Source organism: Edaphobacter sp. HDX4, assembly GCF_036877565.1.
Taxonomy (GTDB): Bacteria; Acidobacteriota; Terriglobia; order Terriglobales; family Acidobacteriaceae; genus Edaphobacter.
Genome location: NZ_JAEDXW010000015.1, coordinates 57,672 through 115,342 on the forward strand (window position 1 = coordinate 57,672; position 57,671 = coordinate 115,342).

Below are 57,671 nucleotides of genomic sequence, written 5' to 3' on the forward strand. Positions count from 1 at the left end.
ACTCTCTGCGAGTTTATGAGCATCCAGTTGAACTGGAATGGGCACATAATTTCATCAGTCTCCGCAAGCCGAAAAGAGAAAGCTTATGAACCCAGTGCTATCTTTTCGGGAAGACCTCGAGGACAAGAATGCAGGAGCCTTCGCGGCATGGGCGGAGGTCTACGACAGACAGGCCAACCCGCTGCTTCATCTCGAGCAACGTTTTCTCGAGCGCATGTTACCGGATACCAATGGTAGGTCCATCCTTGATCTGGGCTGCGGAACCGGGCGGTGGTTGGACCGTCTCGCTCGGCTTGGAACGCCAGAGTGCTCGATCGGTCTGGACGCCTCACCGGAGATGCTGGCCGTAGCTGCAAGACGGGGTCTCTCTGGCACGAATTTCATTGAGGCCGTGCTGCCCTCGATTCCGGTCAGCTCTGCAAGTGTGGACCTCATCCTGGCCTCGTTTGTTCTGGGTTATGTTGACGACCTGGATCTCTGTGCCTCCGAAATGGATCGTGTAGTTCGAGACCAAGGAGATGCCTTCATCACAGACATGCATCCCTGTACTGCGATCGAGCTAGGCTGGGAGCGGCGATTCAGTCTTGCAAATAGCAAACACGTTCTAACAGCCCACCACTGGCCGATAGCGGCGGTCGTGCAGCTAATGGATCAGAACGGCTTTGAACTCTTAGCTCTGCATGAACCATGCTTTGGACATCCAGAGCGGGCTATCTTCTACAGTCACAACATGCTGAAAGAGTGGCAGGCAGCGGAGGAAAGGTCTGCAGTCTACCTGCTTCATTTCAGGAAAGCGACGAAGCTACGACGGCAGACCACCCAAGGGAGCCTCTTGATCGAAAGTGCGCAGTGTGTGCTCGGAGACAGTGAAGCTGTCTCTGCGGATATCTCGATTTATCAGAGGAACATCAGAAAGACCTACCGTCGCAAGCTAGGGAAAGATGACCCAAAGTTGAGAATCAATCTGGATGGATATGTACTCTTCCCAGGTCTAATTAACGCCCACGATCATCTGGAGTTCGCGCTGTTCCCCCGATTGGGCGCACCGCCCTATGGGAACGCCACCGAGTGGGCCTTGGACATTCAAGACCGATTCGCCCCGACGATCGCTCTTCATAAGCGAGTGCCAAGAGCTACTAGGCTTTGGTGGGGTGCCCTTCGAAATCTTCTGTGCGGCGTGACAACAGTTTGTCATCATAATCCAATTGATCCGGTGTTTCGCGACGGTGGGTTCCCAGTCAAAGTTATGACTGGTTTCGGCTGGGAGCACTCGCCCCAGTTTGCAAAGGACCTCTGCACGGCGTGGGAGCAAACTGGCTCAAAGGAGCCGTTTATTATTCACGCCTGTGAGGGCACGGATTCTACAGCGGCACGTGATCTGCAGGTGCTCAAGGAGGCTGATGCAATCGGTCCTCGAACTGTCCTGGTACATGGTCTGGCTTTGAACGCCGACGATATCCAGTATTTGAACGGGCGTGGAGCCTCGCTTGTGGCATGCATGTCTTCAAATCAATTTCTGTTCCAGCAGACCGCTTCCTTGGAACAAGTGCGCCTCATAGAGCGGCTTGCCTTAGGAAGCGATTCGCCGCTTACGGCAGTTGGTGACCTCTTGGATGAGATACGTTTCTGCCGAAATGTCATTGGCATGTCGGCCTCCATGTTGTATGCAGCTGTTACAGAGGAGCCTGTACGAATTCTGCGTTTGAAGGAAGGCGAAGGGCGTATTGTTCCTGGTTCGCCAGCCGATGTCTTTGCCGTCCGAGCCTCTAGTCTCACTCCGGCGGAGCAGTTAGCTTCATTGAGCTGGCAGGCGGTTGAGCTTGTAATGGTCGCCGGAAGTGTGCGGCTCGCCTCTTCGGAGATGTTGGCGCGGCTCCCAGACTCCTGTGTTCAAGGTCTGAACCCTATCACCATCGACGGTGTCGTGCGTTGGCTCGCAGCACCGACAGTTCAAATGTTCCAAGCGGCTGCAGACATACTCGGTCCGGACGGCGTCTCGTTGTGCGGGCGTAGAGTCTCGGTGAAGGAGCTATAGAATGCCAGGCAGAGTCGTCCTCTTCTATCCACCCTACGAGGGACAGCCGCTCGGAGCGCCGCTCTGCTTCCTGGCACTATCGGCTGTGTTGCGGCAACATGGCTTCGAGCCAGTCCTCATCGACGCCGCAATCTGCCCTGACTACAAAGAGGCCATCCGCAGTGCCCTGGACGACGCTATTTGTCTGGGAATCTCCGTGCTGACGGGGCCAATGATCCGCGGCGCAATTGCGGCCGCTACTCTGGCCAAGGCAGTTCGACCCGACATTCCGGTCGTGTTTGGCGGATGGCATCCTACCCTGCTGCCCGACCAGACCCTTGCGGAGCCGTTTGTAGATGTTGTTGTGCGCGGGCAGGGTGAGATCACCTTCTGTGAACTGGTTCACGCGTTAGAGACTGGAACTCCGTTGAAGAACATAGCCGGAATCTCCTGGAAGACCGGTGTAATGCGAACTCACAATCCTGACCGTCCCGTAGAACAACTGGAAAATCTACCGGCCCCAGCTTTCGACATGATCGATTTCGATGCATACGAGCGCGTGGAGGGGACACGGAAGTTTGCCTATGCGACGAGTGTAGGATGCCCTTACGCCTGCAACTACTGCACAGATACGGTCTTTTATAAGAGGCGCTTCAATGCGCTCTCTGCAGAGCGCGTCGTGCGGGAACTGACTGGTCTTGTTGTTCGCTATAGGATTGACGAGATCGCATTGCTCGACTCGAACTTCCCGGTCGACCTTCGGCGGGCTATCGCGATTGCAAAAGGGATTGTGGCATCTGGAGTGAAGTTTCGTTGGACGTTTCAAGCGTCTACAGACTTCATCTGCCGGATGACCGAGGAGGAGATTCGCCTGCTTGGAGCCAGCGGTGTAATGCATATGGGTTTTGGAACTGAATCCACCTCAGAAGCGGTTTTGAAGCTGATGAACAAAAGGCACCAACGAATCGACGAGATGTACGAGACCGCCAGGCGGGCGGCGATAGGAGGCATAAAGGTTACCTTCAACCTGATCTTTGGATATCCTGGTGAGACGGAAGCTGACCGGCAGACCACGTTCAGAACCATGAGCGATGTCGGTCGACGCTATCCCAACGTTCGCTTCTCCCCGAACATCTTTACGCCGTATCCAGGAATCCCAATCTGGCCTCAGCTACGCGAGCTTGGAATCCAGGAACCGCGCACGCTGAAGCAGTGGGGAGACCTTGCACTGGGTGTTAACATGCTGCCCTGGCTGCAAGACGCGAATCTTGCCCGCTTCAATCGGATGCTCGACTATTTTCTCGTTGATGCGCAGGTAGGCCGTGCCTCTCAAAAGCCGAAAGCGTCTATGGTGCAAAGCGTGACGCAATTGATCCTCTCGCGGCCAGTGCGTTGGCGGATCGTTCACGGGCAATACGTCCTTCCTTGGGAGTTGTGGTTTGCTCACTTCGCAGAGAGCATTGTGAGACGCCGATCGTTGATTGATGGCAGGGAACTACCAACCGAGGCTGCCAATGTCTGCTGAATTGCTGGCTAGCAGCCAATCGATGAAGGCCACACATGGTGAGATCCACTCCATTCCCATTCTTATTCTCAATGTCCATGAGAACTGCAACTGCAAATGCACTATGTGTGATATTTGGAAGCGTGCAGCAGGTTCAGAGGTGTCACTTAACAATGTTGTCAGATATCAGAACTCGATTAGAAAGCTTGGTGTGCGGCAGGTCGTGCTTACGGGCGGTGAGCCGTTACTCCATTCGCATTTCGATCAGTTATGTGCCTTGCTCAAAGAGTGCAATGTAAAGATAACGTTACTGACAACAGGACTGCTTCTGCAGAAACGTGCAGATCCAGTGATGACGCATATAGATGAGGTGATCGTGTCGTTGGATGGTCCTGAAGAGATACACGATTCGATCCGGCGTGTCTCGCATGCGTATCGTCTTCTGAAAGAAGGTATATCGGCTATAAAGCAGGGCCGTCCGTCCTTGCTAATCCACGCACGCAGTACAGTGCAGCGTGATAATTTTCGGTTCTTGAGGCAGACGGCGGACGCGGCCAAACAGATAGGCTGCGATTCGATCTCCTTTCTGGCGGCAGACGTGACGTCTCATGCTTTCAACCGAAACCTAGCATGGCCCCTTCAGCGTCAGAACGAAACGGCACTCTCCCTGGAGGAAGTAGGTCAGCTGGAGAGAGAGATCGACTTGTTGATTGAAATCTCTGCGGGAGACACTGGTAATCGATACGTTGTGGAGTCTCCGGAAAAGCTAAGACGGATTGCGCGCTACTTCCGTGAGCGTCTCGGGGAGTATCCGCCGCAATCACCTCGTTGTAATGCCCCTTGGGTCTCAGCTGTTGTTGAGGTCGATGGTTCGATTCGCCCGTGTTTTTTTCACGCGCGGGTTGCGACTGCTGCGGTCCTTCCACTTGAAGACGCGATCAATTCTGCAGAGGCCAAGTCCTTTCGGCAGACGCTGGATGTGCAGACCGACCCCGTGTGTCAGCGGTGTGTCTGCTCCCTCAATTACCGTTCATGAGCTGAGCTGTCGGTGCGCCAGCCAACGAGCGCACCGATATAAACTTCTGAGATGGCTCGCGGAGTATGAAAGTGTACGGCGGGTAGTGTAAGAAAGAAGGCGCTGAAACCGATTACTGGTGGACGAGATGATCTTCTTTTCGCTCAGGACGACGAAGGGGCGATCAGGGTTCGGCAGCTGGTTTGGGACAAATGTTTTGCGAATAAGCTTCAGCTTGTCTTCATCTCGCTCAAGAAGGCTCCAGTGTAACCAGGCCACATCTCTGTTCTCGACGAACGAACCCTCGATTGCCGACTCGCCGAAATGATCAAGCCACGCTCGTTGTGTCTCTGGCAGTTCCTGGAGCTGTCTCTCAACGACATCGGGGAAACTGCAGCCGAACCATTGCCGCGCCAGGTCGAATGCGATTACCTCGCGTGATCTAAGATGTTGTGAATGGGTCATGACCCAATTGTTCCAAAACGCATGGTCTAAACGCCGGTCATCGAGGAAGTTGGCTAGTTCGTATGCGTGATGGACAATCGAATCTCGGGCTAAAAGATTTCGCAGGATATGCATCGAAAAATAGCCGAGTTGGTCGACCTGAGACAAGACCGGGACATTCATTCCTTCGATCGAGCGATACTCTCGACGGCCCCAGAACTCATCAATCTCCGGAAGAGCGAGAAACGAAACCTTTTCATTCCAGAGACAAAAGTGAAGTTCAATTGACAGGGGCATCTCTGGATCAAAAGCATTCCCTCGCCAACTCCAAGTGCCTAACCTCAAGAGAGTCGGGCCATGGTCAGCACGGGAATAGTTCACCGTCTTTTCCGGCTCATACCCAATCGAGCCAAGAGCTAACTGAGCTCGAGGAATCGTGTCTAGGGGACAATAAAAATCTAAATCAGATTGTTGCCTCTGCGAAGGAGACCTGGTGTAATCGGGAGCAAGCGTGAAGCCCTTAAGCACGATGTGAGGAATCCCAAACTGATCCAGTATGTTTGCAGCTTCAAGATAAGTAGATTTCACACGCTGGAAGCGTTCCGTATTATCTGCGAGATTCTTTGTCAGCCTCTGTGAGACCCATTCAGGAAAACCGTCCCTACGGTTACGGCTTGCAAGCGGTAGAGTGAGATGCGCAAGGTCGCTGAAGCGGAGCAGGCGTTGCCACTGTTCGTCGCTGAGATGGCGTAGACGATGATCGGTGGGATTGCGAAGGTGCAATGCCTCTAGCAGTGCTACGACCTCTGTCGGAATGGATAGAGACTTTGGAGCGGATTGATATGCCATTAGATCTCCCTTTCCACCAGCCCCTTGATCTGTTCAATCGCCGAATAAAGATCGGTGTAACGCAGCTCGAATCGTGGAGCCCGCAGAAGGCGTTGTAGCGTTTTTGTGCCAGATGAATCTTCGGATGGTGGAAGTAGAAGAGATCTGGTGAAATAGTCCGAGGCGACTTTGGATTCTAATGGGAAAAGGCCTGGAGTAATCCCGTCAACTCTGTGAAGAAATACTATGTAGGCGATCTCTGCCGTGGTTTTTTTCAAAAGACCGGGGAACTCGGTGGTCGGAAGTTCGATGGAGGGTTTGCCCGCAGGCCGCAGTGTTATCCGGCGTCCGAGGAGTTGAGGAAATAGCTGCGTCGCCGAGTCGCGAAATCTTATCTGATGACAATTGCCCACCACGGTGCGCGCTGGATCATTAAGGATAAGATAGGTTGCGTCATCTGAGATATACCTCCATCCAGATTGCGCACATGCGAAGGCGAGTGACGATTTGCCTACGCCTGACTCGCCGCAGAGTAGGAGGCCGCGTCCGCGCCACTCAACGCAGGCTGCATGGAGGGCGGCGGCGCGTAATGTAGATATCATTGAGAGCGCTGATGTTTCGAGAAAGTGATATCGGAGACCCAGCGGTCCATTGACAAAAGGGCGAGCGACCTTTCCGAAAGCAGTGCCGTGATCAAGATCGCTCACGATGAAGTTAGCTGCATCAGTCATCGTGATGAGAAGACGGCCATTGATGCGTGATGTCGGAGGTGGATAGGGAATGGCTTCGCTTGCGGTGCCTTCCACAAGGAGCGTTATGACGAGGGGCTGGCAGGAGTACGCCTGTTCGAACACACCCCAGCTCTGACCTGCAGCTTCGAGTACCTCCTCCGAGTTCGTGGTGATCGTTAGGGGAAATCCCAAAGGGAAGAAGGTGTCGGTCTGGAGTAGATCGTGCCTATTCCACAGACCTTGAGCAACGGCCGTGCGGGACACGGTGGGAGTAGCCTCTTCCGATGGGAGGATCTCATTTGGCATACTCTTCTCCTGAGTAAGTTCTAGGCTCACCAAGACTTCCTGCAGGTGGCAGGTGCCTCAGGTAGACTACGATCGTCCACATGTCGTCGTCGCTGAGGATCCCCTTTGAAGAGGGCATGCCGGACGGGGATATCCCATTCTCGATAATCCACTTCAATTGCCCGTCGTTGTAGTCTTGTACCTCTCGAGACAACAACGACGGGACTGCTGGAGCCATATTATTGGCGAACGGAACTCCAGTATTCTGCCCGTCACGGCCATGGCACACGACGCAATACTCACCGAAGGTTTGCTTCCCGTCCTCAATCGCTGCGGCAGAGGTGTGGATTGGGTTCATGTTTTGACGACCACCCACCGTCACATTATGCTTCGTCCACTGCACGATCATGCTCTCGAGCCTGCCTGCAGGCTTCACACGGCAACCGGACAGGCACAGACTCACTGCACAGGCGAAGACAAGATTAGCTGGCGGAGATCGCATGTAGAGCTCATTCCGTGACATGAACTGTGAACTTCATTGTGCCGTGCCCGTTCCCACAGAAGTGACCGCACTGGCCATGAAAGTCACCTATCGTCTCTGGAGTGATCATGATGTCTGCTGGGTGCCCTTTGCTGACTTCACGGCTGATGTTCAGGTCTTTTAGAAGAAGGCTGTGAGTGACGTCTTCTGAGACCAGCTTCAGGTCGACGGTCTCACCTTTCTTAAGAGTGATCTCGGTAGGGGAGAATGCGAAACGCTTGATATGGACTTCAATCGTCTTTGCAGGCTCCTGCGCGCGTGAGCCCGGATCAACTGTTACAGCGGTCAGAAACACAATGACCGAAACAATCTTCATCATCAATCGTCCTCCACTGAGATGTACTACAGCGAATGATTTCGTAGAACCGGGGTCAAGGAGCCATGAACCTGAGCAGTTTGATTTCGTCTTCTCTGGACAGGCGCGCTCGGGTGCGCATGTGCATGATGACCGTACCCGCTGTTCGTGGCGAGATGCTCATTGGCGGCATGTGACACCGTGAGCAATTCGCCTGGAAGACATCGTCGCCCGTAGTTTCAGCCGGCTTACTGCCGACCACTGCTTTAGTGCGCTTGTCCTCTTCTTTACGGGAGGTAGCGGCATGCAGGGGCGCGATCATCGCGGCAATAATTGTTAGGTATAGGATCAGCTTGTGCATCATGGTTGCCTCTTCGCTGGCCAAAGTGGAAAGAAAAAGCGATAAGTGAAACCAACATTCCAAACATTGGCATTTCCCTGAGAGCTGAAGGTTCTTCCATAGCTAGAGATGAAGCGGAGGTTGTCCCTTACGTAATAGTTGAGCCCGAAATCCACTCTCTGGTTGTTGACGTGAGGGAGACTGTTGCCGCCTCCGTGGGCGGGGAAGAAGTGTTGCACGCGACCTACAACCTGGGTCCGTTGTAGCAGGCGTGGTATCGGCAGCGTCGTAAAACTATATGCGGTCTCAAGCCAGTAGCCGCGGCCGTAATAGCTGCCGTCGAACTCACCCTTCAGATCGACCGCAGCTTTTCGGGGCTGCCACGAAACGTAAGCCGCCACGCTATCGATCTGTCGGTCCTGGAGGAACCGCTGATAGGACGTGCCCGTCTCAAGACGGAGACGCGGCAGAAAAACACTAACGTCGCCACCAGCCACCCTCGCCGATTGCAATTGATTGATGTCACTTCGCGCGGAAAAGTAGGCGGAGTATTGAATCGTGTATCCGGGGTGCTGTGTTGCTACTCCACGAAGCTGAAAACCGTCTCCGGCACCGCTGGTGCGGGTTCCGATGGTGGCTGTAATGGGAGCGTCCTGAAGATTCTTGATCCAGATAGGCTGCAGGCGCTCGTTATAAATGCCGAAGGGAAGGAGGTATCTGCCAGCTATGAAGGTGATGTGGGTATTAGCAAGCCATTCAACTTGAGCGTACTCCACGGTCTTGAAGATCTTACCTTTGAAGGGGCCGTCGGTCAGGTTTTCGCGTTGGAAAAAGCCTGTGAAATCCGTTCTGGACTCGAGCAGGACATGGCGACCGAACGGAACCAGGAGTACAGGATTGATCTGAGGCTCGAGAGTGACGATTCCGCCACTGACATTGTGGACGTAACCGGCTCCGCCTGAGATGACCGGTACGAATCCGGCGTGGTCTTCGTCCAACGCGCTCTTCTGAGCATTCGCTGATAGGTTCAGCGTGAAAGCCAACAGTAGCCACCCGTACACAGTGTGTTTTATCTTCAGCACGATCAGAGTGTAGGGAACTGCAGGCCCTGAACTTGTCACAGCACTGTCTTATGAATGTCACTACCTTTTAGGAGACCCCTTGGAGAGGGATCAGGCAGCGATCCTGCTGCCGCTTCGAGAAAAGTTGCAAATTCCGCTTTCCGAAGAAGGTGAGGCGAGCGTCGGCCGCCCAATTGTCAGGTTCCTGTCCTGAATTGTTCTTGATGATACATCCGTGATAACGAGACGTTCATGCCAACCCGCTCAAGGGAGCGAATAGGTGAGCGGCGAAATCATGTCATTGAGCAAGCCGCATTAAAGTCTCTGCGAGGACCCTCGTGCCGTTAGCAATGTCGTGGGCTGAAGCGAACTCATCCGGGCGATGGCTCACCCCCCCTTTGCATGGGATGAAGATCATGCAGATTTCCGTGATTTGGGACATGAAGAGAGAGTCGTGATAAGCTCGGCTGACCATTTTCTTATAGTGCAGACCGAGTTCGTGGGCAGCATCTGCGACGGTCTTAATTATTTGAGGCGATGATTTCGCTGGAGCATCCGCATTCACGGTTTCGAGCGAGATAGAGACGCCTCTCGCAGCAGCAACTTCGGAGCAGGCACGACGAATCTCCGAAAGAACGTGATTCCTCCGGTTCTCGTTGATATCCCGAACGTCGGCTTCAAGGAGAACCTTGCTCGGAATGCTATTCACGGCTCCCGGGAATATCTCGCACTTACCAACGGTCGCGCAGGTGTCAATCTCCTCCGTCGTCAAAGCACTTCGTTCGATGGCAAGAACAATCTCGGCCGCTGCGCAGAGGGCATCTTTGCGGTAGGGCATAAGTACCGCTCCAGCGTGGCCTCCTTCACCTTCTACGCTAATGCGCAGACCCGCTGGTGCGGCGATATCGGTGACGATGCCAATGGGGATCTGCTCCTGTTCCAGCAGAGGACCTTGTTCGATATGTAACTCGACAAATCCTGCATAGGAGTTGTTTGGCAAAAGCACACTCTCGATCGTGCCCTGATAGCCCGCCGATGTTCGCAGCTCGAAGAGCGATCTGCCTTCTGAGTCCCTGAGGCTCTCATCGGCAGAGACGGGAAGAGCTCCTGTGAGAAGCCGACTGCCAAAACATCCGATTCCGAAGCGTGTAGGTTCTTCCGCGGTAAAGATAATGAGTTCTATCGACCGCCTCACCCTCAGTCCACTCTCTCTGATCGCCCGAAGAGCTTCGAGACCGCCAAGTACACCGACAGTCCCATCGTATTTGCCGGCGAAGGGAATTGCGTCGATGTGCGACCCCGTTGCGATTGCGGGGAGATCGGGAGCTGTTCCCTGCAGACGGACGAATATATTCCCGATAGCATCCGCTCTGACACGCAGGCCGACGGCTTTACATTGATCTACAAACCAAGCTCGCGCATTCATATCAGCATCGCTGTAGACCACCCGGGTCACGGCGGGAGGCGGAACATCAGAAAACGCTGCAAGTATCTCTAACTCTCGAAGAAGCCGGTCTGAGTTGATCTGAATAGCCATAACTTAGCTTCGCGCGAAAGGATCGCGGGCGGAATCTTTATAGATGAGATACTTTGCCGGTACTTTGCCGAGAGCCCCGAACCATTGAGGGCAGAAAGGTGCCATCCAGATGAAGTCGCCTGCTTTTACGGGATACCAAGAATCACCCAAACGATAGATCCCCTCGCCCTCAAGCATAAGAAGACCATGCTCCATTACGTGAACCTCCACCATAGGAAGAGAGGCTCCGGGCTGATAAGTCATGATGTTGACGGCATAATCGTACTCAGGCTGCTCTGGCAGGAGTAACTGCACCTGAAGATCTTCGTCACCCATCAGTCCTCTTGAGGTAAGATCACCGATGTTTCCACCGATTTGCATTCCAAGGCCTACACCGGGCAGACCGGCATAAGGCTTTTCGATAAAGACGGCGCGACTATCGGTGTGTGCCACGAAGGTATGTTCAACATTGTCAGGCAAGTGGAGATAGCTTCCTTGCTCCAAAGCGTGATTTGAGGCACCCTGTCGGAATTCTAGCGTTCCCTGCAAGACGAAAACAAACCTCTGTGCTGCGTTAGAACCGAGACTCCCACCGGTTTCGAATTCCGCTGTGTATTGCATAAATCCAGCACCTATTTGAGGGGCGGCGTGAATGATGGCAACCGTTTTGCTCATACCTGGCAACTTCGTTCGTACAAACGTATCTGGCGTCTGCAGCAGGTGTGTGCGCTGATAGCTGCTTCGGGTGTAGCCGATATTATGCATTCGTTCCCGTTATCACTTCATCGAGTGAATTTAAAAAACATATCCCAGCGACTATAGCGTCGTGAACATCTTCGATCTTGACTGTCTCATCGGGATGGTGACTGACACCCCCAGGGCTGCGCAGGAAGATCATCGACGACGGGATGTGTTCCGCGAGGATCATCGCATCATGGCCTGCTCCACTCACCATGATTACGGGGTCAGTCCCTGCAGCGCGGACAGCCTCAACGGCCATATCACTAAGTGCGGGATCCAATCTGACAGCGGCTTGTTCAAGGTCCAGTCTCCACTCACAACAGAGACGGCGCTGTTGTGCGATGGAATGTGCAAGATCGACCAGTGTCTTGGTTGCGGCTATCCGAATCTCGTCATCACTGTGGCGGATGTCAAGACTCATGCACGCTCGACCGGCGATGACGTTTCCCGCCCCAGGGGCGACCTCTATCCGGCCAACAGTTGCAACGAGATTCCGCGTGGATCGGGCGATATCTTCGACGTGACCTATCCACTCAGAGGCGCCGGCGAGCGCATCGCGTCGCAGGTGCATGGGTGTGGTACCGGCGTGATTGGCGCTTCCTGAGAAAATGATTTCGCCGCGCGTCTGTCCAGCGATCGCATTTACTACACCGAGGGACCGGTCTAAACTCTCGAGGACAGGACCCTGCTCGATATGAAATTCCAGAAATCCGAACGCGGAAGAGTCGATTGCCGCGTCTCCGATCCGGTCGGGCCGCAGACCAAAATCCGCAATTGCCTGCTCCACCGTAATGCCATTCGCATCCTCTCGCGAGAGAAGATCTCTACCGGCCTGTCGGACGAGAGTTCTGCTACCGATGAACGGCGTTTTGAATCGAACGCCCTCTTCTTCAGAGAAGCCCACCAGCTCGATCTGAAATGAGAGCCGCGTTCCATTGAGATGCTCGATGAGTGCAAGCCCGATCATTACCCCGAGGATTCCGTCGAAAGCACCTGCGTCAGGCACAGTGTCAAGGTGCGATCCAATGATGAGCCTTGGAGCTGTGCGAGTACGTGCAGGGTAGAGGCCCCGAAGATTTCCGACAGGATCGAGCGACGCCGACAGTCCTGCGTCTTCCATCCAGGAGCGAACCCTCTCTATGCAGCGTCGACTAGCAGGCGAAAGAAAGGTGCGTTGGATAATACCAGGAACATCGGTAATGCTTGCGAGCACCCTACATCGCTCGACGACAGCTACGGCACTATCGACCATAAGAGGGGAGGAAAGAGTCACGACTCAATCTCCCTGCGTACCGTTGCTTCGATGTATCCATATGGTTGATCGGTAGGAACGAATACCTTGTTCGGATTTGTCTTGCCGAATCGAGAGAGATCAACGAGGATACAGTGCCTGTTGGGCATGATCATCTTAATATCTTCGATCGAGGGGACCTCCTGCAGGACTTTCTCTGCCATAGCGTGGAGCGTATGCTGGACAGATTTGCTGCAATGTGTCGCAAAGGTTTCGAGCAGCACATCGTGTATACGTTGCCGCAGTAGTAGGAAATCACTAGTCGTCTGGCCATATCTCCATTCCGCACGCATCGCTGTTCCGAAGAGCCTGTCGTTGGTCTCGGAAAGTGTCGTATGAGAATCCCGAAGGAAACCTTCAAAACCAGAGTTCGCTGTCTTGATGATGACGAGGTTATCCAATCCAGATAGGACGATGGCGGCCTGATCTCTCTCTTGTGTGATCGTAGTCGTCTGGAGTTCCCCGCTCGTCTGAGAGAACGCAGAGGTATGGGTAGTTGTGCCTACTACAAGATGAGACCACGGCACACTTTTGACCGAGATATTTACATTGCGCAGTTGTGGGTTGTAAGTAAGGAGCCAGTCAGAAAGTTCAAGACCGAACTCTTCGATTGAAGCTGCGAGCGTATCGCGCGCAAGAGAGTACACCAAATTCTTCATCGTGTCGGTAGCGAGAACACGCGAGTTATCTCCCGTAGTGTAAGACTCGGCGAAGTCACCGGTGACCAAAATGTCGACTGTCCACTCCTGAAGGTCATGCAGCGGGCGATCCCTGTTGAGGCGCATCACACGCACGCTGCATTTGCCATAGGTACTTTCAACGAGGCGGATCATTTTAGGTCCCTCGATAGGTTGTATAGCCATTGGGGCTGAGTAGCAGCGGAATATGGAGATGAAGATCAGATTCGCTGATACGAAATGCAATTTCTATGAACGGATAAATGCTTTGAACTCCGACCGACTGGTGATAAGGCTGTGTCTCGAACCGGATGAAATATTCTCCTGAAATGAGCGGAACATCGAACGGATGCAGGTTGCTGCAGCGGCCATCAGCGTCCGTTACTCGCGAACCAATCAGTCGTCGAGAGCCGTCTTGCTCTTTGCGGTGAAGCACCACCTCCACGGCAGACGCAGGTTTTCCGAGCGAGATGTCGAGAATGTGTGTCGAGATTCGGTTCATAGCTGCCCCTCGAAGGATAACCACTTCTGAAGGCGCAAATAGGTAATCTGCTCCTGTTGATCTGCGGATTCGACCATTTCGGCTTCGTCGGTATTTCTGAGCCGGCGCTCGAGTTCAGAAAGAATCTCGGATGGGGATCTCCCCGCCGCGGAGATAATGAAAATTCTTCCGAATCGTACCTCATAAAGACGGTTGCCAGCCGCTATCGCCTGCCTGATCTCATCGTCGCCGCTTTGTACCGTATTTTGCTCCTGGGCGGACCACTCCGCGGACAATCTCGTTGTAGTGTTATCAGCATGTTGCTCGCCGATACGTGGGTGACTTCGGAAGGCCAGCAGCCATTGATCCTCCCCGATTTTGCGCCAAACGGATGTCGCGGCCCGCGAGAGATCTTCGAAGCTCTTGTATGGCCTGGAAGACGCTACTTGTTCAGCCCATACCTGCGAGCCACAGCACGAGAGTAAATTCACGACTGCTTCCTCAAAGGGTAGAAGATTCCACTGCTCCAACTTCCTGTTCTGTTCCGTGGCATGTCCTTGAGAGAAGCAAAAATTTATGAGGAATTCTTCGAGCAGATTCCCTGCGACGGTCCTCCGATAGAAACTGGTGGACCTTAGATCGTCAATGGGCGATATCTCGGATTCAAGTGTAAGCCGGGCCGTGCTTACATCTGTTGAAGACAGTTTCCTCCCCGTTAGTTTCTCTTCGGTTTTGTGAAGCCTGACCGGAACGGGAGCTACGCTGCCCATTGCAATTCGAATGTCCTCGATCATATCTCCGTTGGCCTTGGCAGCTACGGCGATACAGAGCTTCGAGATTGCCTGCGCATTCCGCGGACCTACTTTGCGTGAATAAGTGATGTAACCGGAATAACGGCGCGGCAAGACGATCGTCAGGACGAGTTCGTCCGATTGCAGCCGGGTCCGCTTGTAGCCTGTATGGAAGTCCTGGTAGGAGATGCGGTGGGTTCCTCGGACAGAGGCGAGGATGAGTTCAGCGTCATAAACGAGCAACGCGGGCAATGAGTCTGCGGCCGGCGATGCGTTAACGATATTTCCACCGAGAGTTCCACGGTTCTGGTTTGCGATACCTCCCGTCCATGACGCCGCTGCGCCAAGAAGAGGAAACTCACTTGCGATGATGGGATCAGAGCGCAACTGCGTATACGTGCAGCCCGCACCGATGTGAAGTTCACCTTCGTTTACCGTGATCCGGTCCAGTTGTGGTAGGCCGCGTATATTTACAAACTGACGTTGGATAGCTTTTCCGGCTGCGAATTGCACCATGATTTCAGTTCCGCCTGCAAAGGGCATCCATTTGCCCGGTGCGCTCGCCATGAGGGCGAGAACGTCTTCCAGTGAAGCAGGCGAGATAAGTTCGAACGTAGAGGGAATCGATCTCATGGCTTTTTTTCCATCAAAACCGTTAGTTCTTCTCGATCCCTGTCTGTCATGGATTGGGCGGCGCTTCTGATTGCATCGAAGATGCGTGTATAGCCGGTGCAGCGGCACAGGTTTCCATTCAATCCTTCGCGAATCTGCTCTAGGGTAGGGGATGCGGTATGGCCAAGCAGATTCGCAGTAGCGACTATCATTCCGGGTGTACAGATTCCGCACTGAGCTCCACCACACTGCAGAAACGCATTTTGAATGGGATGTAGAGCTTTCGCTGCGAGACCCTCGATTGTAATGACACGAGAACCTTCTACCTGCGCGATGGGAATCAAGCAACTGTTAACCAGTTCACCGTCTAGGAGAACAGAGCAGGATCCACACTCCCCCTCGCCGCAACCCTCCTTGGTTCCTGTTAGACCGAATTCGTGACGCAGTACATCAAGCAAGCGCCCCATTGGATGGACGGTTACCTGATGAGAGATTCCATTGAGAGTGAGATTAACTGTTCTCTTCACGCGCAGGACTCCATCGCATCTGTTGGCTGATGGCGAACCAGAGACACCAGAATGTCTTCCGGTAGAAGAGGTATGGAGCGGACTTCCTGCCCTGTCGCGTTGATGATGGCGTTTACGATTGCCGGAGCTGGTCCATCCATTGGCAGCTCGCCGATACCCTTTGCGCCATAAGGGCCATGAGGGGAGGGAATTTCTTCGAAGTAGACACGGATAGGAGGAATGTCCTGAGAGGTGGGAATGATGTAATTGGTCATCTGACTGTTCAGCATCCTTCCTTTCGACCAGAGGACCTTCTCGTACAGCGCAAAGCCTATGCCTTGCGCCACGCCACCCTCGATTTGTCCGGCTGCGAGGACCGGATGCAACACCTTACCAACCTCCTGGAGAGCGACGAAATCGTCTACGGTAACGCTGTATGTCGTTGTATCGACCGTTACCTCTGCCACGTAGATAGCCCAGCCGAAAGCGGGGTAGGCCTCTCCGCAATAATTTATGTCGTCCCAGAAGATATTCGGAGGAGCCTCGTAGCGGCTATAAGACTTCAGCTCTCCGAATCTTTCGATATAAGTTTTGCATGCGTCACGAAGTTTACGTCGGTCATATTCCGCTTCAAGCAGTCCAGTGTTGATCAGTTTCTGTCGCAGCTCCAATGAAGCGGATTGAATCAGCTTGCCTACGATCATGGCTGTTCGGGATGCTACCGTCGGCCCGCTGTTTGGAACGATAGCTGTATCGATTGGAGCAATTTGAACATCGTCGTATTCGAGGCCGAACTCTTCTGCCGCGATCTGGCAGAGAATTGTGTTCGTTCCTTGTCCAAATTCAGTACTGGAAACGAGGATTCGGATATCCCCCTCTTTCGTACTCTCCAGACCTACGAGGGAGTTGAGGTATCGCTCGCCAGAACCTGTAAACCCGGCTCCGTGCATGAAAGCAGCCATACCGATTCCTTTCTTCTTTGAACTCTGACGATTGTGAAGGGCGAAGCGATTTATTTTCCTCTGATAATCAGAGTGCTTTAGAGCGCGATCAAGCAGATGTTGCATATCGATCGGCTCGCGAATCTCCTGTTGGGTGGATGTGGTGTCTCCTTGTCTTAGCAGGTTGCGGCGGCGGAACTCGTCTGGACTGATACCAATAGTTCGCGCGATATGATCCATGTGACACTCAAGGGCAAAGATGCTCTGAGGAGCACCAAAGCCGCGGAAGGCACCGTGCGGAGGTGTATTCGTCGCCACGGCTTTCGCGTGGATACGGATATTCGGCCAAAGGTATGGTCCGGCTGCGTGAATCGTACCGCGGGAAAGGACGACGGAAGACAGGGTGGCGTAAGCACCTCCGTCGATGACGAATTCAATTTCGCCACCGAGAAGTTTTCCTTCTTTGCTGACTGCCGTGCGATGCCGCGTGCGTGAGGGATGCCGCTTGGTGGTCGCCGCCATATCTTCCATGCGGTCATAGACGATCTTGACGGGCTTGTTTGCCTTCCGCGCGAGCAGAGCGGCGTGACCCGCGATCATCGATGGATATTCTTCTTTGCCTCCGAATGCACCTCCGGTTTCTGTCTGGACGACCCGAACCTTATCTTCGGGCAGTCCCAGCAGGGTCATAAGAGCTTTTTGTACATAGAAAGGGCATTGCATTGAACCCCACACCGTGCAGCCTTCTGGCTCCTGATACTGAGCGATGACACCGTTGTTTTCTATGTAGAGCTGTTCCTGTGCTCCGGTCGTGTATTCGCCCTCTACAATCCATGCTGCCTCTTTCCAGACATCCTCTAAATTCCCCTTGTTGACCGTGTAAGTTTTGAAGATGTTATCCGTTCCCCATATAACCTGCTCCTGGCTCTCGCTCTCCTCGATAGAGTGAATCGACGGCAAAGGCTCATACTGAATGGAAATTGCTGATACTGCGCTTGCGAGCAGGTAGCGGTCATGATGGGCGAGCAGCAGAATAGGCTCTTCAGGATGATTCACAAAGTCGGCGGCAAGACAGGGTTGATCATCCAGGATCAGGGAGACAACGTTTTTGCCAGGAATGTCCATCGCTGTGACGATGATGAAGTCGTTCCACGGGATATCTTCAGGGAACTGAACTCCCAAGATCTTTCCTCGCGGAATCTTACTTCGTACGGTTGCACCGAACAGCATGTCTGGAAAAACGAGGTCGTCGACGTACTTCGCCTGACCGGCAACCTTCGCTGCTCCTTCTCTCCTGGGAACGGATGTTCCAACGACACGTTGATTCACAGAATCCTTTCAGCGGGCGAAATGGCGCTCAGGAATTTGAGTAGCATACAAGAACTTAGTCATGGAGATGAACAAAAATGTGCTCTCATTCTGTCGTCAATCTAATCTCCGCTCCTATTCTCTTGCCAGGTGAGATAAAGCCTTCCGGGCCATAGATCTGTTCGCCCCGGAGGAACGTATAGCGGACTGAGCCGTACAATTCTTCTCCCACATAGGGAGAGATGGGATGCCTGTAGTGCAGCATCCCATCCGTTACCTTGAATCGTGTTTCTGGATCAAAAACCACGAAGTCGGCGTCCATCCCGACGGCAATACTTCCTTTCCGCGTGGAAATGCCGGCAAGAGCCGCAGGCAATCTGGCCATCCAATTCGAAATTGTTTCCAAGGGGATGCCGTGCTTCTTCATGCCTGTCCAAACGACTGACAACGTGAGAGGCAGGCTTGCGATTCCTCCCCACGCCTTGCTGAAGTCACCTTCCTCTTGCCGCTTCATCTCGGGCGGGCAAGGAGAGTGATCGCTCGCAATCAGATCGATGATGCCTTTCTGGAGCCCCGCCCATAGACCTTCGCGATTGTGAAGCGAACGAATAGGGGGAGCACACTTCACCAAGGTCTCTGATAGGCCGATTCTCTCAGCCGAAAAATGCAGATAATGAGGGCAGGTCTCTACTGATATAGGAAGGCCTTCACGTCGAGCGTTATCGAGTTCCTCGAGAGCCCCAGCGGTGGCTAAGTGAACGATGTGAACGCGGAAGCGGAATCGCCGGCACAACCGAATGAGCAGCCTGATGGCATCCACTTCGGCGGTGTCGGGACGAGACTGAAGATACGTGGAATATTCCTTCCAATCTGCTTCGGAGAGCTGGGAGGTCGCAGCCTCGATAGCCTCAGGCAGCTCCGCATGAACCAGAAGCGGGAGTTCGGTTTGAGCCAGGATTGGCGCGGCTCGCTCCAGCCCCTCTACGGTAAGTCTCGTAAGGCCATCGATGCCGGGATCGACGAGGAAACACTTGTACCCTCGGACTCCAGCTGCGGCAAGAGGAAGCAGATGGTCATGATTGTCGTCCGTAATTCCCGCCCAAGCGGCCCAATCGATATAACAGTTCCCCTCGGCAGCGGAACGCTTCCGTTCGAGGGCTTCAACTGTGATTGTTGCTGGAAGGCAGTTCAGCGGCATATCGACAATAGTTGTAATGCCCCCTGCCGCCGCTGCCCGGGTGGCTGTTTCGAAACCTTCCCAATGGGTTCGTCCAGGCTCATTGACGTGGACATGGGTGTCAACCAGACCGGGCATGATTACCAGATCTCCGAAGTCACGTACCTCGATCGATCGATCAAGGTCGCAAGCACCGATCAGATCCACGATCACACCGTTATCCACGATGATAGAGCCGGCAAAAATGCCTTGGGGAGTAATCACCCGTTTTGAAGCAAAGGCCCGTACCATGTCTGATCTTCTGCTGTGATGTGAGAGGAGGTCAAGTCAAGGTGAGTCCTTGCAGGAGACCTTTGTCTCGTCGACAAGCCCAAAATTGGTTGGAAGGCCGGATAGTTAGCGTAGCTTCCCAACGGTGAGGCTCATTTTTTCGATGCCTCTCGGAGCCCCGGTATTTACATTCGAACCTCAATATATAGATGTTGACCCGAGTGAGGACCCTTGTTATAGTCAGTCTACTTCAAGGTGCTTCACCTGATACAGGTGAAGCTGAAAAGGGAATCCGGTGAGAATCCGGAACTGCCCCGCAGCGGTAAGCAGGAACGAACGCTCCATCTGAGGCACTGGCCATATAGCTGGGAAGCCGGAGTAAGTAGGGAGCCTGCAGAGTCCGAAGACCTGCCTGAAGCTCGTGCTGAACGGCACGAATCTCACACACCTTCGAGGGGGAGGTGCGGTGGCCGCAACCTGTTTTGCTGCGTCTTCCGCTTTCCGCTCCAGGGTTTAAGGATTTCATTTCATGGCGGCGCAGGCCACGTTGCAGGAACAAGACCCTAGCTTTCCAACGATCGAATCGGTTCCCACCATGCATGTGCGCAAACGAAATGGCGCACTAGAACCCGTTGATGTGAACAAGATTGTGCGCGCGGTGAAGCGACGCTGCGTCGGACTGCCGCATGTCGATGCAATCCGCGTGGCGGCAAAAACAATCGGCGGACTCTTCGATGGTGCCACCACTCGGGAACTGGATTCGATCTCCATTCAGACGGCTGCCGCCCTTATCGCCGAGGAGCCCGAGTATTCACGCCTTGCATCGCGTCTGCTGCTGGCAACGATTGAAAAAGAGGTTGCAGGGCAGAATATCTACTCTTTCTCTCAGTCTGTTCAGGCTGGGTGCCGGGAACGACTGATTTCAGAAGAGACCGAAGCATTCGTCGACGCTAATACACGCAAGTTCAACGATGCCATCGACGATCGCCTCTCCGATCAGTTCGAATATTTTGGCTTGCGCACGGTGTATGACCGATATCTTTTGCGACATCCGATTACGCGTCAAGTCATCGAGACTCCGCAGCATTTCTTCATGCGCGTAGCGGTTGGGCTTTCAACCCGTGTCAATGAAGCAATCGATTTCTATCGTCTGCTGGCCTCGCATGATTACTTGCCGAGCTCCCCGACCCTCTTCAATAGTGGAACCCGCCACTCGCAGATGTCGTCATGCTACTTACTAGACTCGCCAAATGACTCGCTGGAGTCGATCTACGACGCTTACAAGCAGATTGCGATGCTATCAAAATTCTCGGGCGGCATTGGATTAGCCTTTCACCGCGTGCGTTCTGAGGGGTCATTGATACGCGCTACCAATGGGCTTTCGAACGGAATCGTGCCATGGCTTCGCACGTTAGATGCTTCCGTCGCCGCGGTAAATCAGGGTGGCAAAAGGAAAGGCGCATGCTGTGCCTATCTTGAACCATGGCATTCCGATATTGAGTCTTATCTGGAGCTTCGGGACAACACAGGCGACCAGGCAAGAAGGACTTATAACCTGAACTTGGCCAACTGGATTCCGGACCTTTTCATGAGACGCGTTGACGAGGACGCAGTATGGTCGTTGTTCGATCCAAAGATTGTTCCTCAACTGCCTGACCTATATGGAAAAGAGTTCGAGCAGGCCTACGCGGTAGCAGAAAGTCAGAAGCTATACACCAAGCAGGTAAAAGCCCGGGATCTGTACGCGAGAATGATGCGTACCCTCGCTGAGACCGGAAATGGATGGATGGTCTTCAAGGACGCCTGCAACCTGAAGTGTAACCAGACGGGCAGCGATGGGAACGTCGTACATCTTTCCAACCTTTGTACAGAAATCACAGAAGTCACTCCGTCGGACGAGATCGCGGTCTGTAATTTGGGATCGATCAACCTGGCAAGACATGTAGTGAATGGTGTTTTCGATTTTGCGAAGCTTGCATCCACGGTGCGTCAAGCAGTACCAATGCTTGATCGGGTCATCGATATCAACTACTATCCGGTAAATCAAGCGGCCACTGCTAACAGCCGGTGGCGCCCTGTGGGCCTTGGCATCATGGGACTGCAGGATGTGTTTTTTCAACTGCGTATCGCCTTCGATTCGCCGGAAGCAAGGCGTCTCTCAGTCAAAATCCAAGAAGAGATATACTTCGAAGCTCTTTCTGCCTCGTGTGATCTTGCATCGTTGAGTGGAGCGCATCCAGCATTTCATGAGACACGTGCAGCAAATGGCGAATTGCAATTCGATCTCTGGGGCGTAACACCAGCCACGCAAGAACGCTGGCACTTGCTGCGAGAACGGATACGGGAGAATGGTCTACGCAATTCTCTGATGATTGCCATTGCTCCTACAGCGACAATCGCTTCGATCGTGGGATGTTATGAGTGCATCGAGCCGCAGATATCTAACCTCTTCAAGCGTGAGACGCTGTCGGGTGAGTTTATGCAAATCAACCGCTACCTCGTCCAGGAACTTAAGCAGTTAGGACTCTGGTCAGAAGAGATGCGAAGCCGTATCAAGCTGAGCGAAGGTTCGATCCAAAACATTGCTGAAATTCCCGAGGAGTTGAAAGCAATCTATAGGACTGCCTGGGAGATTCCCATGAGGTCCATCATAGATATGGCCTCAGAGCGTGGAGCATTCATCGATCAGAGTCAATCTCTGAATCTATTTGTGGAATCGCCGAATATCGGTCGTCTCAGCTCGATGTATATGTATGCCTGGAAGCAGGGCATCAAGACCACCTACTATCTTCGCTCTCGCCCAGCGACAAAGATTGCTAAGACAACTGTTGCAAACAGCGCGGCTGGGAGAAACGAAACAGTGATATCTACCGCGGCGGCGGTCTCCTGTTCCCTTGAAAATCCTGGTTCGTGTGAGGCGTGCCAGTAGAAATGGAGAATCGAATGTCTAGTTCAGTGCCCAACGCTATCCTCGATCCGGGTCTTTCACTAACTCTCAGGCCGATGCGCTATCCCCTCTTCTTCGAAATGTTCAAAGATGGGATACGTAATACCTGGACTGTCGAAGAGGTCGACTTTTCAACCGATCTGGTCGATCTGCGATCCAGATTGACACCAGCAGAGACGCACTTGATTCAACGACTCGTTGCATTCTTCGCTACAGGCGATTCGATCGTTTCGAACAATCTCGTGCTGAATCTTTATAAGCACATCAATTCTCCTGAGGCCCGGCTTTACCTTTCCAGGCAACTGTTCGAAGAAGCAGTGCACGTTCAGTTCTATCTCACGTTACTAGATAACTATGTGCCCGATGTGGATGCGCGCGCAGCTGCGTTTGCCGCAGTCGAGAACATTCCCTCGATCACGAAGAAGGCGCAGTTTTGCGTGCGTTGGATGGACTCGATCCAACAGCTGAATGAGCTTCGTACGACAGAACATCGCAGACAATTCCTGCTGAATCTAATCTGCTTTGCTGCTTGTATCGAGGGCCTCTTCTTCTTTGCGGCGTTCGCATATGTGTATTTTCTCCGATCGCGCGGTCTCCTGAACGGATTGGCCGCTGGAACCAACTGGGTCTTTCGAGATGAGAGTTGTCATCTTGAATTCGCCTTCGCCGTGGTGAATGTTGTGCGATCTGAGGAGCCTGAGCTCTTTGATAAGGAATTGGAACAGCAGATCGTGACGATGATTAAAGATGCCGTGGATTGCGAGCTACAGTTTGCGGAAGACCTGTTATCGCAGGGAGTAGCGGGACTCTCGGTTCGTGAGATGCGCGAATACCTCGAATATGTAGCTGATTCGCGTGTTGTGCGCTTGGGAATAGCTCCCATTTTCGGATCGAAGAATCCATTTGCCTTCATGGAATTGCAAGACGTACAAGAGTTGACAAATTTTTTCGAGCGCCGCGTCTCGGCTTACCAGGTCGCAGTACCTGGTGAAGTGACTTTCCATGAAGATTTCTAACCGAGATACCTAGCATTCGGGAGAAGCCAGATCCTTATAGAGACTGGGGCCTGGCACCTACGCCAACTGCTGGCTAATAGTTCGTAGTGCCTACGTGACGGCGGACAGCTGTCGGGGATGTCATAATGATCGATATTCAAGGCATATGCAGAACCGCCAATGTGCGAATATGCCCTGATATCAAGGGGTATCGCGCCACATTATGGCTAACATCGTGCTGCTGGTTCTTTGTGCTCTGATCGCCGGTCGTTCCTCCTGGGCCCAAAACGTTGAAGATCTGGTCCATCCGCTGGTCGGCACAGAGCGGGAGGGACAGACTTATCCGGCCGTTGGCGTTCCATTTGCGATGACCAATTGGACTCCGCAGACCCGTGCAGGCGAGATTAAGTGCATTGCGCCCTACTATTTCACGGACACCCGTATCCAGGGATTTCGCGGGTCCCACTTCTTGAGTGGGAGCTGTGTCCCGGACTACGGGAGCGTAACTTTGATGCCCGGGGATGGTGAATTGCGTACTGATGCAATCGAAAGGTCGTCAGGCTTCGACCGAAAATCTGAAAGAGCGACGCCTTACGAGTACCGGGTCGACCTCTCCGATTCAAATATCAGTGCTCAGATTACTGGAACGAAGCGATCTGGCATTATGAACTTCCAATTCAAGACGAATGAAGATCAAAGCTGGATAGTTATCGAAAACAATGCACGTGGCGGAGACGGCCAGATAAGAATCGACGCTGCAAAGGGAGAGATCACAGGTAAGGTTCCGGTACGACGTGAATATGCAGGGAGCGGGAAACTTGCCGGCTTTAGTTCCTACTTCGTGATCCAGTTCGATCGCCCATTCTCTTCAAGTGGCACATGGATTGGCAAAGAAAAGCGAAAGGGTGCAAGTCTCCAGGAAGGGGATGGCAAAACACCTGGCGTGATCACGGTTCCTGCAGTCATGACCTCCACAGGCGGTGCCTCCGCAGCATCGGCACGTGTGCCAGTTGGAAATCCGCGTGGCGGCTTTGGCGCGTACGTTGAGTTTGGTAAAGTTAGAAGCGGTGAGGTAGTCAAAGCCCGTATTGGGACATCTTTTGTGAGTGTGGAAGCGGCTCGCAGAAACCTCTCAGCCGAGATTCCGAGTTGGGAATATGAAAAAATTCGCGAGAAGGCCCGCCAGCAATGGCATCGCGATCTAAGCAGGATAGAGATTGAGGGTTCATCGCAAGATCGTACCGTGTTCTATACCGCGTTTTATCATGCCCTGCTGCATCCACGAACATACAGCGACGTTGATGGAACCTACCCGCGTTTCGCGGACGATGGACAGGTCGAACGGGTAAACGGGGCTACGGTCTATGATGATTTCTCTCTCTGGGATATCTTCCGAGCCCAACTGCCGCTGTTAACGATTATCGATCCATCACGAGATGCAGAGATGATGCAGTCGCTCGTTCTTAAGGGTATCCAGGGAGGATTCCTGCCCATCTTCCCCGCATGGAATAGTTACACATCCGAGATGGTGGGGGACCATGCTTCTGTCGCGATGATCGATGCCTATAGCAAAGGTATCCGGGGCTTTGATGTCCCTACTGCGTATGAACTGATGCGCAAAAACGCAACTGAAATTCCGTCTTCGCGTAATGAGTATCTCGACGGGAAGGGACGTCGCGGACTGTCCTCCTATCTGAAGTATGGGTACATTCCTCTGGAGGATCACATCGATGATGCCTTCCACAAAAACGAGCAGGTCTCCCGCACCTTGGAATATGCCTATGATGACGCGATACTGGCCAGATTCGCCACTGCCTTGGGGAAGAACGGCGATGCGACTCTTTTTCGGGCGCACGGTGAGAACTGGAGGAAGATCATCGATCCACAGACAGGATTCGCCCGTGGCAGGCATGCGGATGGATCGTGGATTACGCCCTTCGATCCTGCCGGCAAATACCCGTGGATTACAGAAGGATTGCCTTGGCAGTACACCTTCTTCGTTCCGCAGAACGTAAACGGACTCGTCGACTTTGAAGGAGGGAAGAAGGGGTTCGAGTCGAAATTAGATCAACTGTTTAGCAACAATCTCTACGATCATGGCAATGAACCGAGCCACCACATCGCGTATCTCTACGACGCGACTGGAGCGGCATGGAAAACACAGCGGCAGGTACGATCACTGATGAAAACGGAATACAGGGACGGCCCGGGTGGACTTGCGGGTAATGATGATGCAGGTCAGATGAGCGCATGGTACGTTCTCAGTGCTCTAGGGTGGTACCAGGTATGCCCCGGAATTCCAGAATACTGGATCGGATCACCCAACTTTGACAAAGTAGATGTTCATTTGCCGGACGGCCGATCTCTAAGAATTGTCGCCACGGGGGCTGAATCGGGCAAACAGTACGTCGGGGCTGTTTATCTAAACAAAAGAAAGATTACCGACTGGAAGTTGAGCTATTCGCAGATCATGGGGGGTGGGGAACTGCGATATGAGATGAGAAGCAGGCCCGCGGAATCAGAAGGAAAGCAGCCGTAGCAGTCCGCGAATTCCGTCTCAACAGAGCATTGTGGTATACAGTTTTATGCCCCACCCCTCACGCGAAGAGGTCGGTGGGAGGGGTAAGAGAGGATTCCAAGGCTTGAAAACTAGATTATTGCTTGCGACGAGTGTGCTTGGTTGGGCGATTTCTTCCTCTGGTGCAGTTGCCCAGGACCACAGTGGGCCAAGTGCAGCTTCCAAGGACTTGTTTAGCTCGCGGTGTGCTATGTGCCATGGAGCAGATGGACATGGATCAGACATGGGTAAGTCGCTGAAGGTGAAAGACTTGACCTCCAAAGAGGTTCAAAGTCAATCCGATGCTGAGTTGGCCCATGTGATCTCAGAGGGAAAAAACAACATGCCCCCTTTTAAAGCCTCCCTAAAAGAAGAAGAAATAAAAGGCGTGGTTCAATATCTACGTACACTGAAATAATCCACTCGATATAAGGGCATGTGGTTCGTTCTCCAAACGCCTCTTCTCATGCCGTAATGGAGCTTATGCCTCTGCTCTCCCGTTGTCTGTCCCCTCGTCTGGCGCTATCTATTGGCGCATCTTTACTCTTAATTGGACTTTTATCTGGTTGCCGGCAAGATATGCATGACCAACCGAAGATGTTTCCACTGCGGTCAACCACATTGTTCCCTGATGGCCGTTCAGTTAGGCCCCAAGTTGAGAACACGGTTGGCCGTTCGCAGTTGGAGTCTTCGGATTACTTCACCACTGGAATGGTAAATGGAGCTGAAGCAGATGGCTTACCATTCAAGGTGACGCAGACTGTTCTGCGGCGTGGACAGGAACGATACAACATCTATTGCACGCCATGTCACTCCAGGGTTGGAAATGGCAAGGGAATGATTGTGCAACGGGGATATTATCAGGCGACCAGCTTCCATTCTGATCGCTTGCGCCGTGCTCCGCTAGGACACTTTTTCTCAGTAATGACCAACGGCTACGGAGCGATGCCTGATTATGCAGCGCAGCTTTCCCCTCAGGATCGCTGGGCGGTCGCCGCCTACATTCGGGCTCTCCAGCTGAGCCAGAGCGCGACGAAGGAAGACGTTCCTGGGCGCGAAGCTGTATTACCGTTAGATACATTAGCTGAGCAATCAGGCCTGTCGAAAACATTCCTGGATCAGTGGTTGAATTCATCACAATCTCAGGCTGTGGTGCCGGCAGTTCCGAGCTCACAACCTATCAGTGGAGCTCCGAAGGATTCCGCCGCCGATATGCCAGCCGGTGTGACCTCATCCCACGGCGCGCCCGGTGACCTCAAGCCGCATCCCACTGCTGCTGCAACTGCAACAAAAGGGGATGCAGGGAAGGGGAAGAAGATCTATGCGGAGAACTGTTCGGTATGTCACCAGCCGACGCGAACGGGAATGCCTCCAGTCTTCCCATCTCTCCTTGGAGTGGTTGACCGGGTCGGAGAGGCTAGAGTTCGCACCGTGGCTCGTACAGGCATCCCAGATGCCAAACCACCCATGCCACCGCATCCGAATCTGAGCGACAAGGACATCAATGATCTCCTTGCATTCCTTCGGACCAAGTAACTTTCGCTCCAGGTCTATAGGTTACGATTTAACTATGGTGGATTTACCAGGAGCATCTGTTGGCACGGCGATTTTAGGGTTTTTCGCCGTTTTGGCATGGCGTATTCGAGAAGGGCGTAGTCCAGTAACGCTCAAAAAAGTCATCATCCCTCCTTTGGGGATGGCGACTGGGTTTTCGATGTTCGTGATCCCAGTCTTCAGAGTCCCGTGGCAGTGGGCTTTGGGTGCATTCGTAATCGGCGCTTCTGTACTCGCGTACCCTCTCATCCGAACCTCTCGGATGACCCGCGAGGGTGATATCGTCATGATGCGGCGATCAAAAGCTTTCTTTGGGGTGATGGTGGTCCTGGCTCTCATTCGCTTAGCGGCACGCAAATATGTAAACAGAATAGTGTCTCTAGAACAGACGGCTGGACTGTTCTTTGTGCTGGCCTTCGGCATGATTCTTAGTTGGCGAATTAGTATGTTATTGGAATATCGACGGCTTACCGGGGAATGATGCCGATTTCGCCTGAGTCACACCGCGATATACCGACCAGAGCTTCGACGTGTGACTGTTCCATGTGTCAACACAGAGGTCTCCTCTCAAGGGGAAAGTGAATAGGCAAACCCTGGCCTCATCAGCATTCGCTGATTGGTTGGGTTCTGCGAAGTTGTTCCGATAGATCGGATCGGCGATTTCGCGCATCGATTTGCGTCTTTTTGCGTCTTTGCCTGCTCTCTCGATGCATCATCTGGTAGGCGATTGTCTACTCTCAGGTCCGGGTCTTCGTAGAGCGCGGACGCAGTTGCCATTCGTGAGAGTGCCCAAAATCCATTTGGGACGACCGCAGCGCTTCCAATTGTTGTCTTCTGCACGAGAGCGATCGGAAGAGTGACAAGTGTGAATAGCGCATCAGCCTTCCTATTCGAGTGCGATTTCTGGTGCGCTCGAATGACTCTGTTGTTCAAACGTCGCACAAATTGGACATCGAGATAAGTTGCTGACTTGTTGATTTTAGTGATGGTGGAGGCGGCGGGAGTCGAACCCGCGTCCGAAAAAACCTTCAACAGAGAGCCTTCATGCTTTTCCCTGGTTCATTTTTGTCTCGTCACCGGCACTTAGAACGGGCAAAGATGCGCCGACAACCAGCCTGATCGATCTCACTCACCCCGCTCAGGCGGAGCAGGGAAGAGCCAGCCTACTGTGCGACGATCGGTACGGACCCATAGGCGAAGTCCGAGCGATCGGCTACTTAGTTAATTAAGCAGCGAGTGCGAATTGAGGTTCGGCACTTATAGTTTTGTGAGCGATTACGGGTGTCCACACCCCGGCATGCCTCTCTGCCGCAAGCAATCCCGTCGAAGCCGTGACGCCCCCATTTGGAGCTGGCACCAACATTGCATTGGGCCGTACAAAGAACTTCCTTGATTATATCGCGATAGCCGAGCAGTCCGCGTACGCGTGCCATATTAGGCGAATGCCAGAATCACTGCTCCGATCGCAATTAGGGATGCGCCTCCGACCTTCATAGGCGTTAGTTTCTCGCCGAGGAACAACCAGGCCCCCAGAATCACCAAAACCACGCTTAGCTTATCGACCGGAGCAACGCTCGACGCCGGCCCAAGCTGGAGCGCCCGAAAGTAGCAGAGCCATGAAAGCCCAGTTGCCATTCCGGAGAGGACTAGAAATATCCAGCTTCGGACGGAGATCTGAGCGATTCCGCGATGACTTTCCAGACTCAGCGCGATCGCCCACGTGAACAACACAATGACGGAGGTCCGAATCGCAGTAGCTAGATTGCTATCGATCCCGGCAATGCCAATTTTAGCCAGAAGTGCCGTTGCTGCTGCAAACACCGCAGAGAGAATCGCCCAGAAAAACCAGCTCATACCTGAGAGCATAGCCCGTCATGACTGAAAAGCGAACGAATGCATTGATTTACAGAGATGCATTTTCCAGATCGACGTCCTGCCAGTCGCCCCGCTCGATCCCCGCCCGGATCTGGGCGGGCGTCTTTCCCTTTTTCGTCTGCTGGTACGAGTAAACCGCCTCGCGCATACAGGTTGAGCAAGCTGCGCCATGGGTTCCCTCAAAGCAGCTATGCAGGCTGTTATGTCCCATGGCGACGTCGCATCGGCAGTAGCAAGGCTGCTGGTGTAGAACGGCGGGGATCTTTGCCGCCATCTTGTAAGCAGTTACCTGATAGGCATGGGAGAAATAGGGGCCCGAAAGCTGGGCTCCGCTCAGGATAGGAGGCAGAGGCTTCGATGGAGATTTTGCATTGTAGGCAGGAATTTCGACAGCCGGATTGCTCCATTGTGCCGAGGCAGCGACCGTGACAAGACCAAGAGCGAGCAGTCCCAAAATCCGCTTCATTGCTTCATTCTAGAAGGAAGGCGTTGATCTCACAAAAAAAACGGCACGAACATTGTTCGTGCCGGGAGGCCAGTGACGCAACTTGTATCAGCCGAGGATTCACGCTCAAGGCTGAGAATCTGTCCGGAACTCTTCATCCCGTAAGAAAAATATACCACAATATGGAAAAGGAAATAGCAAAAATATGTTCTCTCATAGAAAAGAGTAGCCGATTGAGCGTCGCCGAGAGAGTGTTTATCTCGAGTAAGCTATTCATTTATAGACGTTTATCGCATGATATGCATTGATTTATGGAAAGGTGTGGGGGCGATAATAATTTAGTAATTTCATTCTCCAATATTTGGGAGATGGATTGTGAGTTGTGCTCTTTTCACGAAATAGCCCGGTATGACGGACAACCTCACGAAGTGCAAGGTAAGACCCACCTGCCAATCCTGCATTTAGAATGGAACAACCACTGAAAATAAAGAGAAGTGAATGACCGTCAATACAAAAAAAGGCGAGACGCTTACCTTCCAGGAGCTTCTGTTCCGTCTGCAGCGCTTTTGGGCTGACCAGGGATGTGTCTTGCAGCAGCCTTATGACGTTGAGGTTGGAGCTGGAACCATGTCTCCCGATACCTTTCTACGGGTTCTTGGTCCCAAACCGGTGCGCATCGCCTACGCTCAACCTTCACGCCGCCCTGCAGATGGCCGGTACGGCGAGAATCCCAATCGCCTGTTTCGACACACCCAATTCCAGGTGATTCTGAAGCCGCCACCGGAGAGGATCCAGGAACTGTACCTCGAGTCACTTGAGGCCATCGGGATCGACCTTCGCCAACACGACATCAAGTTCGAAGAAGACAATTGGGAGTGGCCGGTCGGCGGGGCCTGGGGGGTCGGGTGGCAGGTCATGCTCGATGGGCTCGAAATCACGCAGTTTACTTACTTCCAGCAGTGCGGGGGGATGGATCTGGACCCAATCGCTGGAGAGATCACCTATGGTCTCGAACGCATCGGAGGGTTTCTACAGGACGTGGACTCCATTTACGACATAGTCTGGGCTGTGGAACCGGATACGGGACGTCGAGTGACCTACGGCGAGATGCGGCTGGCAGAAGAGGAACAGTTTTCCGCGTACAGTTTCGACTACGCGGAGGTGCCGAAGCTGTGGGAACACCTTAAGCTCTATGAGTCAGAGTGCCTTGCTCTGCTCGAAAAGAGTCGCGATATGAAGGAGTTGGATACTCTCGCTCTGAAGCGTTTTCCTGTCTTGGGAGCCTATGAACTAGCCTTGAAATGTTCGCACATGTTCAATCTGCTGGACGCTCGAGGTGCAATCTCCGTCACCGAGCGCGTTGGCGTGATGGCGCGAATCCGCACTCTCGTAGTAGGAGTTGCGAAGGCACATGCCCGGCAAGGTGAACTTTTGGCGCAGAGGGAAGTGGAAGTGTCAGTCTCCAGCTGAAACGCTGATATGACTGAAGCAGCAAAGATGTCTAATCCGGACCTGAGCGTCCGTGCCGAATGAAAGATGAATCGAGAGTGATGGCTGATTTTCTTGTTGAGATTGGTTTGGAAGAGGTTCCCGCGCGCATGATCGCGGGAGCGGAGACTGAATTGAGCCGTCGGGTTCTTGCTTTGCTGCAACGAGAGCGTCTCATAGAGCCCGGAGTCTCAGGTAGAAGCTTCTCGACACCTCGCCGGCTCGCGCTGCTGGTTCCAGATGTATCCGAGCGTCAGAGCGACAGCGCAGAGGAAGTCATGGGACCGTCCGTGAAGATCGCGTACAAGGATGGTGTGGCAACTCCGGCTGCTTTAGCTTTTGCGAAGAAGAGTAGCGTAGAAGTGGAAGCCTTGAAGACAGTTCTTACTCCGAAGGGAGAGTATCTTGCGGCCACGCTGGTCAAGAGCGGACGCCTGGCCTCAGAGGTAATGGCCGCGGAGTTGCCCAAGGAATTGGCTGCTATCTATTGGGCGAAGAATATGTACTGGCGCCCAGGAAAGCCGGAGCGGTTCGTACGTCCCATCCGCTGGCTTGTCGCTCTTCTGGGGGCAGAAGTCGTTCCGATCGAGTTCGGTGGCAAAGTCGCCCAAAGAGTGACCTATGGGCACCGCGTTCTCTTTGGTGATGCCGGAATCGCAATCGAATCGCCTTCGAGCTATGAATCAGCCCTTCTCGAGGCTCATGTGATCGCTGATGCGGAAGCACGACGCCAAAAGATCCGAAAGGCGCTCGATCGAGTGACGCGTACCGTACCTGAGGCGAGGTGGCGCGAAGATCACGATCTGATCGACACCCTGACCCATCTGACAGAGTGGGCTTCGGATCGAACAGTCATTCTGGGCAATTTTGAGGAAGAGTATCTCTCTCTGCCTGAAGAGGTTCTGGTCACCGTAATGCGCGATCATCAGAAGTACCTCGCAGTAGAAGGCCCCTCAGGCAAGCTTGCCTCGCATTTTCTTGCCGTTCTAAATACAGAGGCCGACGAAGAGGGATTGACAGTCATTCGGCATGGGAACGAGCGTGTCCTCCGCGCACGATTCAACGATGCGCGCTTCTTCTGGGAGTTCGATCAACGTACTGCCTTGAAGAATCGCGTGAAGTTGTTGGAGAACGTGACCTTTCAAAAAGAACTAGGGAGCTACGCCGACAAAACGACGAGGGTGCGCGAGTTGGCGCTGGGACTGGCTGAATTGGCGAAATCGCGGGGAAGCGACGTTGACGCCATTGCTTTAGACGAAGCTGCGACGCTGGCGAAAACTGACCTAACTACCGAACTCGTGAAGGAATTCACTGAGTTGCAGGGAATCGTGGGCGGCCTCTATGCAAAGGCGCAAGGTATATCTTCCGCGGCCAGCACCGCTATTTACGATCAGTACCTGCCTTCCTCCATCGAAGATGATGTGCCGCGTACCACTGAAGGAGCGCTCCTGTCGATTGCAGACAAAGCGGACACGATTGCGGGTATGTTTGGACTGGGCATGGAACCCACTGGTTCAAAGGATCCGTTCGCGCTGCGGCGGTCAGCGAACGGTATTGTAAAGATCCTTGCGGAGAGCACAATACCGCTGCCCCTTACTCTCAGAGAAATAGCAGGACGTGCGACCGCAAATGAAGCTGTTGAGGCACGGGTGCGGGCTTTCCTGGTTGAGCGTCTGGAGTTCTACCTTCGCGAAGTTCGGCGCCATGCCTATGATGTTGTTGCCGCGGTGCTTGCCGCGGGAAGCGATGATGTGCGCGACGTCCTGGCACGTGCAGAGGCAGTGACTGTCGTCCGTGCCTCTGATGATTTTGAGGCTGTGAGCGCAGCATTCAAGCGAATGAAGAATATCCTCGCTCAGGCTAAGGAAAAGGGTGAACTCCCGCAAGGAGCTGTCAGTCTGTTGGATGAACCTCATGCTGCGCAGCGCGATCTTGCCGAAGCAGCTCAAGGAGTGAGTGCAAAAGTGAGTGCTCTCAGTGCAGAGCACCAATATGTGGTCGCGCTCGAACAGATAGCGGCGTTGCGGCCGCAGGTAGACGCTTTCTTTGAGCAGGTGATGGTAATGGATCCCGACAAAGGAATTCGCGAAAGCAGATTGTCGCTGCTCTCGGGTATCGTAGCAAGTTTCTCTGGAATCGCCGACTTCTCTGAGATCGTCACAGCCGGTTAGAACTGATTGCCGGCCTCGGCCTATGATGTTATCGCCTAGTTTAACCGTTGCAGGCGGGCGATCAGCTTTTCAGCAAGCGGTTCTCCGGATTCCGTCCACAGCAGCCGGCTCGAGATACCGCAGTTCTTTTCGACCGAGAGGGTAAATGCGAGCAGCATCTCTATATTCTGCTGAATATATTTCTGTGTCTCTTCATCGAGGACCTCTTCCTGCTCTTCATCCATGATCCATGGAGTGTCCAAACCGAAGTCGACGCGGATGTGTCCATTCTGCTCATAACTAGCCTGGTCAAACTGGGGGCCGAAGCCGAGAATCCGCACGGTAGAGGGTTCCCGCCGCCAAAGCACATCGAGTGCCGCCTCTGAGATCGGCGCTTCGTTGGACTCCGGTTTCCAGAGCTTCCACTTCATCTCGAACTCGTAGGCCAGATCGTCGTGGAGCTGCTCTGTCGCTTCCGCCACAGCATTTTCAATGATCGAATCTTCAGTAGACTGCGACCGATCGTCATTTACGTAGATCCTCTGATACACCGGGGATTCGGTAAAGCTGATCGGGTAGACACTGGCCGCAGAGACGCGGCTCTCCCCGCTGACGAGAGCAAACTGGCGCAAGACGGACGCCAGGGCTCCTGGAAGCGCTTCGAAGCGAAAGTTCGGAAACCAAAGGCTAAGGTAAAGCTGGTCTGCCATTGCGATAGTGTACAGGCCGGCAGAGCGCGCCGGAGAGGCGGAGCTTCCCGCAGAAGATGAGAAGATAGAAAGACGGTTAATGATGCGGGTGTCGATCGATAGGCTGCGGAAAGGTTTGCTCGCTGGAGCGGGCCTTCTCCTTTTGGTGATCGCAACTTTTCTTGTGTTCGCTCACTATCGAGCCCATCGTTTTCTTGCCGAACTTCCTCGCAAGCTGGGTGCTGATATCCGGCAGGAGACGAATTCTTTCACCTGGTCGCAGACTGTGAAAGGAAGAACAGTTTTCACTGTTCACGCGGCGAAAGCCATTCAACATAAAGATGGCAAGTACATCCTGCACGACGTCGGTATTACGGTTTATGGACGCGGAGAGGAACAGCAAAATCGGACTGATCACATTTATGGTAAAGAATTCGAACTGGATCAGGGTGAAGGTGTGGTACGGGCTTTGGGCGAGGTCCACCTCGATCTACAGGCTCCCGCAGACACCTCAAGTACGGTAAGCAAGCAGAAGGCGCCGGAGATCGCAGACATACATGAAAAAGACATGAAAGATCCGCGCATGATTCATGTCAAAACCAGCGGTCTTGTTTATCTGCAAAAGCTAGGTGTCGCTGCAACAGATCAGCCGATAGAGTTCGAGTACAACGGTTTGACGGGACATGCCATCGGCGCTGATTACAACACCGACAGCGGCGTCCTTCTGCTGCATTCGGCCATCCAGGTAAGCGGGTTGGAGCACGGGAAACCAGTCGCGCTGACGGCCACTCGTGGCGAATTGAATCGCTCGGATCGTAAGGTTGTGCTTACCCAGGCAAGGTTCGTGACCATAGACAGCGATGGTAAGCAGAATGCGTTAAGGCAGACCGTTGAAGCTCAGCTCGCAACAGCGTTTCTACGTAAAGATGGATCCACAGAACGTCTCCTTGGCGAACGCGGAGTCATCATAGCGTCGAGTGATGGATCGAAGATCTCTTCACAACGTGGCGAGGTTCTTCTGGGTGAATCAAGTAAACCCGACTCTGTAGTGCTGACAGGTAGTGTTCACTACAGTGCTGTGGACGTTTCCCATCAGGCAAGTGCTGATGCAGCAGAGGCTCGCGGGACCTTCGATAGCCAAGGTCGCCTGACACGGGCGGTCTTCAATGGATCCGTTCATCTTCTCGAACACTCAGTTTCTGCACAGCCCTCCGGTGGGACGACTGGTAGGGAACTCAGAGCCGATAAGGTTGCGCTTGCCCTGGGCGTCACTCCAGAGAACAAAACGTGGCTGCAAGAGGTCAACGCAAACGGTAACGCCCGTTTTCAATCGACCGGTCTTGGCAAAAAGGGAAATGAAACGGAAACCAATTCGATCAAAGGAGAGGCGCTGACAGCGCGATTTCGTCGCGAAGACGGGCAAAGCCGGCTGATTGAAATCAAGAGCGACGGGGCCGCCGCGCTCGAACAAAGAAACGGACAGCAGTTAGATCAGACTGCTTCTGGTGACAGCCTCGACGTCACCTTCCAACCGTCGCAAACAGGGTCTAGAAGCACAGGCCTCTCCCTTGGCGGAGGTGATGAGATTAAGAACGCCTTGCTGCAGGGCCATGTAATCCTCGTTCGTGGAGCACAGCCACACGGCGCGATGGTAGCAAACTCCGAAAACGATAGGGCAAGCTCCCAGAGAGCGACCTACGATGGTCGAACTCAGAGGATGTTGCTGATCGGGGCTGTGGAATTGCAAAATGCTGACGGCACCCTGTGGGCGGACCGGGTTGAGATGGATCAGAGATCTGGAGATGCAAGCGCCGAAGGTTCCATCAAGGTGAACTATCGACAAAACAATACTGCGGAGCTGCTGCATGTCCTCGCTGAGCAGGCGGATCTGAAGAAAAGCTCGGACATCGCAACCTTCTACGGGTCCGCAAGCAGACCTGCTCGTCTTTGGCAGGGGGCATTTCAGCTGCAGGCCCCATCCCTTCAGTTCGATCGTCATAAACACACGCTGACGGCACGAAGCGAAGCTCGCAGTACGGCAATGGCAGTCCATACGGTTCTGGTAAGTTCGCCAGCCCATGGCGAGGAAGGCCATGGGCTGCTTGGGAACTCAACACCCAAAATTACTGTCGTCCGCATCGCAAGTCATGAGATGGTCTATTCCGACGAGACGCGCACCCTCAGGTTTACGGGTAAGGTTCGGGTGGAAAGTGCGGACGGTGTCATGCTTGGGCAGCAGGCGACAGCTTACTTCCTGCCAGCACAGGGAAAAAGAGATGACATGTCAAAATCGCAAAATTCCGGTTTGCCATCTGGAGCGGTCGATCGCGTTGTGATCGAAGGCGATCTTCAGATTCAGCAACAGGGACGACGTGCGACAGGCGAGCGGCTGGTTTATACCACCAGCGACGGAGTTTATGTTCTTACCGGTACGGAGCAGCAGCCGCCGAAAGTGATCGACCCCATACAGGGTGTGGTCACCGGGAGAGAACTTCGATTTCGCCAACAGGATGAGAGTGTGGTGATTTCTAATGGAGATCAGGAGAGGAATGGACCCAGAGTGCGCACGGAGACGCGGGTGAAGAGAAAGTGATGAAGACGCTATCGACCGAAGAGCTCGGCAAGTCGTATGGCGGTCGCCAGGTAGTACGAGGCGTAAGTCTGAACATAGAGCAGGGAGAGGTGGTAGGTCTGCTTGGCCCTAACGGCGCCGGAAAAACTACCAGCTTTTACATGATCGTCGGGTTGATACGGCCGGACAGCGGTAGAGTAATGGCGAATGGCAACGAAATTACACGCCTTCCGATGTATCTTCGTGCGCGCGAATGTGGCATCAGCTACCTTCCTCAGGAACCCTCTGTCTTTCGCAAACTCACGGTCGAAGACAATATTCTAGCTGTGCTGGAAACTCAATCTTTAAGCTGGGAAGCCAGAAGAACTCGCACCGAGAAGCTTGTCGAGCAGCTCAACCTTTCGCACGTGAGGAAGACCCGCGGGTATGCTCTCAGCGGGGGTGAGCGCAGACGTGTCGAAATCGCTCGCTGTCTTGCCATCGATCCGGCTTTCATCCTTCTGGATGAGCCCTTTTCAGGTATCGACCCCATAGCTGTGATCGATCTGCAGGAGATCATCTTCGGTCTCAAGAGATCCGGGATCGGAGTGTTGATTACAGATCACAACGTGCGCGAGACACTCTCAGTTACGGATCGAGCCTACATCATCAATGAAGGCAAGATCTTCCGAGCTGGCACTCCGGGAGATCTCGGCCGCGATCCCGAAGTCCGTAAGGTTTACCTGGGAGAAAAATTCTCGATGGACTGAAAGTTGATACAACTTCCGTTGTAAACGTGGTGTATCCCATGGAGAGCGCATCCGCTCGTCTCCCGCGATAGACTGGATTTCAATGAGTTTGCAGCGTGTAGACTAATGATCTGGAGGTTCGGCCCGGTCAAATTGACCGATCAAGAGAGTCGAAACCGCCCATCCCATCCCACATCGTGATAAGAACTACGAGGATTCGCTAACGTGCTCCTGCAACCCAAGCTCAATCTGAAAGTCTCTCAGCGCCAGGTGCTTACTCCCGGGCTGGTGCAGATGGTCAGTGTGCTTGCGCTCAACAAGTTGGAGCTCAAGGAGATGATCAACACCGAGATCATCGAGAACCCGGTTCTCGAGGAGATTGAGGAGAGTGGTCTTCCGCTCGAAGAACGGGCCGGCATCGAAGGCGATCGGGAGCGTTCTGCCGAGGAGGTAGCGGCTGAAGGTGAGCGTGCAGAGAAAGATCCTTTCGACGAGATCGATTTTGGGAGCTACTTCCAGGATTATCTCGACCCGGGCTTTCGAACCAGTTCTAACTTCGAAGAATATGACAAACCCTCAATTGAGAGTTTTCTCTCCCAGCCCAGCACACTGAGCGACCATCTGCTGTGGCAGCTTGGTTCGCTCAATCTTGAATTGGACCTCCGTGCTGCTGCGGAGCTCGTTATCGGTAATCTGAATGAAAACGGCTATCTGACGGCTACGGATGAGGAGCTTGCGGAATCACTTTCGCAGCTACTCGAGCCCCGTGCAACACCACCTATTCCATTCCACACGCCTCAAAGCCATAACTCCGCATCTGCAGATGAACTGGGAACGGCGGCTGAGGCAATCGAGGACCTGCGGAGCCTTGAAATCGCAGCTTCGGAACAGCCCGATCCGCTACTCTCAACGATTCGCGAGGCTCGAACTATCGTCAGCAACCTCGATCCCGTGGGAGTTGGCGCGCGTGACCTGCGCGAGTGTCTGTCTATTCAGATAGCAGCCCGGCGGAATGAGGCAGCCTTAATGCTGCGCCGGCGGAAGGACTTCGCAGCGCCTCGCAGTGAGTCAAAAACCGAAGACTCCGAGGCTGGTCTCCCAGAACGACGTGATGTATTTACGACAGCGGCCTACATCGTGGAAAACTGCCTAACCCTTCTACAGAAGAAGGATATGCGTGAACTTACAAGAAGCTGCGGGTGCTCCGCCGAAGAGGTGCAGGCCGCGGTAGAGTTTATTCGATCGCTGGAGCCCAGACCGGGCCAGCGATACAACCACTCTGAGACCCGGCTCATTGAACCAGACGTTGCGTTTGTGAAGCGGGACGACCAGTATGTCGTTCTCGTCAATGAAGAAGACATGCCCGCGCTGCGGCTGAACCACAATTACCGCCGCATGCTGCAGGAGAAGCAAACCGAAAAAGAGGTAAGGGAGTACGTCAAGGAGCGCTACAAGTCGGCGATTCAGCTTCTCCGGAATATTGAGCAGCGAAAGAACACAATTGTACGAACCTGTGAGGTCATTGTGCGACGGCAGACCGACTTCCTGGAACGGGGCGTGGATTCTCTGAAGCCCATGATGATCAAGGAAGTAGCCGAGGAGATCGGCGTCCACCCATCCACCGTCAGCCGCGCAGTAGCTAACAAATACGTGCATACACCACAAGGCGTCTACGAACTCCGCTTTTTCTTTTCGGAGGGAGTAAACGGACCCGAGGGAGGGGACCTTCCTCTCGTTCTTCTGAAGCGCAAGGTCAAGAAGCTTATCGAAGAGGAAGATTCTCGCAAGCCCCTGACAGACGACCAGCTCGCTGCTGAACTCCAGCGACAGGGAATCCAGGTCACCCGTAGAACAGTAGCGAAGTACCGTGAGGACATGCAGATTCCGAGCACCCATCAGCGCCGGGTACGATGAACCGGCGTAAGATGTTGCACAAGAGGTACTGCAATGAATCTGGATTACACCGGTAGACAGACAACAATCACCAAAAAGATAAAAGCCCAGACCGAAGCAGGAATTGCGCGCATCGAAAAGATCCTTGGAGGTGCGGGCAGTGTGCACGTAATCCTCACCACGGAGAAATACCGCCGCATAGCGGAATTGACCGTGCAGACTCGAAACCTGAAACTGGTAGCTACCTGTGAAGCGACCGATATGGAGATGGCAGTGCGGGACGCTCTGGCCGCGATCGAAAAGCAGGCCATACGCCAGAAGAAGAAAAAAACAACGATCAAACGACACGCGAAGGATGGGGTCCGACAGGTGGCACTTGCAGCGCCCGAAGATGATGGTGTTGCCGCTGTGAAGCCGCTTCCAAAGAGTACCACCGGCACGAATGGATCCTCGCGTAAGGTCGTCCCTATGCTGGTTCACTCCTTTCCTTCCGAGACTCCTTTGGCTGAGCCGCATCTCGTGCGCTCAAGTGATGGGGTGGCTCTTCGTCCCATGTCGCTCGAAGAGGCAGTCAAGGAGGCAGCCTTTCGGGACCGCGAGGTTTTTGTCTTCCGCGATCATGGAGGGCAGGCGCTCGTCCTGCACCGCAAGCGCGATGGCAAAATGGAGCTGATTGAGGTTCCGTGAGAGGATCCGCCAGCTTTGATTCCGAGGGCACGACTGGTGCTACGATTCCAGTCATGCCCCGGAAGCAATCGAGCAAGTCTACGAAGCCAAAGACCGCGAAAGCGCGAAGCAAGGAGCTGGTGATTCTGACCGGCCTGTCGGGTTCCGGGAAACTATCGGCCCTCAAGACCTTTGAAGACCTTGGCTTTTATTCCGTAGACAATCTCCCACTCGAGTTGGTGCCTCGCTTTGCTGATCTGGTCCGCCAGTCAGCGGAGATCGAGCGCGCTGCCCTCGTAGTCGACGTCAGGGAAGGGATGCGGCTCGATGAATTCCCATCCATTCTCAAACGCGTTAGAAGAGTTCTCCCCACGCGCGTTCTGTACCTTGAGGCAAGCGATGACGCTCTGATTCGCCGGTTTTCAGAGACTCGACGTCCCCATCCGATGGGCCGTACGGATACTGTGATTCAGTCCATACGTGCCGAACGCAAGCGTCTGGACCCCATTCGTAATGTTGCCGACATCGTCCTCGATACCACGAAGTTCACCGTGCACGATCTTCGAGCCCATATCGGAGCACAGTTTGAGCGTGACGAGCACGATCGCAATCTCACCATATCGTCCAACAGCTTCGGTTTCAAAAATGGTGTTCCTGCTGAGGCCGATCTCGTCTTTGATGTCCGCTTTCTTCCCAATCCGCACTTTGTACCGGAGTTCCGTAAGCTGACGGGCAAACATTCCAAGGTGGCGAAGTACGTGCGCGATTTTCCCCAGACCGCTGAATTTCTTGATCGCACAACGGATCTGATGAAGTTCCTTCTGCCGCACTACATCAAAGAAGGTAAAAGCTATCTGACCGTCGCGTTCGGATGCACCGGCGGACAGCACCGCTCCGTATTCATCGCAGAGGAGATGAAGAATCGGCTTGAGGCGGCGGGGTACCGGGTAAAAACGTCGCATCGGGACATGCCGCGCTAGGTCTATCCTCGGGCATTCTCAGTTCCTAACGATTAAAATAAAACCATGCTTGGAAGTTCGAGGAGTGGGAGAGTGGCGGCTTGAAGCGTATATGGCGATTGCTGCTTTATGTGAGGCCTTACCTCCTCCATCTGATTGCTTCTGTGGTGTTGATGGCAGCGGTGGGAGCGATGGCAGCATTCCGCATCCTTCTGGTAAAGCCGATCTTCGATAACGTCTTAAGCCCGAACGCACAATCACGCGACGTGCTGATGTTTCATCTGCCCCACGTCAGTCGTGTGCTCGACCTGCAGTTCCTGGTTCCCAGCCACTTCCATAACGCCTGGACCGTCGTGGCTTATGCATTGGTTGTTTCTGCCATCCTGAAGTCCGTCTGCGACTATCTTGGCACCTATCTCGTGAACTATGCCGGCTTCGGCATGATCACAGACCTGCGGAACGATCTGTATGACGCCGTGCTTCGCCGCTCTGTCGCCTTCTTTCAGAAGCATTCCACAGGTACTCTTCTATCGACGCTGATCAACGACATCGAGCGGGTACAGTACGCCATGTCCAGCGTATTGGGCGATTCGCTGCAGCAGCTCTTCACGTTGTTGTTCACCGCAGGAGTGGTCGTTGTTGTAGGAGGGAAACTTGCATGGGTTCTTCTTCTGTTTGTTCCGGTCGTTATATCTTCGGCGCGGCGCATCGGCCGACGCGTTCGGCAGACCACACGCAAGGGACAGGACAAACTGGCGGAGATCCAGAACATCCTTCACGAGACAATTACTGGAAATCGGATCGTCAAAGCCTTCGGAATGGAACTCTGGGAGATGAATCGGTTCCGGAAGGCCGCGCGAAGGCTCTTCCGGGCGAATCTCAAATCTGTCAGCGTTCAGGCCATCAGCTCTCCCCTGATGGATGCCTTGGGATCGGTTGGAATCGCACTCCTTCTACTGCTCGGCCGAGATCGGATTCGGCAGCATGAGATGACGGCCGGCTCCTTTATTGCATTCTTGGTAGCCGTCTTTACCCTCTATGATCCGGTCCGAAAGTTCGCTCTGTTCTATAACAGCTTCCAGCAGGCACTCGGAGCAAGCGAAGACATCTTCAAATTCATGGATGCACAGGACGACGTCCGCGAAAAGCGTCGGGCATTCGTTCTTCGCGGGTTTGAGAAGGGAATCCGGTTTGAGAACGTGGGGTTTGGTTATGTGACGGATGACGGCACCACCGCACAGGTTCTCCATGAGATCAATCTCGACGTCAAGCTTGGAGAAGTGGTTGCCTTTGTGGGGCCCAGCGGCGCTGGTAAATCTTCTCTGGTCAATCTCATCCCGCGTTTCTTCGATGTAAATCAGGGCAGAATTGTCATCGACGGTCATGACCTTCGTGATGTCACGATCGCATCTTTGCGCGAACAGATTGGCAAAGTTACGCAGGAGACCGTTCTTTTCAACGACACCGTAAGAAACAACATCGCATACGGCCAGCCGGATGTTTCCATGAGCAAGGTTGAAGAAGCCGCACGGATGGCATTGGCGCATGATTTTATCTCGAAGATGCCGGACGGCTACAACACTCGCATCGGTGAGAAAGGCCTGAGGCTAAGCGGAGGAGAGCGCCAGAGGCTAGCCATAGCCCGGGCCATCCTGAAGAATGCGCCTATCCTCATTCTCGACGAGGCAACCAGTGCTCTCGATACTGAGAGCGAGCAGTTCGTTCAGGCAGCGTTGGCCAATCTTATGCAGGGGCGAACCGTCTTTGTTATTGCGCATCGCCTATCTACGGTGCGCCGGGCGAGCAAAATCGTCGTGCTTGAAAACGGAAAGATCACTGAGACCGGTTCGCATGATGAACTCATGCGAAACTCGGGAACCTATCGAAGACTATATGACCTGCAGTTTGGACAAGAGAGTCCGCTTGCAGTGGAAAGCGAAACTCCTTTGCAGACGGCTGAGTTGGAGGGATTTTCTTGAGCATCGTCTATTCAATGACAGGGTTTGCAAGCGCAGCAAGCGCTTCAGATGAGAGCGTCGGTTTCTCCATCGCCATCAAAAGCGTCAACCATCGCTTTCTCGATCTGCATCTGAGGCTGCCTTCTTATTGCGACTCGCTGGAGATCCAGCTACGCCGCTTTCTCAAAGAGGCGCTTAAGCGTGGACATATTGAGGTCATCCTGCAGGTGGAGCGCAAGACCAGTGCGCAGATCCAGCTCAATACGGATCTTCTGGGAGTCTATGTAACGGCATTCAGCCAGGCATCTGCGCTTTATAACCTGCCCTCCCAGCCCGATCTCAACTCTCTATTAAGGATTCCTGGTGTCATGAGCGTTGAAACCAACATCGGTTCCGACGGTATCCCGGAATTGGATCAGGCCGTGATGAAAGTGATGCCATCGCTAATCGAAAAGTTGAATGAAGCTCGAGCTCAGGAAGGCGCTATGTTGGCTTCGGAACTGCGTGGCTCGATGCAGCGTCTGAAGACATTCGCTGACGAGATGGCAGGCCTAAGAAACGGTGTCCGCGAGGCTCAATTCGAGCGCCTGCGCACCCGGTTGATGGAACTCACTTCAGCGGGGCCTGTCAGCGAAGAGCGGATTCTTTCGGAGGCAGCCGTACTGGCGGAAAAGAGCGATATCGAGGAGGAGATCGTGCGTCTGAAGACGCATATTGACAGATTCATTGGCATGCTCGACGCGGGAGGAGAGCTGGGCAAGCGCATGGATTTTCTGCTACAGGAACTCAATCGGGAGGCCAACACGATGCTCTCCAAGACGAGTGCCGCTGCAGGGGACAACAGCTTGCGCATCACCGAGCTGGGCCTGGAGATCAAGGCTGAGATCGAGAAGGCGCGCGAGCAGGTGCAGAATCTGGAGTAGAAGCGTTTACACTGACAAAGATTTCAAGACACGAAAACTTAGGGGCTCGATGGCGGGAATTCTTTTTATCATTTCAGCGCCCTCCGGTTCAGGGAAGTCGACTTTGGTCACACAACTTCGAACCCTGGTCGAGGGACTGGACTTTTCCATCTCTTACACTACCCGGGCACCACGTGGATCTGAGGAGAACGGGCGCGAGTACTACTTCACTACCCGCGAAGAGTTCGAGCGAATGGTAGAAGCGGACGACTTTCTGGAATGGGCCGAGGTCTTCGGAAACTACTATGGAACCGCCGCCTCAGCGCTGCAACACGCCAAAGATCTGGGCAGGGACCTGCTGCTCGACATCGATGTGCAAGGGGCACTGCAGGTGATGAAGAAGATGCCCCAGGCTGTATCGATCTTTATCCTTCCCCCGAGTCCCGGGATTCTGGAGCAGCGCCTGAAAAATCGGAGTGCAGCCGAAAAGATGACGGATGAGTCAGTCATCCAAAAACGTCTGGCGGGCGCTAAAAACGAGCTGAAGCGTGTTTGGGAGTATGAATACGCTCTGGTAAACGATGTTCTGGAAAATGCCGTTGCAGAGATGCGCGGCATTGTTCTCTATGAGCGCGGCGAGGTGGAATACGAATCCGTGGCCCGCAGTTGCAGGACCGACGCGGCTTCTCCCAGGCTGAAGGCTGTCTTGGAAGCCTTTGGAGAACAATAACCAGATTTCCACCACTAATTTTCTGGTGCAGATTTCACGGGCTGAGGTACAGTCAGACGACAAGAGAGGAGCAATCATGACGGACGAAACTACATTTGTTAATAAGTACAGTCTGGTGAAGGGCGCCGCGCGTCGGGCAAGGCAACTGCAATCGGGAGCACCTCCTTTGATCAATGCCAAGTCAAGCAAAGCCTGCCGGGTGGCGCAGGATGAGATCGAGCAGGGATTCGTCAAGTTCATGCTCCCAAAGCAACCGGAACCGCATCTTCATTAGAGACTCGCTCTCGCGGGCGCACGCGGTAGCATATAAGGATGGCAGGAGAGGCGGAGCAGCAGTTACGTGCCTATGTCGAATACCTTCGCGACCTGGGTATCTACAATCTTTATCGCCGATGCGAGCCGGATCTCGGAGTCGTGCCTGATCCGGTTTCCCAACCGCTCGATCTTTCTGAAGGCGGCCCCGCAGTCGGATTCGCATCGGGTTCGGACCAACGAGCTCCGCAGCCGTCAGCAGTTGTCGTATCGAAACCTGCTCAATCAAAATTGCAGCCCATTGCGGTAACGCCTCCCCCGAAAACGCAGCCTTCGGAGTCTGAAATTCCTAAGTTAATCAGTTTCAATGATCTTGCGCCTCTGCCGGAGGTGCGTTTAGCCGCTTCGGACAAAGCCGCGGCCCTCGAAATCGTGCGGGAAGACATCGGGGATTGCACGCGATGTCCGCTTGCCTATGCGGGCCGTCGGAAGATCGTGTTCGCCGACGGAGATCCTAATGCACGGCTTATGTTTGTTGGGGAGGGACCGGGAGCCGATGAGGACGCACAGGGCCTTCCCTTCGTTGGCAAGGCTGGGCAGCTACTGAACAATATGATCTCGGCGATGGGCATACAGCGACAACAGGTTTACATTGCCAACATCGTCAAGTGCAGGCCTCCTGCTAATCGCGTGCCCGAACCCGTCGAGGCCAATACCTGTAGTCAGTTCCTTCTGCGCCAGATCGACATAGTACAACCAAAGGTTATTGTTGCTCTGGGTGCGACTGCCGCGACCTATCTTCTGGGTGTTAAGCAGTCGCTTGCCGGACTACGTGGCAACTGGCACAGTTGCCGGGGGGCTAAATTAGTGGTGACCTATCACCCTGCATTCCTGCTGCGTGATCCACGACAGAAAGGCGAGGCGTGGAAGGATCTACAGATGGTAATGAAGGAGATGGGCCTCAAAGCTCCTGCGCGAGGTTAATCGCCAGAATCGCCGAGTATTCATGTCAAATGCGATGACCCAGGGAAGATGGCTGTGGCCGGCGCGTGGACCTGGGAGATAAAAGATTGCCTCTGTTCTTCCATCGTTATTGCGGTGGTGGAATGCGAACGCTGTTTGCCCTGCAGGACTTGAGCTCACCGCACTTGGTGGGATGACCCTCCTTGTCGATGCATGCTTCTACGGCAGTGAGGTAGTTGTTCCCGCAACTCAGGGCGAGCTTGTCGGAGGTAAAGGACGGATTCGCTGCCGTGAACAGTTCAAGAATCTTGTCCGGAGGCATCGAAACCTGTTTCTGGAGATTGGCGAGCTCTGGTGGAATGGTAATGAAGTAAAAGCTCGCGCGCGCCAGGTTGAAGAAACCATCAGGGGAAAGTCCGGAACAGGTGCCGTGCGTCTTCCATTCGTGCTGGAGGAGTCCAGCGTCAGGATAGATATCTTTGTACTGGGAGGGATCGGCGGGGCCCGGAAGATTGCTGCAGTTCTCCGGGTATGTTCCATCCTTCTTTTCTGGCCACAGGCCATGGAGTACGAAGGTCGGGTGCTGAGCACATTCCGTCGCAGTGGGATGAGAGTGGCAATACTCGGGTGACCACGAAAGGTTCAGCAGATAGTAGTCAAAGGTCTGGCTGGACGCCGCAGATTCGGTGGATAGAGTAGCAGTCTGCGGCGCCAGGTTGGGATCGTCAGGCTTACTGGAGCGCTGGCTGTTACATCCGCAGAGCAGCAGCAGTGCACTACCCAAGGGGAGAAGGAAAAGCCTGTTCATGCGGGAAGGATATCAGGGACGCAGACGGTCAGTAGCGCAGCCATGGCCGGTTGTGATTCACTCTTGAGCATGGCTAACAAACAGACACGCCGCAACTTTCTACTAAAGGCTCCTATCGCCGCAGTGGTCGCCTCTCCTCTAGCCGACACAATGCTTCGTGCTTCGACCGCAGGCTCATCAGCTATGGGGCAGTCCGATGGGCCGGGAGTACAGGTATTCACAGCTACAGAGATGGCTGGCGAACTGAATGGAGTGCAGGCGAAGCATGGAACCAAAAACCTGCTAACAACACCAGGAACGCTGATGATTCTCAGTGAGGAGACCAAGAAAGCTGCCAAGGAGTTCGAATGGCATGCAACGAGGGACCACGTCTTCCAGGTGCTTGACGGCGAGACGAAATATGAGCTGGGGGGGACACCAAAAGGCGCGCATCAGACCAAGCCGGGTGAGTGGCTGGCTCCAGAAAGCGAAGGCGCGAAGACGGTCGTCCTTAGGAAGGGCGATTACTTGTTTGTGCCGCGAATGATTCCGCATAAGAGGACGACGGACGACAGCGTGAGCTTGCTACTGATCTCCTCGCAGACGCCCGCCTAGGAGACGCTACCGAAACAAAAGACTGCGTGTGATGCGCAGTCTTTTGCATTTAATACATTTTCATCATTCGTTCACATCCATGCATTGATCTGTTTTTAACCTGAGCGGAACTCAGGAGAACAAACTTCGATGAGAAAAGTATTTTTGCAGATTTCTATGGCATTGGTGTGCGGTAGTGCGCTGATGCCGGCACAGGCGCAGGTCTCTCTACTTGCGAAGGGAACACTGACAAGCTCGGCTGCAGGTCCTTACAAGGATCTCTCGGGGCTGAACGGGACATTGGAGAACGGAGTTCCGGCGAATCTGCTGGGTGGTCTTGGTTCAGGAATTGCGTATGCTTCAGGAGATACTTTTCTCTCGGTGCCGGACCGCGGCCCGAACGCCGTCTCCTATAACTCCGCCATCGACGACACTGCTTCGTATATTCCGCGAGTCCAGACAATTCGGATGAACCTTGAGAAGAATACGGGGACCGGCCTGCCCTTTACCATCTCCCCGAAGCTGGTCGATACAACCCTGCTGGCCAGCCCACTGCCTCTTGTCTACGGTGACGGCACCGCATATGGTGTGCCTTCAGGAAGACCGAAGCAGAATACGTTTTTGAGAAATTACTTCACTGGTCGATCCGATAATTTCGACCCCAACCGTAGCTCGGGAGATGTGCGCGATGCACGGCTGGACCCGGAGAGCATCAGGCTCTCAAATGATGGGCTGACCTATTTCATCTCAGATGAGTATGGACCCTATGTGTACCAGTTCCTGCGCGGCTCGGGAGAGCGTATTAGAACCTTCAATCCGCCAAACGGCTTCGACGTAGCTCATCCAGCAACAACGACGGATAGCGAGCTGGCAGCAAATTCGACAGGCCGTGTTCCGAACAAGGGTATGGAGGGATTGGCGATCACGCCGGATGGCAGGAAACTTCTGGGAATACTGCAGACCGCAACGATTGAGGATTCGAACGCCGGTGGTGCGGGAGCGAACCTATTGCGAATGGCGCTCATTGATATCGCATCGGGCAGAACTGTGCACGAGTACGGCTATCTGCTGACGACTGGGAGTGGTGTGAGCGATATCGTGGCCCTTAACGACCATGAATTTCTGGTCGATGAGCGCGATGGTAAGGGCCTGGGTGACGGAAGCAAAGCCAAGATAAAGCAGCTGTTCAAGATCGACATTGATAATGCAACCGATATCACCGGCATGGATGGCAACACCGCTGCAACTGTTGCTGTTCCCAAGACACTATTCCTGGATATTGTGAAGGTCCTGGGAGATAACGGAATCATCCCAGCCCAAGTCCCGGCCAAGCTCGAAGGACTTGCCTTCGGCCCGGATGTGAAGCAGAACGGGAGGACTGTCCATACGCTCTGGGTAGCAAACGATAATGACTTCCTGCAGGACTACGGCGGAGTTGCGGGTTCCAACCCGAACCAGTTCTTCGTCTTTGGGTTTACGGAGTCTGATCTTGCCGGGTCTCAATATGTTCCTCAGGGAAAAGGTGGCCTGCGAGGACTCTTCGACGATCTCTTCAATCGATAGGGAAGTAAAGGGAAGCGGCCTCCAACGAGGAGGCTGTTTCCTTTTTACGACGGAATGGTCTGACTCGCCTTCCTCCGCCATCGTCCTTCTGGACTTCGCTCAGAACCACGGCATCACGGCTTTTCTGCATCTGGGCGGGGACTTGCTGATGGAGCGAATCCATCACCTTTGCTGATAGGTCTCTTTGCGGATCGCCGAAGTTGAAACTCTGCGAAGACGATAAGACCCACGCCGATGAGGAGCAGGGTTGGCGATTCAGGGACCGGCGTCGGATCTACTCCTATAGAAAAAGCTCCTGCGGTCGGCGCGGCAATGGCTAGAGATAGAGATACAACTCCGGCTCTCATCTTTTCGCCTGTCCCGGCGCTCACAGCTGTGCCTGGGTCAATGTTGTCGTAGATCTGATAGACGGCAGTCGAAGTATATTCTGTGCCGTCCGTCGCTTCTGCGATGGTGGCCGCATTGGGGTTGGGAATATGCGGCCAGGCCTCAAGCAACTGTGCGATGGGCTCCGCATAGAGTTCCTGTCCCGGCGACAAAAGAACAAGGAAGATCAGGAAGACAGTTGACCTGCTTGAACGAGTGATTTCCATCCAGATGCCTCCATGCGTGTGCATCAGCAGAGGTATCCGCTTAGCTGGCGGTGGTTGGGAGGCAGGTGAACCCCACGAAGGGGAAGAAAGCTGACGGAGACTCGGAATGAGTTCCGTAATTCCGGGGGCCCTGGTGTGCAGACTTTGAACTGTCCCACTGATGGATGCAATTGAGGTGTTAGGAGTGGCCTGTTCATCAGAAGGCGGCTTCGGGTCTGCGAATTACATTTCAACCGGATAAGCTGGATAGATGCCTCGGTTTTGCGATGTCGCGCTTCCCGTTCCGTTAGACCAAATCTTTACCTATCAGGTGGATGGAGCGGTTCCGGCTATAGGTGCGCGGGTGCTGGTCCCGTTCAGTGGCCAGAAGCTGATGGGCGTTGTGATGCGCGTACATGACGAATCGCCTGTGGGAGACTTCGAAATTAAGCCGATCCAGCAGATTCTTGACGATTCGGCTCTGCTGCCAGATGACCTGATGGAACTGGCGCGATGGATCGCGCAGTATTATGTCGCTCCATTGGGTGAGGTGCTGCGCGGCATGCTTCCCCTGAGTGCGGAGGTTAGGCGGCAGTTCCTGTATCGAATCACCGATGTAGGCCGAAAGATACTCTACGAGGGTGCGGCGAAGGGAGCTTCACGGCGCTCGAAGCTTAGCCCCGAAGAACAGAACCGAGAGTATGCCATTTTGAACTACCTCGAGGGCGGAGAGCCGGCTAAGGCATCCGCATTACGCTCGGCTACAGGAGCGAATAAGGCTCTCCTCGAAGGTATCGTTCGCAAAAAGTGGCTGGTGCGTGAGGCAGTTGCGGAAGAGCGGGATGCGCGCCGCATGGAGAAGATAGCGATTCTGGTGGAGGGGCTCCGGCTGCCGAAGCTGAATGCAAACCAGACGGCGATTCTGGCGGAGTTGGCTGCTGTCGGCGGCCGCATGCGCGTGCGGGATTTGAAAGAGACTCTGTCCCGCGCGGGCGTTCCGGATTCCACACTGGCGACGCTTGTGCGTCGCGACATTGTGCAAGTGGAGGAGGTCGCAGAGGCCTTTCACTATGGCGGAGTCTCTCCGTACGGCAAAAAGCACGCCCACGAGCATGCACTTAATGAAACGCAGATGGAGGCCCTTGGGACCATAGCCGCGGCAATGGAAAAGGGCGCGTTCTCTCCGCACCTTCTCTATGGTGTAACCGGAAGCGGTAAAACGGCCGTATATTTCGCTGCGATGCGCCGTGCACTTGATGCTGGAAGGTCCGCGCTGCTGATGGTTCCGGAGATCGGGCTGACCCCGGCGATGACGGGCCAACTTGTCGCTGCATTCGGGGATGAAGTGGCGCTCTTACATTCGCAACTCACGCCGGATGAGCGAGCGGAGCAGTGGCATCGCATCCGCCAAGGGAAGGCGCGAGTGGTCGTGGGAACCCGGTCGGCGGTGTTTGCGCCGGTCAAGCAACTGGGTCTCGCCATCGTGGACGAAGAGCACGACGGAAGCTACAAACAGGAAGAGACGCCCCGGTACCATGGCCGCGACCTAGCTGTGATGCGTGCAAAGCTTAACGGAGCCGTCGTCGTGTTGGGGTCGGCAACCCCCTCTCTCGAAAGCTGGTCGAATGCAGAGAAGGGACGCTACGCCCTGATTGAGATGCGTACCCGTGTGGCGAACCGGCCGCTGCCTGCTGTCGAGCTTGTTGACATGCGCAACGAGTTTCGTGAGACGGGCCGGGAGCAGATCTTTTCGCGTCGTCTGATCGAAGAGACGGAGTCAACCATCGCTCGCGGGGAGCAGGCGATCATTCTTTTGAATCGCCGGGGATATTCCTTTGTGGTGATGTGCCGGAGTTGCGGCGAGAAGATCGAGTGTGAGAACTGCGCAATCTCGATGACGTACCACAAGCCCGTCACCGGAAATGACGCAATCGCACAACCCGGTCAGCGCCTCGAGTGCCACTACTGCGGCTTTCGACGCGGCGTGCCGAAGGAGTGTTCGAAGTGCCAGAGTGAGCACCTGTACTTTCTGGGAGCCGGATCACAGCAGGGTGAAGAACGGCTGCAGGAGATCTTTCCGCATGCCCGCATCGGCAGGATGGATCGTGATACCGTGCGTGGCCGAAGCGACATGGAGCGGCTTCTGGCGCGCCTCCATGCGGGTGAGATCAACCTGCTGGTCGGAACGCAGATGATCGCCAAAGGGCACGACATTCATGGCGTCACGCTTGTGGGAGTGGTCGGCGCGGATTTTGCCCTTGGACTCCCTGATTTTCGTGCTGCGGAGCGCGTCTTTCAGTTGCTGACGCAGGTCTCGGGTCGCGCAGGAAGAGGAGAACTTCCAGGCAAGGTCCTGGTGCAGACCTACCATCCTGATCACTATGCTGTTAAGTTCGCAGCCGAGCACGACTACCCCGGATTCGTAGCGAAAGAGATGCAGTACCGCCGTTGGATGCACTATCCGCCTTTCTCCGTCCTCGCCAATGTCGTTGTGCAAAGCGAGAAGCTGGAAGAGGCGACGGGCTGGTCGTCGGAACTGGGCCGTTGGTTTCAGGCCACTCATCTGGAGCAGGTGAGAGTGCTTGGACCGGCAGCAGCGCCCATCTCGCGCCTGAAGCGAATCTACCGCTATCATTTTGTGCTGAAGGGCGAGACCAGAAAGGCATCGAGCGAAGCGCTCCGCGCAATGCTCAGTTTCGCTGAAAGGCGCGAGATCCCACGCCGCAATCTGGTGGTGGACGTAGACGCACTGCACCTGATGTAAGGGAAGAACAGAAGAGAGATCGATGTGCAGACATGGATGATCGCCTCGGCACGAAAGCAGCCATATCAGCCCTTAACCTTTGCAGGGCCACTAAAGCTACCTCCATGCCGTGGCACGGATGTTAGACCTTCCAGGCTGGAACTCTCTCGATGCTCAACGTGCCAGAGGTCCAGGCAGCGCTAGTTCAGCAGATGCAATTCTTTGCCGGGCTTGAAGCGTACGGCCTTACCTGGTGCAATCGTAACTTCGGCGCCGGTACGCGGATTGCGCCCGATGCCTGTCTTTCGAGGCTTGACTGTAAATACGCCAAACCCGCGAAGTTCGATGCGGTCGCCAGCGACCAACGTCTGCTTCATACTCTCGAAAATAGCGTCTACCGCAGCCTCTGCTTTTGTACGCGGAAGGCCGGTGCGTTCAACAACCCTTTGTATTAAGTCCTGCTTTATCATTCTGGGCCGCCGTCCTTTGGGCTGTAGATTTTTGGAAATGCCGATGTTATGTGATACGGACCTGGTTTAGTAACGTGATAGTAGAAATTTGAATCCCGGTTGTCAACGACAGATCGCTACCGTAAGATGAAGAATCTAATGATGCAATTGTGCCTGCGGACCGCCGCGCCTATTTTGCCATAAAGCGGCCTGCACTCGCGATAAATTGTTAAGCGAACAATTTTTTCACCCAGAAAGAAGAAGAAGGGAACTAGAGCCGAGTGGCCATCAAAAGCGACCGTTGGATTCGCGAACAGGCGAAAGAAAACGGAATGATCTCTCCGTTCAGTGAAAAGCAGGTCCGAGAGGGCGTCATCTCATACGGCCTGTCGTCGTATGGATACGATCTGCGGGTTTCTGATGAATTCAAGATTTTTACTAACGTTAACAGCGCCATTATTGACCCCAAAGCCTTCGACGAGCGGTCGTTCGTGACGGTTGTTTCTGACAGCGTTATCGTTCCTCCAAACTCGTTCGCGCTGGCGCGTTCCATTGAGTACTTCAAGATTCCCCGCGATGTGCTCACCATTTGCGTCGGAAAGTCTACCTACGCACGCTGTGGCATTATCGTGAACGTTACTCCCTTCGAACCGGAGTGGGAGGGTTTTGTCACCCTGGAGATCTCCAATACGACCCCGCTCCCGGCGCGAGTTTATGCAAATGAAGGGCTCTGCCAGATTCTTTTCTTCCAGTCCGATGAGCCATGCGAGATCAGCTACGCGGACCGAAAAGGCAAGTATCAGAAGCAGCAGGGTATCGTTTTACCTAAGCTTTAGCACCCTCGGGCCCCGTCCAAGCGATGTCTCTTTGATGTCTCTCTTTCTTTAGAATCGCCATCTAAAGAGATTCGCATTCCCGACCCCTTTCATTGTCGAGTTGTTCGAGGCCATGACAGACACTAAGCAGGACGAGCCGTTCCGTATCGGGCTGATCGCCACCGATCCCTTGCGAATGCTGGGATTGCAGACCATCGTGGCAGAAAACGGCTCCGTAGAGGTTCTTCCAGTCGCCGGACCAGGTGCACTCGATGCATCAGGCGTATCGTTGGTTCTCATCGATGCTGCATGCACGGACCACCTCTTCGAACTGGTGGAAACCTTCCGTCGATCGCGCCCTCATATCCGTCTGATTGTCATAGGTCTGCAGGAAGATCACGATTACATCCAGAAAGTGATTGGCTCGGGAGTGAAAGGCTATCTGGCCCACACCGCTCGGGAGAATGAGATCCGGATGGCGGTTGAGATCGTCCGTGACGGTTCCGTATGGGCTCCTCGCAAAGTACTGGCCCGCCTGCTTGAGGCCTCTGCCGGTGAAGGAAGGAACATCACTCCTGAGCCGAAATTCACCGAACGCGAAACCCAGGTCCTTCAACTGCTGGTCGCCGGCCGGCCCAACCGCGATATCGCCGAGGCTCTGGGCATCGATGCGGCCACAGTGAAAGCCCACGTGGGCCGCCTCATGCGCAAGATGGGGGTCGATAATCGCATCGCCCTCAGTGTTCAGGCAGTCAACCGGAATCTGGTCGATAAACAACTGTAACCATGCGGTTTATCGGCAATAAAATCTCACGCGAAGGTCTATATACCTCCGTACCGTTGTAGATACCCGCCTCGTCAGGCAATCTCTTTCTAAGCAACACAGACCTGGGAGAGGGGTTGTAGAGAGCGCGCCTGACGATTCAGGCACTTCTCTACAACCCCCATTTTTTTGTTCTGGGGCCGATGGGGGCAGAGAGCAACGGTGCTTTTGCACAGGCCATCCAATATCCTATTGGAAATAGGCGATTTGCTTGGTAAGCGCCCTGAACAGAAAGAAGGTTCGTGAAGATGGAAGTATGGATGAAGCGTTTGTCTGTGATTGCGTGTGCAGTTGCAATGACGGCAGGTTCAACGGTGGCTTTTGCTGCAAGCGATAAGGCCAAATTAGTAGAGAGACTTCAGGACGCCCAGGCTGTGGTGACCCAGATTATGGCCGCTCCTGACAAAGGAATCCCGGAAACCATCCTTTCAGGTGCCAGCTGTGTAGCTGTGATCCCCAGCTTCATGAAGGCAGCCTTCGTTGTCGGTGCCCAGTACGGTCAGGGTGTGGCGACTTGCCGCACCTCCCGTGGATGGAGCGCTCCGGTCTTTGTCCAGCTTGCTGGCGGAAGCTTCGGATTCCAGATCGGCGGCCAGGCTACGGACCTGATCATCGTTGCTATGAACCAGCAGGGCATGCAGGACATGCTGAAGAACAAGTTCAAGATCGGCGCCGATGCTGCAGCCTCTGCCGGACCCGTGGGACGGAATGCACAGGCCGGAACCGATTGGAAGATGAACGCTGAGCTCCTGACCTACTCACGCAGCAAGGGACTCTTCGCCGGCATTGATCTTGACGGTACAGTGCTCTCGCAGAACCAGGAAGACACACGCGTCATCTATGGGAACGCTATTCCGTTCGAGACCATTCTCAAGGGCAACGAGGCTACTCCCGAGGAAGCTCGTCCCTTTGTGCGCACCGTGGCGAAATACTTTGTTGCCGCTCGTGCGGACGATAAGTAGGCCGAAAGCGCAGGTTATGAGGAGGCGGCCGTGCAGGCCGCCTTCTCTTTTTCCTAAATCTTCAGAGGCATTTAGACTGATGTCTTGAACGACGCCATAGAAAGAGATCTGCCCACCTCAGGCGCAAGTCTTCGCGAGAGGGTGGAATTTGCGCTTGTATATGCGATTGTCCGTCTGCTCGGGTCGCTGCCGCGAAGCATTGCACGAGGAGCTGGCGCAGCCATCGGAGAGGTCGCATACCTCGCGCTGGCTCGTCTTCGTCAGGTCGGCCTGAAGAACCTCGAACTTGCCTTTCCGGACATGGTGCCGGTACGTCGCGAGCAGATTCTGAAACAGGTCTACCGTAATCTTGGCTATCTGCTGGCCGAGTTCTGCCTCATGCCGCGCTACACGCCCCAGCAGGCAAGCACATTCATTCGTTATGAGGGACTCGAAAATTATCTCCGCGCCCGGGACCGGGGCAAAGGAGTGCTGGTTCTAACCGGGCATCTTGGAGCATGGGAGCTCTCGAGCTTCTATCACTCCTTGATGGGGTATCCGATGGGGATGGTCATCCGTCGCCTCGACAATCCTCTTGTCGATCGCTTCGTTAACCGAATCCGCTGCATGCATGGCAACCGGGTGATCCATAAAGATGAATTTGCTCGTGGCTTGATCGCCTCCATGAGGGATGGCGAGACCGTTGGGATTCTGATGGACACCAACATGACGCCACCGCAGGGGGTCTTTGTCCCTTTCTTCGGGGTGCAGGCCTGCACCGCCAGTGGTATGGCAAGAGTCGCTGCAAAGACCGGTGCTGCGGTTGTGCCGGGATTTCTGCTGTGGGAGAAGACCGAACAGAAGTATGTGCTTCACTTTGGTGAAGAACTCGCGGTCGAGTGCTCAAGAGACCCTGAAGCAGATGCCCTCAGAAACACGGCGGCATTTACCGCTGCGATTGAGGCATACATTCGGCGTTATCCTGATCAGTGGTTATGGATGCATCGCCGATGGAAGACAAGACCTGTGGGACAAGAGGGGATCTACTGAGATGGCCAGTTTGAGCGAGATCGTGTCATGGCTTGGGGATTCGCCGGCTCTTCCGCCCGGACGCAACGCCGAGATCTTCTGTGTCTCCGCTATCGAGTCCGCTGGCAACGACGCGGCGGTGTTCGCGACCGACAATGCCTCCCTCGGCGCTGCGCTTTCATCTTCCGCCGGCCTGATCCTCGCGAATGAGAAGTTGCGCAACCCGGACGCAAGTCCTGCTGACGAGAGGGTTGTCTGGGTTCGAGATGCGCGGTATGCCTTCTCGCTGGTCGCGCAACGGCTGGCGGGAAAAAGCACCGGCGCTGGCATTCATCCCACAGCTATCGTCGGAGCAGATGTGGTCATCGGGCCTGGAACTTCTATCGGACCTGGAGTCGTCGTGGAGGCTGGCGTCAGAATTGGTGCAGATTGCCGCATCGACGCCAGGGTTACGATCTATTCCGGCGTCACTCTCGGAGATCAAGTAGTCGTCCAGGCAGGCACAGTGCTTGGTTCCGCCGGCTTCGGATACGCTCGCAACCAAGAGACTGGAGAGTACCTGCTCTTCCCGCAGCAGGGGCGTCTCGCGATTGAAGACCGGGTCGAGATCGGAGCGAATACAACGATCGACCGCGGGGCACTGGGAGAGACCCGTATAGGCGCGGGAACGAAGATCGACAATCTGGTTCATATCGGGCATAACTGCAGGATCGGCAGGAACGTCGTAATCGCCGCGCAGACTGGAATCTCCGGCTCTTCTATCGTGGAAGACGGGGCGATCCTCGGTGGCCAGGTTGGGATAGGCGAACATGCGACTGTCGGCGAAGGTGTCATTCTAGGGGGTGGAGCAGGCGTCCTGAGCGGCAAAAAAATGCATGGGCCGGGAGAGGTCTTCTGGGGAAGACCCGCGCGGCCGCTCAAGGAGTATCTCCGCGATCTGGCACGACTCAAACGCCGCAGCGCGTAAACGGAGATGGAAGGTGTGGCATGGCAGTCGTGGTCGTGGGCGGGCATTCCCGGAACATCGGAAAATCCAGCATCGTTGAAGGCCTGATCCAGCAGATGCCGGAGATGCAGTGGACTGCGTTCAAGATCACCCAGTTCGGTCACGGAATGTGCTCCGCCAATGGGGAACCCTGCGACTGTGACACTGCCGAACACGCTCTCGCCGTGACCGAAGAGAGAGACGCAACCAGCGGTACGGACTCCTCTCGATTTTTAGCAGCTGGAGCCCTTCGATCCCTATGGGTGAGAACGAGAACCGGAGATCTGGCGGCAGCCATGCCCCGCATTCGCAAGGAACTCGCAGGCTGCCGGAACGCAGTGATCGAATCCAACAGCATCCTTCGCTTTCTTCGTCCAGACCTTTACCTTAGCGTCCTCGATCCCACTGTTGAGGACTTCAAGGACTCAGCGCGTCTCTTCCTTGATCGAGCGGACGCGGTTCTCGTTCCCGAAGGAGTGCTGGGACGGCCCGAGTGGAAGGGGATATCTCTAAAGCTCATCGCGGGAACGCCCGTCCTTGCAATTCGCCCACCCAGATACATGACGTTCGAAATCTTGAACTTTGTCAGGTCCCATCTCCGGATCGATAGGTAACTTCCTCCTCAAATTCATCTTGGGTTTTTCATTCTCTAGGTTTATGCTCGGCGTTCAGTAGTTT

Annotated in this window: 52 protein-coding genes, 1 other RNA gene and 1 riboswitch (1 of these 54 only partly in view); of the genes, 31 read left to right on the forward strand and 22 right to left on the reverse strand. The window is 54.2% G+C overall.

Annotated features, from left to right (window positions below):
* The 4 genes in view from JAO29_RS14955 to JAO29_RS14970 are tightly spaced (at most 1 nt apart) and all read left to right on the forward strand, a layout consistent with a single transcriptional unit that may run on beyond the window.
* Positions 1-89, forward strand: partial view of a B12-binding domain-containing radical SAM protein gene (locus JAO29_RS14955; protein WP_442886404.1) — the end only. 1,327 nt of this gene lie to the left of the window's left edge; only the last 89 of its 1,416 coding nucleotides appear in the window; its start codon lies beyond the left edge, outside the window; its stop codon occupies positions 87-89.
* Complete coding sequence (locus tag JAO29_RS14960) at positions 86-2,035, forward strand: methyltransferase domain-containing protein (protein WP_334269044.1); 1,950 nt, start codon at positions 86-88, stop codon at positions 2,033-2,035. Before JAO29_RS14955 ends, JAO29_RS14960 begins: the two co-directional genes overlap by 4 nt.
* 1 nt (position 2,036) lies before the next feature.
* A complete protein-coding gene (locus JAO29_RS14965; protein ID WP_334269045.1) occupies positions 2,037-3,539 on the forward strand; it encodes a B12-binding domain-containing radical SAM protein in 1,503 nt (500 codons plus the stop codon).
* A complete protein-coding gene (locus tag JAO29_RS14970) occupies positions 3,529-4,554 on the forward strand; it encodes a radical SAM protein (RefSeq protein WP_334269046.1) in 1,026 nt (341 codons plus the stop codon). Before JAO29_RS14965 ends, JAO29_RS14970 begins: the two co-directional genes overlap by 11 nt.
* Here JAO29_RS14970 and JAO29_RS14975 read toward each other — a convergent pair.
* The 15 genes from JAO29_RS14975 to allB form a co-directional block, all read right to left on the reverse strand.
* Entirely contained in the window at positions 4,549-5,826 is a 1,278-nt protein-coding gene (locus tag JAO29_RS14975; RefSeq protein ID WP_334269047.1) for a nucleotidyltransferase family protein, read from the reverse strand. The genes JAO29_RS14970 and JAO29_RS14975 overlap by 6 nt on opposite strands.
* On the reverse strand, positions 5,826-6,842 hold the full coding sequence (locus JAO29_RS14980) for an aldolase (protein ID WP_334269048.1): 1,017 nt from the start codon (positions 6,840-6,842) through the stop codon (positions 5,826-5,828). The genes JAO29_RS14975 and JAO29_RS14980 overlap by 1 nt, the downstream gene beginning before the upstream one ends.
* The gene (locus JAO29_RS14985) at positions 6,832-7,344 is read right to left on the reverse strand and encodes a c-type cytochrome (protein WP_334269049.1); all 513 of its coding nucleotides are present in this window, start codon (positions 7,342-7,344) and stop codon (positions 6,832-6,834) included. The genes JAO29_RS14980 and JAO29_RS14985 overlap by 11 nt, the downstream gene beginning before the upstream one ends.
* Positions 7,331-7,681 carry a cupredoxin domain-containing protein gene (locus JAO29_RS14990; protein ID WP_334269050.1) on the reverse strand — a complete coding sequence of 117 codons (351 nt, stop codon included), beginning with the start codon at positions 7,679-7,681 and terminating at the stop codon, positions 7,331-7,333. Before JAO29_RS14990 ends, JAO29_RS14985 begins: the two co-directional genes overlap by 14 nt.
* A gap of 52 nt (positions 7,682-7,733) precedes the next feature.
* Entirely contained in the window at positions 7,734-8,021 is a 288-nt protein-coding gene (locus JAO29_RS14995; RefSeq protein WP_334269051.1) for a hypothetical protein, read from the reverse strand.
* Positions 8,018-9,118 (reverse strand): hypothetical protein, encoded by a 1,101-nt coding sequence (locus JAO29_RS15000; RefSeq protein ID WP_334269052.1) that lies wholly within the window; start codon positions 9,116-9,118, stop codon positions 8,018-8,020. The genes JAO29_RS14995 and JAO29_RS15000 overlap by 4 nt, the downstream gene beginning before the upstream one ends.
* A gap of 238 nt (positions 9,119-9,356) precedes the next feature.
* Positions 9,357-10,595 (reverse strand): M20 family metallo-hydrolase, encoded by a 1,239-nt coding sequence (locus JAO29_RS15005; protein WP_334269053.1) that lies wholly within the window; start codon positions 10,593-10,595, stop codon positions 9,357-9,359.
* Positions 10,596-10,598: 3 nt separating this feature from the next.
* On the reverse strand, positions 10,599-11,339 hold the full coding sequence (gene allE, locus JAO29_RS15010; protein ID WP_334269054.1) for a (S)-ureidoglycine aminohydrolase: 741 nt from the start codon (positions 11,337-11,339) through the stop codon (positions 10,599-10,601).
* Positions 11,332-12,567, reverse strand: coding sequence for an allantoate amidohydrolase (locus JAO29_RS15015; RefSeq protein ID WP_334269121.1), 1,236 nt, complete (start codon positions 12,565-12,567; stop codon positions 11,332-11,334). Before JAO29_RS15015 ends, allE begins: the two co-directional genes overlap by 8 nt.
* A 17-nt stretch (positions 12,568-12,584) precedes the next feature.
* Positions 12,585-13,439, reverse strand: coding sequence for a factor-independent urate hydroxylase (pucL, locus tag JAO29_RS15020; protein WP_334269055.1), 855 nt, complete (start codon positions 13,437-13,439; stop codon positions 12,585-12,587).
* A gap of 1 nt (position 13,440) precedes the next feature.
* Positions 13,441-13,785: a hydroxyisourate hydrolase gene (uraH, locus tag JAO29_RS15025; protein ID WP_334269056.1), complete on the reverse strand. Its 345-nt coding sequence runs from the start codon at positions 13,783-13,785 to the stop codon at positions 13,441-13,443.
* Entirely contained in the window at positions 13,782-15,188 is a 1,407-nt protein-coding gene (gene uraD / locus JAO29_RS15030; RefSeq protein ID WP_334269057.1) for a 2-oxo-4-hydroxy-4-carboxy-5-ureidoimidazoline decarboxylase, read from the reverse strand. The genes uraH and uraD overlap by 4 nt, the downstream gene beginning before the upstream one ends.
* Positions 15,185-15,694, reverse strand: a complete 510-nt coding sequence (locus JAO29_RS15035; RefSeq protein ID WP_334269058.1) for a (2Fe-2S)-binding protein — start codon at positions 15,692-15,694, stop codon at positions 15,185-15,187. The genes uraD and JAO29_RS15035 overlap by 4 nt, the downstream gene beginning before the upstream one ends.
* A complete protein-coding gene (locus JAO29_RS15040) occupies positions 15,691-17,943 on the reverse strand; it encodes a xanthine dehydrogenase family protein molybdopterin-binding subunit (RefSeq protein ID WP_334269059.1) in 2,253 nt (750 codons plus the stop codon). The genes JAO29_RS15035 and JAO29_RS15040 overlap by 4 nt, the downstream gene beginning before the upstream one ends.
* Before the next feature lie 85 nt (positions 17,944-18,028).
* Positions 18,029-19,390, reverse strand: a complete 1,362-nt coding sequence (gene allB / locus JAO29_RS15045) for an allantoinase AllB (protein ID WP_334269060.1) — start codon at positions 19,388-19,390, stop codon at positions 18,029-18,031.
* Positions 19,391-19,605: 215 nt separating this feature from the next.
* A riboswitch (cobalamin riboswitch) is annotated at positions 19,606-19,799 on the forward strand.
* 99 nt (positions 19,800-19,898) lie between these two features.
* Here allB and JAO29_RS15050 point away from each other — a divergent pair.
* The 6 genes from JAO29_RS15050 to JAO29_RS15075 all read left to right on the forward strand — a co-directional run bounded on the left by JAO29_RS15050 (position 19,899) and on the right by JAO29_RS15075 (position 27,903).
* Positions 19,899-22,298 carry a ribonucleoside-diphosphate reductase subunit alpha gene (locus tag JAO29_RS15050; protein WP_334269061.1) on the forward strand — a complete coding sequence of 800 codons (2,400 nt, stop codon included), beginning with the start codon at positions 19,899-19,901 and terminating at the stop codon, positions 22,296-22,298.
* A 14-nt stretch (positions 22,299-22,312) separates the two neighbouring features.
* A complete protein-coding gene (locus tag JAO29_RS15055) occupies positions 22,313-23,332 on the forward strand; it encodes a ribonucleotide-diphosphate reductase subunit beta (RefSeq protein WP_334269062.1) in 1,020 nt (339 codons plus the stop codon).
* 202 nt (positions 23,333-23,534) lie between these two features.
* A complete protein-coding gene (locus JAO29_RS15060; RefSeq protein WP_334269063.1) occupies positions 23,535-25,850 on the forward strand; it encodes a GH92 family glycosyl hydrolase in 2,316 nt (771 codons plus the stop codon).
* Between the two features lie 103 nt (positions 25,851-25,953).
* Complete coding sequence (locus JAO29_RS15065; protein ID WP_334269064.1) at positions 25,954-26,286, forward strand: c-type cytochrome; 333 nt, start codon at positions 25,954-25,956, stop codon at positions 26,284-26,286.
* A 293-nt stretch (positions 26,287-26,579) separates the two neighbouring features.
* Positions 26,580-27,404, forward strand: a complete 825-nt coding sequence (locus JAO29_RS15070; protein WP_334269065.1) for a c-type cytochrome — start codon at positions 26,580-26,582, stop codon at positions 27,402-27,404.
* A 34-nt stretch (positions 27,405-27,438) separates the two neighbouring features.
* A complete protein-coding gene (locus JAO29_RS15075) occupies positions 27,439-27,903 on the forward strand; it encodes a CcdC family protein (protein ID WP_334269066.1) in 465 nt (154 codons plus the stop codon).
* Between the two features lie 505 nt (positions 27,904-28,408).
* On the opposite strand, the gene ssrA is transcribed toward JAO29_RS15075, so the two are convergent.
* From ssrA to JAO29_RS15090, 3 genes are all read right to left on the reverse strand, one after another.
* Positions 28,409-28,764, reverse strand: a transfer-messenger RNA (tmRNA) gene (gene ssrA, locus JAO29_RS15080).
* Between the two features lie 92 nt (positions 28,765-28,856).
* Complete coding sequence (locus JAO29_RS15085; RefSeq protein ID WP_334269067.1) at positions 28,857-29,276, reverse strand: EamA family transporter; 420 nt, start codon at positions 29,274-29,276, stop codon at positions 28,857-28,859.
* A 49-nt stretch (positions 29,277-29,325) separates the two neighbouring features.
* Positions 29,326-29,763 (reverse strand): CYCXC family (seleno)protein, encoded by a 438-nt coding sequence (locus tag JAO29_RS15090; protein WP_334269068.1) that lies wholly within the window; start codon positions 29,761-29,763, stop codon positions 29,326-29,328.
* Positions 29,764-30,240: 477 nt separating this feature from the next.
* Here JAO29_RS15090 and JAO29_RS15095 point away from each other — a divergent pair, with 477 nt between their 5' ends.
* Positions 30,241-31,212, forward strand: a complete 972-nt coding sequence (locus JAO29_RS15095; RefSeq protein ID WP_334269069.1) for a glycine--tRNA ligase subunit alpha — start codon at positions 30,241-30,243, stop codon at positions 31,210-31,212.
* An 80-nt stretch (positions 31,213-31,292) separates the two neighbouring features.
* Positions 31,293-33,401: a glycine--tRNA ligase subunit beta gene (gene glyS, locus JAO29_RS15100; RefSeq protein ID WP_334269070.1), complete on the forward strand. Its 2,109-nt coding sequence runs from the start codon at positions 31,293-31,295 to the stop codon at positions 33,399-33,401.
* Positions 33,402-33,436: 35 nt separating this feature from the next.
* Here glyS and JAO29_RS15105 read toward each other — a convergent pair whose 3' ends face one another.
* A complete protein-coding gene (locus JAO29_RS15105) occupies positions 33,437-34,090 on the reverse strand; it encodes a hypothetical protein (protein WP_334269071.1) in 654 nt (217 codons plus the stop codon).
* 145 nt (positions 34,091-34,235) lie between these two features.
* On the opposite strand from JAO29_RS15105, the gene JAO29_RS15110 reads away from it, so the two are divergent.
* The 10 genes from JAO29_RS15110 (at position 34,236) to JAO29_RS15155 (ending at position 45,713) form a co-directional block, all read left to right on the forward strand.
* Positions 34,236-36,662: an LptA/OstA family protein gene (locus JAO29_RS15110; RefSeq protein WP_334269122.1), complete on the forward strand. Its 2,427-nt coding sequence runs from the start codon at positions 34,236-34,238 to the stop codon at positions 36,660-36,662.
* A complete protein-coding gene (gene lptB, locus JAO29_RS15115; protein WP_334269072.1) occupies positions 36,662-37,390 on the forward strand; it encodes an LPS export ABC transporter ATP-binding protein in 729 nt (242 codons plus the stop codon). The genes JAO29_RS15110 and lptB overlap by 1 nt, the downstream gene beginning before the upstream one ends.
* A gap of 204 nt (positions 37,391-37,594) precedes the next feature.
* The gene (gene rpoN / locus JAO29_RS15120) at positions 37,595-39,283 is read left to right on the forward strand and encodes an RNA polymerase factor sigma-54 (protein WP_334269073.1); all 1,689 of its coding nucleotides are present in this window, start codon (positions 37,595-37,597) and stop codon (positions 39,281-39,283) included.
* A gap of 33 nt (positions 39,284-39,316) precedes the next feature.
* On the forward strand, positions 39,317-39,949 hold the full coding sequence (gene hpf / locus JAO29_RS15125) for a ribosome hibernation-promoting factor, HPF/YfiA family (protein WP_334269074.1): 633 nt from the start codon (positions 39,317-39,319) through the stop codon (positions 39,947-39,949).
* A 53-nt stretch (positions 39,950-40,002) separates the two neighbouring features.
* On the forward strand, positions 40,003-40,908 hold the full coding sequence (gene rapZ, locus JAO29_RS15130) for an RNase adapter RapZ (protein ID WP_334269123.1): 906 nt from the start codon (positions 40,003-40,005) through the stop codon (positions 40,906-40,908).
* 80 nt (positions 40,909-40,988) lie between these two features.
* Positions 40,989-42,866 carry an ABC transporter ATP-binding protein gene (locus tag JAO29_RS15135; RefSeq protein ID WP_334269075.1) on the forward strand — a complete coding sequence of 626 codons (1,878 nt, stop codon included), beginning with the start codon at positions 40,989-40,991 and terminating at the stop codon, positions 42,864-42,866.
* A complete protein-coding gene (locus JAO29_RS15140; RefSeq protein WP_334269076.1) occupies positions 42,863-43,768 on the forward strand; it encodes a YicC/YloC family endoribonuclease in 906 nt (301 codons plus the stop codon). The genes JAO29_RS15135 and JAO29_RS15140 overlap by 4 nt, the downstream gene beginning before the upstream one ends.
* Before the next feature lie 49 nt (positions 43,769-43,817).
* The gene (gmk, locus tag JAO29_RS15145) at positions 43,818-44,477 is read left to right on the forward strand and encodes a guanylate kinase (RefSeq protein WP_334269077.1); all 660 of its coding nucleotides are present in this window, start codon (positions 43,818-43,820) and stop codon (positions 44,475-44,477) included.
* On the forward strand, positions 44,464-44,751 hold the full coding sequence (gene rpoZ / locus JAO29_RS15150) for a DNA-directed RNA polymerase subunit omega (RefSeq protein ID WP_334269078.1): 288 nt from the start codon (positions 44,464-44,466) through the stop codon (positions 44,749-44,751). Before gmk ends, rpoZ begins: the two co-directional genes overlap by 14 nt.
* 38 nt (positions 44,752-44,789) lie before the next feature.
* Positions 44,790-45,713, forward strand: coding sequence for a uracil-DNA glycosylase (locus tag JAO29_RS15155; protein WP_334269079.1), 924 nt, complete (start codon positions 44,790-44,792; stop codon positions 45,711-45,713).
* Positions 45,714-45,819: 106 nt separating this feature from the next.
* Here JAO29_RS15155 and JAO29_RS15160 read toward each other — a convergent pair whose 3' ends face one another.
* Positions 45,820-46,500, reverse strand: coding sequence for a ribonuclease T2 (locus JAO29_RS15160; protein WP_334269080.1), 681 nt, complete (start codon positions 46,498-46,500; stop codon positions 45,820-45,822).
* A 69-nt stretch (positions 46,501-46,569) separates the two neighbouring features.
* Between JAO29_RS15160 and JAO29_RS15165 the strand changes: the two genes are divergently transcribed.
* Both JAO29_RS15165 and JAO29_RS15170 read left to right on the forward strand, forming a co-directional pair.
* On the forward strand, positions 46,570-47,094 hold the full coding sequence (locus JAO29_RS15165) for a cupin domain-containing protein (protein ID WP_334269081.1): 525 nt from the start codon (positions 46,570-46,572) through the stop codon (positions 47,092-47,094).
* A 156-nt stretch (positions 47,095-47,250) separates the two neighbouring features.
* Positions 47,251-48,636 carry an esterase-like activity of phytase family protein gene (locus JAO29_RS15170; RefSeq protein WP_334269082.1) on the forward strand — a complete coding sequence of 462 codons (1,386 nt, stop codon included), beginning with the start codon at positions 47,251-47,253 and terminating at the stop codon, positions 48,634-48,636.
* A gap of 113 nt (positions 48,637-48,749) precedes the next feature.
* On the opposite strand, the gene JAO29_RS15175 is transcribed toward JAO29_RS15170, so the two are convergent.
* A complete protein-coding gene (locus JAO29_RS15175; protein WP_334269083.1) occupies positions 48,750-49,229 on the reverse strand; it encodes a hypothetical protein in 480 nt (159 codons plus the stop codon).
* A 250-nt stretch (positions 49,230-49,479) separates the two neighbouring features.
* On the opposite strand from JAO29_RS15175, the gene priA reads away from it, so the two are divergent.
* Entirely contained in the window at positions 49,480-51,972 is a 2,493-nt protein-coding gene (gene priA, locus JAO29_RS15180; RefSeq protein ID WP_334269084.1) for a replication restart helicase PriA, read from the forward strand.
* 179 nt (positions 51,973-52,151) lie between these two features.
* Here priA and JAO29_RS15185 read toward each other — a convergent pair whose 3' ends face one another.
* On the reverse strand, positions 52,152-52,421 hold the full coding sequence (locus JAO29_RS15185; protein ID WP_022844174.1) for an HU family DNA-binding protein: 270 nt from the start codon (positions 52,419-52,421) through the stop codon (positions 52,152-52,154).
* A gap of 260 nt (positions 52,422-52,681) precedes the next feature.
* Here JAO29_RS15185 and dcd point away from each other — a divergent pair, with 260 nt between their 5' ends.
* The 6 genes from dcd to JAO29_RS15215 all read left to right on the forward strand — a co-directional run bounded on the left by dcd (position 52,682) and on the right by JAO29_RS15215 (position 57,607).
* Entirely contained in the window at positions 52,682-53,236 is a 555-nt protein-coding gene (dcd, locus tag JAO29_RS15190) for a dCTP deaminase (protein WP_334269085.1), read from the forward strand.
* Between the two features lie 112 nt (positions 53,237-53,348).
* Positions 53,349-53,999, forward strand: a complete 651-nt coding sequence (locus tag JAO29_RS15195) for a helix-turn-helix transcriptional regulator (RefSeq protein WP_334269086.1) — start codon at positions 53,349-53,351, stop codon at positions 53,997-53,999.
* A gap of 299 nt (positions 54,000-54,298) precedes the next feature.
* A complete protein-coding gene (locus JAO29_RS15200) occupies positions 54,299-55,000 on the forward strand; it encodes a lipid-binding SYLF domain-containing protein (protein WP_334269087.1) in 702 nt (233 codons plus the stop codon).
* Between the two features lie 84 nt (positions 55,001-55,084).
* Entirely contained in the window at positions 55,085-56,029 is a 945-nt protein-coding gene (locus JAO29_RS15205; RefSeq protein WP_334269088.1) for a lysophospholipid acyltransferase family protein, read from the forward strand.
* A 1-nt stretch (position 56,030) separates the two neighbouring features.
* Positions 56,031-56,975, forward strand: a complete 945-nt coding sequence (lpxD, locus tag JAO29_RS15210) for a UDP-3-O-(3-hydroxymyristoyl)glucosamine N-acyltransferase (protein WP_334269089.1) — start codon at positions 56,031-56,033, stop codon at positions 56,973-56,975.
* 20 nt (positions 56,976-56,995) lie between these two features.
* The gene (locus JAO29_RS15215) at positions 56,996-57,607 is read left to right on the forward strand and encodes a hypothetical protein (RefSeq protein WP_334269090.1); all 612 of its coding nucleotides are present in this window, start codon (positions 56,996-56,998) and stop codon (positions 57,605-57,607) included.
* Positions 57,608-57,671 lie beyond the last annotated feature (64 nt).

Bases quoted from the DNA above. Each gene is read 5' to 3' on its own strand.
- JAO29_RS14960 (WP_334269044.1), top strand. From the start codon at position 86: ATGAACCCAGTGCTATCTTTTCGGGAAGACCTCGAGGACAAGAATGCA.
- JAO29_RS14965 (WP_334269045.1), top strand. From the start codon at position 2,037: ATGCCAGGCAGAGTCGTCCTCTTCTATCCACCCTACGAGGGACAGCCG.
- JAO29_RS14970 (WP_334269046.1), top strand. From the start codon at position 3,529: ATGTCTGCTGAATTGCTGGCTAGCAGCCAATCGATGAAGGCCACACAT.
- JAO29_RS14975 (WP_334269047.1), bottom strand. From the start codon at position 5,826: ATGGCATATCAATCCGCTCCAAAGTCTCTATCCATTCCGACAGAGGTC.
- JAO29_RS14980 (WP_334269048.1), bottom strand. From the start codon at position 6,842: ATGCCAAATGAGATCCTCCCATCGGAAGAGGCTACTCCCACCGTGTCC.
- JAO29_RS14985 (WP_334269049.1), bottom strand. From the start codon at position 7,344: ATGTCACGGAATGAGCTCTACATGCGATCTCCGCCAGCTAATCTTGTC.
- JAO29_RS14990 (WP_334269050.1), bottom strand. From the start codon at position 7,681: ATGATGAAGATTGTTTCGGTCATTGTGTTTCTGACCGCTGTAACAGTT.
- JAO29_RS14995 (WP_334269051.1), bottom strand. From the start codon at position 8,021: ATGATGCACAAGCTGATCCTATACCTAACAATTATTGCCGCGATGATC.
- JAO29_RS15005 (WP_334269053.1), bottom strand. From the start codon at position 10,595: ATGGCTATTCAGATCAACTCAGACCGGCTTCTTCGAGAGTTAGAGATA.
- allE (WP_334269054.1), bottom strand. From the start codon at position 11,339: ATGCATAATATCGGCTACACCCGAAGCAGCTATCAGCGCACACACCTG.
- JAO29_RS15015 (WP_334269121.1), bottom strand. From the start codon at position 12,567: ATGGTCGATAGTGCCGTAGCTGTCGTCGAGCGATGTAGGGTGCTCGCA.
- pucL (WP_334269055.1), bottom strand. From the start codon at position 13,439: ATGATCCGCCTCGTTGAAAGTACCTATGGCAAATGCAGCGTGCGTGTG.
- uraH (WP_334269056.1), bottom strand. From the start codon at position 13,785: ATGAACCGAATCTCGACACACATTCTCGACATCTCGCTCGGAAAACCT.
- uraD (WP_334269057.1), bottom strand. From the start codon at position 15,188: ATGAGATCGATTCCCTCTACGTTCGAACTTATCTCGCCTGCTTCACTG.
- allB (WP_334269060.1), bottom strand. From the start codon at position 19,390: ATGGTACGGGCCTTTGCTTCAAAACGGGTGATTACTCCCCAAGGCATT.
- JAO29_RS15050 (WP_334269061.1), top strand. From the start codon at position 19,899: ATGGCGGCGCAGGCCACGTTGCAGGAACAAGACCCTAGCTTTCCAACG.
- JAO29_RS15055 (WP_334269062.1), top strand. From the start codon at position 22,313: ATGTCTAGTTCAGTGCCCAACGCTATCCTCGATCCGGGTCTTTCACTA.
- JAO29_RS15060 (WP_334269063.1), top strand. From the start codon at position 23,535: ATGGCTAACATCGTGCTGCTGGTTCTTTGTGCTCTGATCGCCGGTCGT.
- JAO29_RS15070 (WP_334269065.1), top strand. From the start codon at position 26,580: ATGGTAAATGGAGCTGAAGCAGATGGCTTACCATTCAAGGTGACGCAG.
- JAO29_RS15075 (WP_334269066.1), top strand. From the start codon at position 27,439: ATGGTGGATTTACCAGGAGCATCTGTTGGCACGGCGATTTTAGGGTTT.
- JAO29_RS15085 (WP_334269067.1), bottom strand. From the start codon at position 29,276: ATGAGCTGGTTTTTCTGGGCGATTCTCTCTGCGGTGTTTGCAGCAGCA.
- JAO29_RS15090 (WP_334269068.1), bottom strand. From the start codon at position 29,763: ATGAAGCGGATTTTGGGACTGCTCGCTCTTGGTCTTGTCACGGTCGCT.
- JAO29_RS15095 (WP_334269069.1), top strand. From the start codon at position 30,241: ATGACCGTCAATACAAAAAAAGGCGAGACGCTTACCTTCCAGGAGCTT.
- glyS (WP_334269070.1), top strand. From the start codon at position 31,293: ATGGCTGATTTTCTTGTTGAGATTGGTTTGGAAGAGGTTCCCGCGCGC.
- JAO29_RS15105 (WP_334269071.1), bottom strand. From the start codon at position 34,090: ATGGCAGACCAGCTTTACCTTAGCCTTTGGTTTCCGAACTTTCGCTTC.
- lptB (WP_334269072.1), top strand. From the start codon at position 36,662: ATGAAGACGCTATCGACCGAAGAGCTCGGCAAGTCGTATGGCGGTCGC.
- hpf (WP_334269074.1), top strand. From the start codon at position 39,317: ATGAATCTGGATTACACCGGTAGACAGACAACAATCACCAAAAAGATA.
- rapZ (WP_334269123.1), top strand. From the start codon at position 40,003: ATGCCCCGGAAGCAATCGAGCAAGTCTACGAAGCCAAAGACCGCGAAA.
- gmk (WP_334269077.1), top strand. From the start codon at position 43,818: ATGGCGGGAATTCTTTTTATCATTTCAGCGCCCTCCGGTTCAGGGAAG.
- JAO29_RS15155 (WP_334269079.1), top strand. From the start codon at position 44,790: ATGGCAGGAGAGGCGGAGCAGCAGTTACGTGCCTATGTCGAATACCTT.
- JAO29_RS15160 (WP_334269080.1), bottom strand. From the start codon at position 46,500: ATGAACAGGCTTTTCCTTCTCCCCTTGGGTAGTGCACTGCTGCTGCTC.
- JAO29_RS15165 (WP_334269081.1), top strand. From the start codon at position 46,570: ATGGCTAACAAACAGACACGCCGCAACTTTCTACTAAAGGCTCCTATC.
- JAO29_RS15170 (WP_334269082.1), top strand. From the start codon at position 47,251: ATGGCATTGGTGTGCGGTAGTGCGCTGATGCCGGCACAGGCGCAGGTC.
- JAO29_RS15175 (WP_334269083.1), bottom strand. From the start codon at position 49,229: ATGGAAATCACTCGTTCAAGCAGGTCAACTGTCTTCCTGATCTTCCTT.
- priA (WP_334269084.1), top strand. From the start codon at position 49,480: ATGCCTCGGTTTTGCGATGTCGCGCTTCCCGTTCCGTTAGACCAAATC.
- JAO29_RS15185 (WP_022844174.1), bottom strand. From the start codon at position 52,421: ATGATAAAGCAGGACTTAATACAAAGGGTTGTTGAACGCACCGGCCTT.
- JAO29_RS15195 (WP_334269086.1), top strand. From the start codon at position 53,349: ATGACAGACACTAAGCAGGACGAGCCGTTCCGTATCGGGCTGATCGCC.
- JAO29_RS15200 (WP_334269087.1), top strand. From the start codon at position 54,299: ATGAAGCGTTTGTCTGTGATTGCGTGTGCAGTTGCAATGACGGCAGGT.
- lpxD (WP_334269089.1), top strand. From the start codon at position 56,031: ATGGCCAGTTTGAGCGAGATCGTGTCATGGCTTGGGGATTCGCCGGCT.
- JAO29_RS15215 (WP_334269090.1), top strand. From the start codon at position 56,996: ATGGCAGTCGTGGTCGTGGGCGGGCATTCCCGGAACATCGGAAAATCC.